General features: G+C 50.2%; 54 protein-coding genes (2 of these 54 cut by a window edge). 9 read left to right on the top strand and 45 right to left on the bottom strand.

The features are described 5' to 3' along the window. The 5 genes from dxs to yfmF form a co-directional block, all read right to left on the bottom strand. Positions 1–1,365 carry the 5' portion of a 1-deoxy-D-xylulose-5-phosphate synthase gene (gene dxs / locus CAFE_RS13465; protein ID WP_066650464.1) on the bottom strand. The gene continues 492 nt to the left of window position 1, outside the view, so 1,365 of the gene's 1,857 nt are visible here — the first part of the coding sequence; it begins with the start codon at positions 1,363–1,365; its stop codon lies beyond the left edge, outside the window. 4 nt (positions 1,366–1,369) lie between these two features. Then, positions 1,370–2,242 carry a bifunctional methylenetetrahydrofolate dehydrogenase/methenyltetrahydrofolate cyclohydrolase FolD gene (gene folD, locus CAFE_RS13460; RefSeq protein ID WP_066650466.1) on the bottom strand — a complete coding sequence of 291 codons (873 nt, stop codon included), beginning with the start codon at positions 2,240–2,242 and terminating at the stop codon, positions 1,370–1,372. Further along, positions 2,226–3,299: a prolipoprotein diacylglyceryl transferase gene (gene lgt, locus CAFE_RS13455; RefSeq protein WP_066650468.1), complete on the bottom strand. Its 1,074-nt coding sequence runs from the start codon at positions 3,297–3,299 to the stop codon at positions 2,226–2,228. Before lgt ends, folD begins: the two co-directional genes overlap by 17 nt. 90 nt (positions 3,300–3,389) lie before the next feature. Further along, the gene (yfmH, locus tag CAFE_RS13450; protein ID WP_156990935.1) at positions 3,390–4,673 is read right to left on the bottom strand and encodes an EF-P 5-aminopentanol modification-associated protein YfmH; all 1,284 of its coding nucleotides are present in this window, start codon (positions 4,671–4,673) and stop codon (positions 3,390–3,392) included. Continuing rightward, positions 4,673–5,953 carry an EF-P 5-aminopentanol modification-associated protein YfmF gene (gene yfmF, locus CAFE_RS13445; protein WP_066650472.1) on the bottom strand — a complete coding sequence of 427 codons (1,281 nt, stop codon included), beginning with the start codon at positions 5,951–5,953 and terminating at the stop codon, positions 4,673–4,675. The genes yfmH and yfmF overlap by 1 nt, the downstream gene beginning before the upstream one ends. A 191-nt stretch (positions 5,954–6,144) precedes the next feature. On the opposite strand from yfmF, the gene CAFE_RS13440 reads away from it, so the two are divergent. Then, positions 6,145–7,044: a DMT family transporter gene (locus CAFE_RS13440; RefSeq protein WP_083210300.1), complete on the top strand. Its 900-nt coding sequence runs from the start codon at positions 6,145–6,147 to the stop codon at positions 7,042–7,044. Positions 7,045–7,098: 54 nt separating this feature from the next. Here CAFE_RS13440 and CAFE_RS13435 read toward each other — a convergent pair whose 3' ends face one another. From CAFE_RS13435 to dpsA, 4 genes are read right to left on the bottom strand one after another with little or no spacing between them, the layout of a single operon-like run. After that, positions 7,099–8,370 (bottom strand): O-acetylhomoserine aminocarboxypropyltransferase/cysteine synthase family protein, encoded by a 1,272-nt coding sequence (locus CAFE_RS13435; RefSeq protein WP_066650473.1) that lies wholly within the window; start codon positions 8,368–8,370, stop codon positions 7,099–7,101. 27 nt (positions 8,371–8,397) lie between these two features. Next, on the bottom strand, positions 8,398–8,919 hold the full coding sequence (locus CAFE_RS13430; protein ID WP_139104178.1) for a hypothetical protein: 522 nt from the start codon (positions 8,917–8,919) through the stop codon (positions 8,398–8,400). A gap of 42 nt (positions 8,920–8,961) precedes the next feature. After that, a complete protein-coding gene (locus tag CAFE_RS13425) occupies positions 8,962–9,534 on the bottom strand; it encodes a dipicolinate synthase subunit B (protein WP_083210301.1) in 573 nt (190 codons plus the stop codon). A 7-nt stretch (positions 9,535–9,541) separates the two neighbouring features. Next, positions 9,542–10,399: a dipicolinate synthase subunit DpsA gene (gene dpsA, locus CAFE_RS13420; RefSeq protein ID WP_156990934.1), complete on the bottom strand. Its 858-nt coding sequence runs from the start codon at positions 10,397–10,399 to the stop codon at positions 9,542–9,544. A gap of 188 nt (positions 10,400–10,587) precedes the next feature. Here dpsA and murC point away from each other — a divergent pair, with 188 nt between their 5' ends. Beyond that, positions 10,588–11,967 carry a UDP-N-acetylmuramate--L-alanine ligase gene (gene murC / locus CAFE_RS13415; protein ID WP_066650613.1) on the top strand — a complete coding sequence of 460 codons (1,380 nt, stop codon included), beginning with the start codon at positions 10,588–10,590 and terminating at the stop codon, positions 11,965–11,967. A 160-nt stretch (positions 11,968–12,127) separates the two neighbouring features. Here the strand turns inward: murC and uvrA are convergent, their stop codons facing one another. From uvrA to pyrE, 4 genes are read right to left on the bottom strand one after another with little or no spacing between them, the layout of a single operon-like run. Beyond that, positions 12,128–14,968 (bottom strand): excinuclease ABC subunit UvrA, encoded by a 2,841-nt coding sequence (gene uvrA, locus CAFE_RS13410; protein ID WP_156990933.1) that lies wholly within the window; start codon positions 14,966–14,968, stop codon positions 12,128–12,130. An 18-nt stretch (positions 14,969–14,986) separates the two neighbouring features. Next, on the bottom strand, positions 14,987–16,951 hold the full coding sequence (gene uvrB / locus CAFE_RS13405; RefSeq protein ID WP_066650479.1) for an excinuclease ABC subunit UvrB: 1,965 nt from the start codon (positions 16,949–16,951) through the stop codon (positions 14,987–14,989). Between the two features lie 3 nt (positions 16,952–16,954). Beyond that, on the bottom strand, positions 16,955–17,698 hold the full coding sequence (locus tag CAFE_RS13400) for a JAB domain-containing protein (protein WP_166525142.1): 744 nt from the start codon (positions 17,696–17,698) through the stop codon (positions 16,955–16,957). A 26-nt stretch (positions 17,699–17,724) separates the two neighbouring features. Continuing rightward, positions 17,725–18,303, bottom strand: a complete 579-nt coding sequence (pyrE, locus tag CAFE_RS13395; protein ID WP_066650480.1) for an orotate phosphoribosyltransferase — start codon at positions 18,301–18,303, stop codon at positions 17,725–17,727. Positions 18,304–18,448: 145 nt separating this feature from the next. Between pyrE and CAFE_RS13390 the strand changes: the two genes are divergently transcribed. Together CAFE_RS13390 and CAFE_RS13385 are read left to right on the top strand one after the other, a co-directional pair. Next, positions 18,449–19,408, top strand: a complete 960-nt coding sequence (locus CAFE_RS13390; protein ID WP_156990932.1) for an RluA family pseudouridine synthase — start codon at positions 18,449–18,451, stop codon at positions 19,406–19,408. 43 nt (positions 19,409–19,451) lie between these two features. Continuing rightward, on the top strand, positions 19,452–20,093 hold the full coding sequence (locus tag CAFE_RS13385; RefSeq protein ID WP_156990931.1) for a class I SAM-dependent methyltransferase: 642 nt from the start codon (positions 19,452–19,454) through the stop codon (positions 20,091–20,093). Positions 20,094–20,131: 38 nt separating this feature from the next. On the opposite strand, the gene hisE is transcribed toward CAFE_RS13385, so the two are convergent. The 18 genes from hisE to CAFE_RS13295 all read right to left on the bottom strand — a co-directional run bounded on the left by hisE (position 20,132) and on the right by CAFE_RS13295 (position 38,510). Beyond that, positions 20,132–20,458 carry a phosphoribosyl-ATP diphosphatase gene (gene hisE, locus CAFE_RS13380; protein ID WP_066650483.1) on the bottom strand — a complete coding sequence of 109 codons (327 nt, stop codon included), beginning with the start codon at positions 20,456–20,458 and terminating at the stop codon, positions 20,132–20,134. Further along, positions 20,451–20,810 carry a phosphoribosyl-AMP cyclohydrolase gene (gene hisI, locus CAFE_RS13375; protein WP_066650489.1) on the bottom strand — a complete coding sequence of 120 codons (360 nt, stop codon included), beginning with the start codon at positions 20,808–20,810 and terminating at the stop codon, positions 20,451–20,453. The genes hisE and hisI overlap by 8 nt, the downstream gene beginning before the upstream one ends. Next, positions 20,807–21,547 (bottom strand): 1-(5-phosphoribosyl)-5-[(5-phosphoribosylamino)methylideneamino]imidazole-4-carboxamide isomerase, encoded by a 741-nt coding sequence (gene hisA / locus CAFE_RS13370; RefSeq protein WP_066650491.1) that lies wholly within the window; start codon positions 21,545–21,547, stop codon positions 20,807–20,809. The genes hisI and hisA overlap by 4 nt, the downstream gene beginning before the upstream one ends. 21 nt (positions 21,548–21,568) lie before the next feature. After that, positions 21,569–22,144: an imidazoleglycerol-phosphate dehydratase HisB gene (hisB, locus tag CAFE_RS13365; protein WP_066650493.1), complete on the bottom strand. Its 576-nt coding sequence runs from the start codon at positions 22,142–22,144 to the stop codon at positions 21,569–21,571. A gap of 19 nt (positions 22,145–22,163) precedes the next feature. Continuing rightward, the gene (gene hisC / locus CAFE_RS13360) at positions 22,164–23,213 is read right to left on the bottom strand and encodes a histidinol-phosphate transaminase (RefSeq protein WP_066650495.1); all 1,050 of its coding nucleotides are present in this window, start codon (positions 23,211–23,213) and stop codon (positions 22,164–22,166) included. Continuing rightward, positions 23,203–24,498 (bottom strand): histidinol dehydrogenase, encoded by a 1,296-nt coding sequence (gene hisD / locus CAFE_RS13355; protein ID WP_066650498.1) that lies wholly within the window; start codon positions 24,496–24,498, stop codon positions 23,203–23,205. Before hisD ends, hisC begins: the two co-directional genes overlap by 11 nt. After that, positions 24,492–25,148 (bottom strand): ATP phosphoribosyltransferase, encoded by a 657-nt coding sequence (gene hisG, locus CAFE_RS13350; RefSeq protein ID WP_156990930.1) that lies wholly within the window; start codon positions 25,146–25,148, stop codon positions 24,492–24,494. The genes hisD and hisG overlap by 7 nt, the downstream gene beginning before the upstream one ends. Positions 25,149–25,159: 11 nt before the next feature. Then, on the bottom strand, positions 25,160–26,356 hold the full coding sequence (hisZ, locus tag CAFE_RS13345) for an ATP phosphoribosyltransferase regulatory subunit (RefSeq protein ID WP_156990929.1): 1,197 nt from the start codon (positions 26,354–26,356) through the stop codon (positions 25,160–25,162). A 72-nt stretch (positions 26,357–26,428) separates the two neighbouring features. Beyond that, complete coding sequence (locus CAFE_RS13340; protein ID WP_413814434.1) at positions 26,429–30,772, bottom strand: PolC-type DNA polymerase III; 4,344 nt, start codon at positions 30,770–30,772, stop codon at positions 26,429–26,431. Between the two features lie 13 nt (positions 30,773–30,785). Then, entirely contained in the window at positions 30,786–31,826 is a 1,041-nt protein-coding gene (gene ispG, locus CAFE_RS13335) for a flavodoxin-dependent (E)-4-hydroxy-3-methylbut-2-enyl-diphosphate synthase (protein WP_066650505.1), read from the bottom strand. Then, on the bottom strand, positions 31,823–32,905 hold the full coding sequence (locus CAFE_RS13330; RefSeq protein WP_330594003.1) for a M50 family metallopeptidase: 1,083 nt from the start codon (positions 32,903–32,905) through the stop codon (positions 31,823–31,825). The genes ispG and CAFE_RS13330 overlap by 4 nt, the downstream gene beginning before the upstream one ends. Positions 32,906–32,908: 3 nt before the next feature. Further along, a complete protein-coding gene (locus CAFE_RS13325) occupies positions 32,909–34,063 on the bottom strand; it encodes a 1-deoxy-D-xylulose-5-phosphate reductoisomerase (RefSeq protein ID WP_156990926.1) in 1,155 nt (384 codons plus the stop codon). 42 nt (positions 34,064–34,105) lie between these two features. Beyond that, the gene (locus tag CAFE_RS13320) at positions 34,106–34,930 is read right to left on the bottom strand and encodes a phosphatidate cytidylyltransferase (RefSeq protein WP_066650509.1); all 825 of its coding nucleotides are present in this window, start codon (positions 34,928–34,930) and stop codon (positions 34,106–34,108) included. Further along, a complete protein-coding gene (locus tag CAFE_RS13315; protein WP_066650510.1) occupies positions 34,931–35,638 on the bottom strand; it encodes an isoprenyl transferase in 708 nt (235 codons plus the stop codon). A 5-nt stretch (positions 35,639–35,643) separates the two neighbouring features. Then, a complete protein-coding gene (gene frr, locus CAFE_RS13310; RefSeq protein WP_066650511.1) occupies positions 35,644–36,198 on the bottom strand; it encodes a ribosome recycling factor in 555 nt (184 codons plus the stop codon). A gap of 2 nt (positions 36,199–36,200) precedes the next feature. Beyond that, positions 36,201–36,920, bottom strand: coding sequence for a UMP kinase (gene pyrH, locus CAFE_RS13305; protein ID WP_066650517.1), 720 nt, complete (start codon positions 36,918–36,920; stop codon positions 36,201–36,203). Positions 36,921–37,197: 277 nt separating this feature from the next. Further along, a complete protein-coding gene (nrdR, locus tag CAFE_RS13300) occupies positions 37,198–37,659 on the bottom strand; it encodes a transcriptional regulator NrdR (protein ID WP_066650519.1) in 462 nt (153 codons plus the stop codon). A gap of 68 nt (positions 37,660–37,727) precedes the next feature. Continuing rightward, on the bottom strand, positions 37,728–38,510 hold the full coding sequence (locus CAFE_RS13295; protein ID WP_156990925.1) for a sugar phosphate isomerase/epimerase family protein: 783 nt from the start codon (positions 38,508–38,510) through the stop codon (positions 37,728–37,730). A gap of 113 nt (positions 38,511–38,623) precedes the next feature. Between CAFE_RS13295 and CAFE_RS13290 the strand changes: the two genes are divergently transcribed. Continuing rightward, positions 38,624–39,061 (top strand): hypothetical protein, encoded by a 438-nt coding sequence (locus CAFE_RS13290; protein ID WP_156990924.1) that lies wholly within the window; start codon positions 38,624–38,626, stop codon positions 39,059–39,061. Between the two features lie 126 nt (positions 39,062–39,187). After that, positions 39,188–41,089 carry an ABC-F family ATP-binding cassette domain-containing protein gene (locus CAFE_RS13285; protein ID WP_156990923.1) on the top strand — a complete coding sequence of 634 codons (1,902 nt, stop codon included), beginning with the start codon at positions 39,188–39,190 and terminating at the stop codon, positions 41,087–41,089. 42 nt (positions 41,090–41,131) lie between these two features. Here CAFE_RS13285 and CAFE_RS13280 read toward each other — a convergent pair whose 3' ends face one another. Next, the gene (locus tag CAFE_RS13280; RefSeq protein WP_066650524.1) at positions 41,132–41,380 is read right to left on the bottom strand and encodes an HPr family phosphocarrier protein; all 249 of its coding nucleotides are present in this window, start codon (positions 41,378–41,380) and stop codon (positions 41,132–41,134) included. 130 nt (positions 41,381–41,510) lie between these two features. On the opposite strand from CAFE_RS13280, the gene mtaB reads away from it, so the two are divergent. Further along, complete coding sequence (gene mtaB, locus CAFE_RS13275; protein ID WP_066650526.1) at positions 41,511–42,845, top strand: tRNA (N(6)-L-threonylcarbamoyladenosine(37)-C(2))-methylthiotransferase MtaB; 1,335 nt, start codon at positions 41,511–41,513, stop codon at positions 42,843–42,845. Here the strand turns inward: mtaB and CAFE_RS13270 are convergent. Next, positions 42,809–44,098 carry a glycoside hydrolase family 10 protein gene (locus CAFE_RS13270; RefSeq protein WP_233452812.1) on the bottom strand — a complete coding sequence of 430 codons (1,290 nt, stop codon included), beginning with the start codon at positions 44,096–44,098 and terminating at the stop codon, positions 42,809–42,811. The two genes, mtaB and CAFE_RS13270, sit on opposite strands and share 37 nt — an antisense overlap. Before the next feature lie 88 nt (positions 44,099–44,186). Here CAFE_RS13270 and CAFE_RS13265 point away from each other — a divergent pair, with 88 nt between their 5' ends. Beyond that, the gene (locus CAFE_RS13265) at positions 44,187–44,552 is read left to right on the top strand and encodes a zinc ribbon domain-containing protein (protein ID WP_156990922.1); all 366 of its coding nucleotides are present in this window, start codon (positions 44,187–44,189) and stop codon (positions 44,550–44,552) included. Between the two features lie 21 nt (positions 44,553–44,573). Next, positions 44,574–44,852 carry a DUF1294 domain-containing protein gene (locus CAFE_RS13260; RefSeq protein ID WP_233452811.1) on the top strand — a complete coding sequence of 93 codons (279 nt, stop codon included), beginning with the start codon at positions 44,574–44,576 and terminating at the stop codon, positions 44,850–44,852. A gap of 72 nt (positions 44,853–44,924) precedes the next feature. On the opposite strand, the gene CAFE_RS13255 is transcribed toward CAFE_RS13260, so the two are convergent. The 12 genes in view from CAFE_RS13255 to plsX are tightly spaced (at most 59 nt apart) and all read right to left on the bottom strand, a layout consistent with a single transcriptional unit that may run on beyond the window. Beyond that, on the bottom strand, positions 44,925–45,452 hold the full coding sequence (locus CAFE_RS13255; protein WP_066650529.1) for a cysteine hydrolase family protein: 528 nt from the start codon (positions 45,450–45,452) through the stop codon (positions 44,925–44,927). 57 nt (positions 45,453–45,509) lie between these two features. Then, positions 45,510–47,915, bottom strand: a complete 2,406-nt coding sequence (leuS, locus tag CAFE_RS13250; RefSeq protein ID WP_066650530.1) for a leucine--tRNA ligase — start codon at positions 47,913–47,915, stop codon at positions 45,510–45,512. A gap of 59 nt (positions 47,916–47,974) precedes the next feature. Then, positions 47,975–48,328, bottom strand: coding sequence for a ribosome silencing factor (gene rsfS, locus CAFE_RS13245; protein WP_066650531.1), 354 nt, complete (start codon positions 48,326–48,328; stop codon positions 47,975–47,977). Between the two features lie 2 nt (positions 48,329–48,330). Next, the gene (yqeK, locus tag CAFE_RS13240) at positions 48,331–48,924 is read right to left on the bottom strand and encodes a bis(5'-nucleosyl)-tetraphosphatase (symmetrical) YqeK (protein ID WP_066650532.1); all 594 of its coding nucleotides are present in this window, start codon (positions 48,922–48,924) and stop codon (positions 48,331–48,333) included. Next, on the bottom strand, positions 48,905–49,528 hold the full coding sequence (gene nadD / locus CAFE_RS13235; RefSeq protein ID WP_066650622.1) for a nicotinate-nucleotide adenylyltransferase: 624 nt from the start codon (positions 49,526–49,528) through the stop codon (positions 48,905–48,907). The genes yqeK and nadD overlap by 20 nt, the downstream gene beginning before the upstream one ends. A gap of 35 nt (positions 49,529–49,563) precedes the next feature. Continuing rightward, positions 49,564–49,869 (bottom strand): YhbY family RNA-binding protein, encoded by a 306-nt coding sequence (locus CAFE_RS13230; RefSeq protein WP_066650533.1) that lies wholly within the window; start codon positions 49,867–49,869, stop codon positions 49,564–49,566. Positions 49,870–49,871: 2 nt separating this feature from the next. Further along, positions 49,872–50,450 (bottom strand): RdgB/HAM1 family non-canonical purine NTP pyrophosphatase, encoded by a 579-nt coding sequence (gene rdgB, locus CAFE_RS13225; protein ID WP_066650534.1) that lies wholly within the window; start codon positions 50,448–50,450, stop codon positions 49,872–49,874. Next, positions 50,425–51,369, bottom strand: coding sequence for a signal recognition particle-docking protein FtsY (ftsY, locus tag CAFE_RS13220; RefSeq protein WP_066650537.1), 945 nt, complete (start codon positions 51,367–51,369; stop codon positions 50,425–50,427). Before ftsY ends, rdgB begins: the two co-directional genes overlap by 26 nt. Positions 51,370–51,388: 19 nt before the next feature. After that, entirely contained in the window at positions 51,389–54,961 is a 3,573-nt protein-coding gene (gene smc, locus CAFE_RS13215; RefSeq protein WP_156990921.1) for a chromosome segregation protein SMC, read from the bottom strand. Continuing rightward, entirely contained in the window at positions 54,952–55,977 is a 1,026-nt protein-coding gene (locus tag CAFE_RS13210; RefSeq protein ID WP_156990920.1) for an elongator complex protein 3, read from the bottom strand. Before CAFE_RS13210 ends, smc begins: the two co-directional genes overlap by 10 nt. Next, positions 55,977–56,651, bottom strand: coding sequence for a ribonuclease III (gene rnc / locus CAFE_RS13205; protein ID WP_156990919.1), 675 nt, complete (start codon positions 56,649–56,651; stop codon positions 55,977–55,979). Before rnc ends, CAFE_RS13210 begins: the two co-directional genes overlap by 1 nt. A 25-nt stretch (positions 56,652–56,676) precedes the next feature. Then, on the bottom strand, positions 56,677–57,671 hold the 3' portion of the coding sequence (plsX, locus tag CAFE_RS13200; protein WP_156990918.1) for a phosphate acyltransferase PlsX. It continues 10 nt past the right edge of the window; 995 of the gene's 1,005 nt are visible here — the last part of the coding sequence; its start codon lies beyond the right edge, outside the window; it ends in the stop codon at positions 56,677–56,679.

Raw genomic sequence — 57,671 nt, 5'->3', positions numbered from 1 at the left:
GCTGCTTTGAAGCTCATCATAATAGGAAGGAGAGTAAATAGTGATACCAGGAATCGTTTTCAGAAAAGCAGCGTCAAAAATTCCCTGATGTGTTTCACCGTCTTCCCCGACAATTCCGGCACGGTCAACCGCAAGAACGATTTTTGTCCTTTGCAGGGAAACATCATGAATCAGCTGATCGTATCCCCTTTGCAGGAACGAGGAGTAAACCGCAAACACAGGAAGCATTCCTCCGCAGGCGAGCCCGCCCGCGAACGTAACGGCGTGTTCTTCCGCGATACCGGTATCGAAAAAACGCTCCGGGTACTTTTGCGAAAAGACTGATAAACCCGTGCCTTCCTGCATTGCGGCCGTTATGGCACAGATTCTTTCATCCTCAGAGGCAAGAGAACAGAGTTTGCTGCCAAAAACCGAGGAAAAACTGCCCGCAGCCGTTACCGCTTTCCCGGTCTCGACATTAAAGCAGGAAACCCCGTGAAAGGCTTTGGGATTTTCCTCCGCATAGGAATATCCCTTTCCCTTCCGTGTTAGAACGTGAATCAAAACGGGGTGCGGAATACTTTTGACATTTTGAAAGACTTCCATCAGCTTTTCCGTGTCGTGTCCGTCAAACGGACCGTAATAGTAAAAACCCATATCCTCAAAGATCGTGCTGTTATACAGAAGTTGTTTCAGAATGGATTTTGATTTCGTCAAGGCATGCCGAAATGGTCTTCCTACTCCCGGAATATGATCAAGAGTATTTTCAATATTACCTTTGATTCTAAAATAGGACGGCTTTGTACGAATTCGCGCGAGATAGCGCGCCATGGATCCGACATTGCGGGATATTGACATTTTATTGTCGTTTAAAATAACAATAAAATTTTTGTGAAGCCGGCCCGCGTTATTCATCCCTTCATAAGCAAGACCGCCGGTCAGCGCGCCGTCCCCGATTACAGCGACGACGTGGCCCGCGTCACCCTTTAGTTCCTTTGCTTTGAAGATGCCCAGTGCCGCCGATATGGAAGTGCTGCTGTGCCCGGAAGTCAATGGATCATGAGGGCTTTCCTGACGATTGGGAAACCCGGAAAGTCCTCCGCGTGTCCGTATCGTCCCGATCCGGTCCAGTCTTCCGGTCAGCATTTTATGTGTGTAAGCCTGATGTCCGACATCCCAGACAATTTTGTCCTCCGGTGAATGAAAAACCCGGTGCAGCGCAACCGTGAGTTCCACAACCCCGAGATTTGATGCCAGATGTCCTCCGTTAGTGGAGACGGTCTGAATTATTTTTTCACGGATCTCTGCGCATAATTGAGGCAACTGCTCCGGCGTCAGCTGCTGCAGATCCTTTGGAGAACGGACTGAGTTTAAGAGGCTGCCCATACAGTCAGCAGACTTTCTGGCGGTCCGGAATCGCGTTTTGGATTTTTGCGGCCGTAACCGTATTCCGAAGAAGCATCGCGATTGTCATGGGACCGACTCCGCCTGGAACCGGCGTGATGTAGGAAGCTAGTCTGCTGACCGGCTCAAAATCAACGTCTCCGCAAAGCTTGCCGTTTTCATCACGATCCATTCCCACATCGACCACACATGCGCCCGGCTTTACCATATCGGCGGTAATAAATTTCGGCTTGCCGACGGCGGCAACCAGAACATCGGCGCAGCGGCAGATTTCCTCGAGATCTTTTGTTTTGCTGTGGCAAATGGTAACGGTTCCGTTGTCGTGCAGCAAAAGCATTGCCATTGGCTTGCCGACAATATTGCTCCGTCCCACAACCACACATTTTTTACCGGCAACAGAAATTTTCTCACGATGCAGCATTTCCATGATTCCCGCAGGTGTGCACGGTAGAAAACGATAATTACCAATCATAATTCTTCCGACGTTGGAAGGATGAAATGCGTCGACATCTTTCCAGGGATCAATCGTCTCAATGACGGATTCTTCATCCAAACCATCGGGAAGAGGCAGCTGTACCAAAATGCCGTGAATCTCTTTTTTGTGATTCAGCCGGTTTACCAAATCAAAAAGATCGTCCTGGTGGGTATTTGCGGGCAATGCGTATTTCTCTGAATAAATTCCAGCCGCAGCGCAGGCCTTTTCTTTCAGATTTACATAAGTCTGGGAGGCCGGATCATTGCCAACCAGAACCACCGCCAGACCGGGAATAATGCCCTTGTCCTTCAATTCCTGAACTTCCAAAGCTGTTTCCGCTTTGATTTGCGCAGAAATTGCCTTGCCGTCAATCAGCTTCGCCATCTTTTGTTTCCTCCCCTCCGGCTTTTTCGTCCTGTAAAGAAGCGTCCGCCGCCGGCGCATCCTGCGGCTTATCTTCAGAGTCGCTTTCGGTTTGGTCGGCTGTTTCAGATTCTTCGTTCATATAAGTTCTGGCTTGCTCCGCGGAATCAAAAATCGTACTTGTCCCGTCGTCTGTGTATGTTTCTTCGATTTCTTCCGGTTTTACTTCATCGACAATAGAATTCAGTTCCATAATTTTGCGTGAACCGCAGCCGGTCAAAACCGTTCTGTTTCTGAATACAATCAGAAGTACGATGGCTGCAATTACGGCGGCAGCCGCAACAACCTGAGACACTCTCAGCGGGATGACCGGAGTAATCAAGCTGTCGGTTCGCAGACCTTCGATAAAGAACCGCCCAACGCCGTACCAGAGAGTGTAAAGTAAAAAAACTTGCCCGTCGTATCTTCTGTATTTTCTGCTGAAAATATGTAGCAGAATAAAGCCAAGCAGACACCAGAACGATTCATAAAGGAAGCAAGGATGCACTCCGGCTGCTGAAACGAGATCCGTGTTCTCACTAATCATCCTCCAAGGCAGGTTGGTTCCTGTTCCAAAAGCTTCCTGATTGACAAAATTGCCCCAGCGCCCGATGCATTGTCCGATTAAAAAACCTAGTGAAGCCAGATCAAGAACAGCAGGGATACTGAGCTTGCGGAGCTTTGCCATCAAGGAGCCGAACAGCAAACCACCGATGATTCCGCCATAGATTCCAAGTCCGCCGTTCCAGATATAAAAAACGCTGATAGGATTTTCAATATACTGGCTGCTTGAATCAAACAAGACATAATAAAGCCTGGCTCCTATTACGCCGAAAATAATTCCGACCATGACAACATCGACAAAACGGTCCGGGTCAACCCGGAATTTTTTACAGCTTTGCAATGCATAAAGAAAAGCCAGGAGGAATCCGGTTGCGATAATGATTCCGTACCAGGCAATCGGATGATTGCCAATTTTAAAAGCGATGGGATCCAGGGTAACATTAATACCAAGTCCCGGGAATTGAACATGATACATCTTATACCACCATTTCTCCACGCAGCACAGGTTTTTAATAGATGATACCCGCCGGGCTTCAGCGTGGAAAGCTCCGGAGGTTTTAGTTTATTATTGATTGGGGAAAATGACAGAAAGCGATGAAAATTCCGAATGCAGCTGATTCTCAAGCCTGGCCATCACGGAATTCAGATCCGTCTGCGCGACGGCGTCAATATACTGGAATAACTCACGGCCGGAAAAGGCAAGAGAGACGAGTGAATTTGCTATGCTGCCCACATGATTGAGCGAAGCGATATTTCTGCCGTACACCGCCTTTTTCGCACATTCAAAGATTCTTCGGTCAAAACCGTTTTTCCGAACGTTTTCAATTTCCCGCTTAATTTCCTGAGCAACCTGTTCCGGGTCTTTTGATTCACCTGAAAAAATCACGGATGCGTAACCGGGACCTTCAAAATACTCATTGCCGAACGAAGCTTCATTAATCAAACCCGCGTCCAGCAGGCGGCGGAATAAGGGACTTGCGTTGGAAGAAATGGCCTCAAGCAGTATTTCGGTTTCCGCTATCTCTTTTACGGAAGGACGTTTCGATGAGACTTTTTCTTTAAAACCAAGTTCAAAAAGCGGCACCGCAACAGAGAGCTTTTGTTCCACTCTAGCTTTAACGATATGGTCGGGCTCCTGTTCAAAAATCCGATCAATCTGAACGGGCTGCGCGGGCTTTAGCATTTCGTCGCACATTTCCGCAACCCGATCCGGCTGAACATTGCCGGCGATGCAAAGCACCATATTGTTGAGGTTATAAAAAGTATGATAGCATTGATACAATAAATCCGGCGTAATTTTAGCGATCGTTTCTACTGTCCCGGCGATATCTGTTCTGACCGGATGCTTTTGGTAGAGAGCGTCAAGGAGATTGAAAAGGACCCTCCACTGCGGGTCATCGTCGTACATTTTAATTTCCTGACCAATGATACCCTGCTCTTTTTGCACGGTTTGCTCCGTAAAATACGGAGACTGAACAAAATCAAGAAGAATCTTCAGGGATTCATAGACGTTTTCCGTGCAGGAAAATAAATAACAGGTCATGTCAAACGACGTGTAGGCATTTGCCGACGCGCCGGTTTTCGCGAAGCGTTTAAAAGCGTCCCCGTCTTCGCTTTCAAACATTTTATGCTCCAGATAATGAGCAATTCCGGCCGGGACCCGATGAGGCTCGCTTTCCTGAGCGGTTTTAAAGCAGTTGTCAATCGACCCGTATTTTGTACCGAAAATCGCGTAGGTCGAATTGTTTTTTTCCTTTGGATAAACAGTAACCGTAAGTCCGGAGGAATGCTTTCCGGTATAATAGAAATCTCCGGTACGTTCGCTTGTGATTTTTTTCAGCCAATCCATCAGGCTTCCACCCCGCTTCCTTCCAGACGATATACCGTGTCAAGGGTTAACTTCCGCGCGGCTTCAATCACCTGTTCTCTTGTGACGGCGTTTACCAGCTCCGCCTCTTCCTCAGGCCTTTTAACCTTTGGACGGAACGTCTGGGATAAATACCAGGCTTCCAGTCCGTCAAGGGAATCCGACAAGGTGCGGTAGCTGTTGCAAAGGCTCAATTTGGCTGCCGCCAGCTCATTTTCATCAAAGCTGCCCTTTTGAACCTCTTCCAGCTGATTGAGAATTTCCTGCTTTGCCCGGTCGATGTTCTTTGTTTCCACTCCGCTTTGAACCAGCAGAATGCCTTTCATGGGGTTAAACTGGGAACTGCAGTAATAGCATAGGCTCAGTTTTTCCCGAACATTCAAGAACAGCTTTGAGCTTGGAGTACCGCCGAAGAGCGCGTTAAAAAGTTTCATGGCAGGAACGCCGGCATCAGGTTCCGCGCACGCGGTGCGGAATCCCATGACCAGCTTCGACTGCACAACATCCATTTTTTCAGTGGTTTCGGCGGCGCTTGCTGCCGACGGCACTGACTGATTCGGGCAATCAACAGAATCAGTTCTGGCAAGATTTTGAAACGCGGCGTAAAAATCCTGATAAACGGGTTCCGGGTCGCAATCACCCAAAACCATAATCTCAGCTTTTGCACGGTGAATCAGGTTTTCCCATACCTGAGTCAGGTCCTCGCGTTTCAACTCCTGAATTTGCTGCCTGGTTCCGCAGCGGCCGATCCCGTAAGGTTCCTTTGCACACATTAACTCTTCGCACTTCAGCTTGGCATACATGCGCTTATCGTTAAATTCAGAGTCCACCATTTCGATCAGCTGGCGTTTTTCCTGTTCAAAGCCCTGAACGGGGAAAAGGCCGTTTTCCAACGGCGGGTCAAATATAATGCTGCACAGAAGCTTGGCCAATTCTGCGGAAACACTCTCCCCGTTCAAGGAATAACGGTCCGCAATTCCGGATGCTGAAACGGATAGAACCTGAATGTCCCCAAGCTTTTGTACATTTGCATCCAGTACCGCTCCGTAAAGTTCGGCCAGATGTGCGTTTAATTTTGAGAAATCAGGATATTTTCTGCTTGCACGACTGAGCAGAAAAGGAAGAATGGAATTTTCAGAAACGGTCTCTTTTGCAAGAGGCCATAAAAAATGAACGGACATGCGGATTGTTTTAAAACGATCATCCCGTATGCTGCGGAAATTCACGCCGCTGCAAACAGCCCGCTGTTCAATTCCTGTCATTATTGATTTCATCTCCAAAACAGATTCGGTGAAACAAAAATAATTATACCACAGTTCCACAAGTTAGAAAAGAATGATTCGATAGGATTCCATTAAAATTTACAAATTAGAAACGTATTTTTCCGTATTGCCGATTGTTGAAAGGAATGCTATAATATTTCATTGTCGTATTTTAGGATTGAGGTGCTAAGTTGAGAATTTTACGAAATCGATCAGTTGCTGCGGAGCTGGGCATTGTTCTTGTCACAATGATTTGGGGCAGCAGCTTTGTTGTTGTAAAAAACGCAACGGACACGGTGCCGGCCGCAACCATGATTGTGCTGCGATTCAGTATCGCGGCTGTGTTTCTCTGTCTTTTCTTTTTTAAAAAATTGAAACAGATCAACCTCTTTTATATCAAATGGGGTTTTGTAATCGGCCTTCAAAATTTTGCCGGATATGAACTGCAGACAGTCGGGGTTGAATATACCACGGCCGGAAAAAATGCATTTCTCACCGCGGTCTACTGTGTCATTGTTCCATTTTTGTATTGGGCGGTGCGAAAACAGCAGCCTCGACTTTTTCATCTTGTTTCAGCATGTATGTGTATTACGGGAGTCGGTCTGCTTTCCATTCAGAATGGTTTTTCCATGAATCCGGGCGACCTGCTTTCTCTCGCCTGCGGGCTGTTTTTCGCAATGCAGATCGTAACCATCAGTATTCTTACCGAAAAACACGACCCTATTCTGATCTGCATTACGCAAGCGTTTGCCACAGTAATTTTTGCGTTACCGTTTGCTGTATGGACGGAAAAGATTCCGACTTCCCTGCCGGCTCAATCCGTTTTCTCTCTTCTGTATCTTGGCGTCATCGGTACCATGCTGACGACCGTTCTTCAGACGATTTGTCAAAAGTATACGCCGCCGGCAAAAGCTTCACTGATCATGTCTCTGGAATCTGTTTTCGGAACTATCTGCGGCATCGTTTTTCTGCATGAGTCCCTCACCAAACGAACCTTTGGCGGATTTCTGCTGATTTTTATCGCAATGATGCTTTCGGAGCACGGAGACCGCATATTCCTGTCCGGAAAAAAGCTGAAAACAGTGAAATAAAAATTGCCTTCCGGTTCTCTTTTTCCGGGAGACAATTTTGATACAAGATTCTATTCAGAGCTTAGCAAGGGCCTGTTTGATATCGCCGAGGATATCTTCGATGTTTTCAATCCCGACGGACAAACGGATCATATTGGGGCTGATGCCGGCATCTTTCAGCTGCTCATCATTCAACTGCCGATGCGTGGTGCTTGCAGGGTGCAGGACACAGGTGCGCAGGTCGGCAACATGGATGACAATGGAAGCAAGTTCGAGGTTTTCCATGAACTTTGCCGCCGCGTCCCTGCCGCCCTTTACTCCAAAGGAAATAACGCCGCAGGTTCCGTGCGGCATATACTTTTTGGCAAGCTTATAGTATTTGCTGCTTTTCAGGCCGGGGTAATTGACCCATTCGATTTTGTCGTTGCTTTCCAGAAATTCCGCAACCGCCGTCGCGTTGGAACAATGCCGCTGCATGCGTAGCGCAAGCGTTTCAAGACCAAGATTGAGAAGAAATGCATTCATCGGGGACGATTGTGCCCCAAGGTCCCGCATCAGGTGAACGCGCGCCTTGACAATATAGGCGCTTTTCCCGAAGTCCTTCGTATAAACCGTTCCGTGATAGGAATCGTCCGGTTCGGTCAGCATAGGAAACTTTCCGTTGTCCCAGTTGAAATTGCCGCTGTCCACTATCGCGCCGCCGACCTGAACCGCGTGCCCGTCCATGTATTTTGTAGTGGAATGCACGACAACATCGGCTCCGAATTCAAACGGACGGCAGTTGACGGGGGTTGGAAAAGTATTATCGACAATCAGCGGGACACCGTGCTCGTGAGCCGCTTTTGCGAACAATTCAAGATCGGTTACGATAAGGGACGGGTTGGAAAGTGTTTCCGTAAACACACAGCGCGTATTTTCCTGAAAAGCCGCGTCCAGTTCATCTTTTGTGCTGTCGGCGGAGACAAAGGTGCATTCAATCCCCATTTCACGTATGGTTTTATAAAAAAGATTGAAGGTTCCGCCATAAATTGCGCTGCAGGCAATCATATGGTCGCCGGAGTGACAAATATTTAAAATTGAGATCAGAGAAGCGGCCTGCCCGGCGGATGTTAAAAGCGCGCCGACTCCTCCTTCCAGCACGGCGATTTTTTTCTCCACGGCATCAATCGTCGGGTTTCCGATTCTGGTATAAAAAAATCCGTCGGCTTTCAAATCAAAAAGCTCGCCAAGCGTCTGCGCGCTGTCGTATTTAAATGTTGTGCTCTGAACAATCGGAAGAACCCTGGATTCTCCGTTTTTCGGTTCGTATCCCGCATGAATGCAGTCTGTATCTATATGGTATCCCATGAAAAAACTCCTTTTATTAAATATACTTTAAGTAAGTGCGGATTTTATAAAATCAATGAATTCATCCGCAATCGATACAACGCCCCAGACAAGAGCCAGAAACATGACAGCCGATAGAATACGTACCAAAATACGCTCTCCGCGGCTCATCGCTGCCGATGGGTCTTCATCTGAATTCTGAGGGCCGTTTCTTTCGAATTTGTTTTCGCCCAGTGCCCCGATTCCGTGCAAAATCTCTTCGCAGCGTTCCACTTCCCCATACGGAACGAAAATATGATAAAGCGAATTCGGCATTTTTCCGTACAAAATAGAAGGCGGCGCACCAGGCCCGCACATTCGTTCTTCATGAGGAATGCCGTTGCTGTCAAACGCAGCGCGGATCATGCCGCACTGCATTTCATCTGCCGTAAAAAGCAAAACGGGGTCGTTTGCCCGAACCTCCCGAAGCTTTTTGCTTCCGCAGGATGGGCATACGGCCTCCGATTTGGCAAGAACCTGGCATTTTGCGCAGTAGAGCATCCGTTTCACTTCCAATCTGTTTCCAATCATAGCAATTTTTACTTTGAATTTCAAGCTGTGTTTTGATTTTTTCTATCGCCACACCGGCTGAAGCTGATTTCCCTGCAAAGCCGCGAGAGCGGCTGGAAGAATCAGGCTGAAGTCCGCCACGGCGGAATTCGGTTTCTTTTCGGGATTGTCCTGGCGCATGGGTACGAAATAAATATGTTTTACATTCATCAGCCTGCCCAAATTCTGCGCGGAGGCAGCCAGAGCATCGTTTGTGGCCGGAGCCAGCACGACCGGAATTCCGATTCTCAGACAGGATTTGACGGCCATTGTAACAGCTGTGTCCGTAATACCGTTTGCAAGTTTTGCAAGCGTGTTGCCGGTACACGGCGCGACGATCATCAGATCGACAAGCTTTTTGGGGCCGATCGGTTCGGAACCGACAATACTTGTAATGACATCTTTGCCGCAAATGTCGCTGACCTGCCAGAGAAAATCTTTCGCCCTGCCGAAACGTGTATCGGTGGAAGAAGCGGTTTCCGACATGATCGGCAAAAGCCTGTAACCCTGCCCGGCAATTTTTCTCATTTCGTCCAGTACGCTGTCAAACGTACAAAACGATCCGCACATTGCGAATCCGAACGTAATCTCATTCAAAACGCCGTCACTCCTTCAGAATATGATAAATCGTTTCTTTGATGATTTCTCCAGCTGCCTTCGGCGCGACTTTTCCCGGAAGCGCGAGCGCATGAATCACATGAAGATCCAGCTCTTCCGCAGCCTGCAGATCCACTCCGCCCGGAAGAGACGCAAGATCGATAATGAGAGGATCACATTGCATTTTTGTCAAAACGGAACGATCAAAAACAGGATACGGAATTGTGTTAAAAATCATGTCGTAGTTTCCCGTTCCAACCTGCTCCGTCAAAATGCCCGAGTATCCGCAGGAACGAATCCATGCGAGATCCGCTTGTTTTCTTGCGCTGACAGTGACACGGGCTCCGATTCCGTAAAGCATCCGGGAAAGCACTTTGCCAATCCGACCGTACCCGGCGACAAGGCACCGGCTTCCGTTCAATGTGCCGGGGTATTCCCTCATCGCGATTTCAATGGCGCCTTCCGCCGTGGGAACCGCATTGCGAACGGCAAACTCCTCCCGCAAACTGTAATCGTGCGTATTGATGCGGTCCCACTGCCTGCTCGTTTGAAAAAGCCGCCCCATTTTACCGCCGAAAACTTGTTTGTCTCGCAGAAGCTCTGCAAAATTATCGTCCAATACAATCTGCTTCTTACTGTAATCCGCTTTCAGGTGAATTCCGTCGGAGGTTACCGGCAAAGGAAGAATGATAGATTCACAGTGTCTAATCACTTCCTCTAATTCCGACTTGCGAATCATTTCGTGAAACTCCACATCCTCAAAACCAAAGGCGTATACGGAAAAGCCGTCCGCGGCGATGGATTCCGCCATTGCGATCTGCCGCCCGTCCCCGCCCAAAACTCCGAAACTGCAGTTTTCTTTCATAAAGAGAAGCCCCCTGCTATTTTCTTCTAACATAGTATGGAGGTGGTTCCTGCAATGTGATTCTATGGAAGAAATGCAAAAATATATTTTCTGTTGCATATATTCCAAAATGTGATTATTATAAATATGTTTGGCAATATATTTATTTGAGCGCTTTCTGCACAAAAACAATGGTAAGGAGAAAACTTATGGAATTATACGACACCCTGTCAAAGGTTAAAAAAATACATTTTGTTGGAATCGGAGGATCGGGGATGTGCCCGATTGCCGAAATTCTGTTCCATCAGGGCTATCAACTGACCGGGTCGGATATCAGCGAATCGGATACTCTGGAGCGGGTCCGTTCTTACGGGATCCCGGTTTTCATGGGGCAAAAAGCGGAGAACATCGACGGAGCCGAACTGGTGGTTTACACCGCCGCCGTAAAGCCGGATAACCCGGAGCTGGTGGCCGCGCGGGAGAAAAATATACCGACGGTCGAGCGGTCCGTTATGCTCGGGATGGTGGCTCGCCGGTATGAAAACGCAGTGGCTGTTTCCGGAACGCACGGCAAAACGACGACGACGGCCATGATCACTCAGATTCTGATCGGCGCCGGAAAAGACCCCTCCGCTGTAATTGGAGGGAAACTGCCGCTCATCGGCGGAAACGGACGCGTGGGGCATTCCGACACCATCGTCTGCGAAGCCTGTGAGTATGTCGATACTTTTCTGCAACTACACCCCGCAATTTCCGTAATTCTGAATATTGATAATGATCACCTTGATTATTTCGGCACGGTGGAAAACACCATTCGCTCTTTTCATCAGTTTGCCGAACAGACATCCCGCCTTCTTGTCGTAAACGGGGACAATAAAAACGCAATGAAAGCGGTTGAGGGCCTCGAGGGGAAGGAGATTCTCACCTATGGGTTTGACAAGGAAAACGATTATTACGCGGACGAAATTTGCAATACACTACGGGCCCGTGAAAAATTCGTCGTTTATCGAAAGGGCGAAAAACTGGCCGAAGTCACCCTGAGTGTTCCGGGCAAGCACAACATTTATAACGCCCTGGCCGCTTTTGCGGTCGCGGACCATCTGGGCATAGAGCCCAAAGTGATTGCGGAAAATCTGCATCAGTTTACGGGAGTCCACCGCAGATTTGAACTGCTGGGCGAATATGGCGGGGTTACGGTGGCCGATGATTTTGCGCACCACCCAACCGAAATCGCGGCGACGCTGACCGCCGCAAAGCAGATGGGCTTTTCACGGGTCTGGGCTGTTTTTCAGCCGCATACGTATTCCAGAACCTATATGCTGCTGGACGACTTTGCAAAGGTTTTACAAATCGCGGACCGGGTCGTGCTTTCTGAAATTCTTGCCGTTCGCGAAACGAATACGTATCATATCTATGCCAAAGACCTGGCCGACAAAATTCCGGGGTGTGTCTGGTTTAAAACATTTGATGAGATTTCGGACTATATGCTGGAACATGCGAAAGACGGCGATCTGATTTTGACCCTCGGCGGCGGCGACGTCTATAAATGCGCCAATCTGATTGTCAAAAAATATCAGCAAAAAAATTAGCAGCGGCGGGGATTCCCCACTGCTGCAAAAAAAATCGGAGCCTGCTATGAAATGTCAAAAGCCAGGCAAAATCCTGACTGGCTTTTGAGGATACGGTTCATAGCGGCTCTTTTTATGCCCATTTCAGGCTTGTCTTTTCCATATTGCGGTTCGTTTTAAGCTACTCGGCAGAATCCTTTCCCTGCAGCATTTTTTTCAGATATTGTCCTGTATAGGATTCGGGAACCATTGCAATTTCTTCCGGGGTACCGGTGGCGACAATCTGACCTCCGGCGTTTCCTCCCTCCGGCCCCAGGTCAACAATATAATCCGCCGTCTTAATCAAGTCCAGATTATGCTCAATGACAAGAACCGTGTTTCCGCCGTCGACCAGTTTCTGAAGAACTTCGATCAGTTTATGAACGTCCGCGATATGAAGGCCCGTGGTTGGCTCGTCCAAAATGTAGATGGTTCTTCCAGTCGGGCGTTTGCTCAGCTCAGACGCCAGCTTGACCCGCTGTGCTTCTCCGCCCGACAGCGTGGTCGCGGGCTGGCCGATTTTTACATAGCCGAGTCCCACGTCGTAAATCGTCTGCAGTTTCCGCGCGATGCGTGGAATGCCGGAAAAGAACTGAAGCCCTTCTTCCACGGTCATTTCCAGTACGTCATAAATGCTTTTTCCCTTATATTTGATTTCGAGTGTTTCACGGTTATAGCGCTTTCCCTTGCAGACGTCGCAGGGAACGTAAACGTCCGGAAGAAAGTTCATCTCAATCTTGATGATTCCGTCTCCCTCGCAGGCTTCACAGCGCCCTCCCTTCATGTTAAAGGAAAACCGGCCGGAAGTATAGCCGCGAAGTTTGGCGTCCTGCGTGGACGCAAACAAATCCCGAATATCGGTAAAGACGCCGGTGTAGGTCGCCGGGTTGGAACGGGGCGTGCGCCCGATCGGCGACTGGTCGATCTGGATGACCTTATCCAGCGCGTCCAGCCCGGTAATTTTTTGAAACGAACCCGGGCGGGTTTTGGCTCCGTTCAGTTCCGCGGCAAGGTATTTATAAAGAATTTCATTGATCAGCGAAGACTTTCCGGAACCTGAAACACCGGTGACGCAGATAAACTCGCCGAGAGGAAAATTCACGCTGACATTTTTCAGATTGTTCTGCGACGCGCCGACGATGGAGAGCTTTTTCCCGTTTCCTTCCCGCCTTTTCTCGGGAATATCAACCTTCCTGCGCCCGCTCAGATAATCTCCGGTAACGGAACCTTTGCATTTCAGAATATCCCGGACCTTGCCGTTGAAAACGACCTCTCCGCCATGGACGCCGGCGCCGGGGCCGATGTCGACGATATGGTCGGCGGCCAGCATAGTTTCTTCGTCGTGTTCGACAACAATGACGGTATTGCCGATGTCCCGCAGGTGCTTCAGCGTATCAAGCAGCTTCGTGTTATCCCTTTGGTGAAGGCCGATGCTGGGTTCGTCCAGAATGTACAAAACGCCGGTCAGGGAGGAACCGATCTGTGTTGCAAGGCGGATTCGCTGGCTTTCTCCGCCGGAAAGAGTTCCCGCCGACCTGGAAAGCGTCAGATATTCCAGGCCGACGTTCTTTAAAAAGCCGAGACGGCTGCGAATTTCCCTCAGGATGAGCCGGGCAATCATGTTTTCCCGTTCCGAGAGCTTCAGACGGTCAAAAAACTCAAGAGCTTCGGAGATGGACTTGTCGCACAGGTCGGCGATATTGATGCCGCCCACCGTCACGGCAAGGCTGACGGGAGACAGCCGTTTTCCATGGCAGGCATCGCAGGGGATCGCGCTCATATAGGACTGTATTTCTTCTTTGATCCAGTTGCTTTGCGTGTCCCGGTAGCGGCGTTCAAGATTGTTGACGACGCCTTCAAATTCAGTTTGGTAGACGCTGTGCGCGAAATCGGTGCTTCGCTCCACCCGTATTTTTTCACCTTTGGTGCCGTACAGAAGTATGTCGATAATCTGTTTCGGGAGCTTTCCGACCGGAGTGTCAAGGGAAAAATGATAGTGCTTCGCAAGCGCTTGAAAATACATCGCAGCGATGGTGTTGCCTTCCATCGCCCATCCCCCGGCTTTGATGCCTCCCTGATTGATCGAGAGATTCTTATCGGGAAGAATCAGATTCGGGTCGATCTTCATAAAGAGTCCAAGACCGGAACATTTAGGGCATGCGCCGAAGGGATTGTTAAAGGAAAACATCCGGGGCGTCAGCTCTTCCACACTGACGCCGTGCTCCGGACAGGCATAGTTTTGTGAAAACATATGATCTTCTCCGTCAACGACGCTGATGACGGTTAAACCGCCCGACAACCCGGAAGCCGTTTCAATGGAATCAGCCAGGCGTGACCGCACGGATGGTTGTATCACGAGTCTGTCCACAACAATCTCGATCGTATGTTTTTTGTTTTTTTCCAGTTTGATGGTTTCTGAAAGATCGTAAATAAGGCCGTCGGCACGGACGCGGACATATCCGCTTTTCCTCGCGGCCTCGAATTCTTTCTGATGCTCCCCTTTCCTTTCACGAACAACGGGAGCCAGCACAAGAATTTTTGAGCCTTCCGGAAGGCTCATGACCTGGTCGACAATCTGGTCGATCGTCTGCTGACGGATTTCCCTGCCGCAGACCGGGCAATGCGGAATCCCAATTCTGGCGTACAGCAGACGCAGATAATCGTAAATTTCCGTGACGGTTCCGACGGTTGAACGCGGGTTCTTTGAGGTTGTTTTCTGATCGATGGAGATGGCCGGAGAAAGGCCGTCGATGGAATCGACATCCGGCTTGTCCACCTGCCCAAGAAACTGCCGCGCATACGAGGATAAGGACTCCACGTACCTGCGCTGCCCTTCCGCGTAGATCGTATCAAACGCAAGCGAGGACTTCCCGGAACCGGAAAGCCCTGTAAAGACGATCAGCTTGTCACGCGGTATCTCCAAATCGATATTTTTCAGATTGTGTTCTCTGGCGCCTTTGACTAGAATGGTTTTTGCTGACATACTTCCTCCGTAATCCTGCTACTTTCCGCTGCTGAGCTCCTTTATCCGGTCGCGCAGCCATGCGGCGTGCTCAAATTCCAGCAGCTTGGCGGCCGCTTTCATCTCCTTGGTTAGCTCTTCTATCATTCGTTTCCGTTCGGAAGACGTAAGACGTTTGCGTTTCTTGCCGGCATCCGAATCTTCTCTTTTGGAACTGATTTCAAGAATGTCGGAAACATTCTTGACGATCGTTTTCGGCGTTATGCCGTGTTCCTGATTGTACCGCATCTGAATATCGCGCCTGCGCTGGGTTTCCCGAATTGCCGCCTCCATGGAGGGCGTAACGGAATCCGCGTACATGATCACCTGTCCGTTCGCGTTGCGGGCCGCGCGGCCGATGGTCTGAATCAGAGAACGCTCGCTGCGCAGGAAGCCCTCCTTGTCCGCGTCGAGAATGGCGACCAGAGAAACCTCCGGAATATCCAGCCCCTCGCGCAAAAGGTTAATCCCGACCAGTACATCGAATTCGCCCAACCGCAAGTCGCGAATGATTTCCATTCGTTCAATCGTATCGATATCATGGTGCATATAGCGTACGCGAATTCCCATGGAATCCAGATATGACGTAAGATCCTCCGACATTTTTTTGGTCAGCGTTGTAACCAGCACGCGCTCTTTCTTCGCGGCTCTCAGGTTGATTTCCGAAATCAGATCGTCGATCTGTCCCTCGGTCGGCTTTACAATGATTTCCGGATCCACCAGTCCGGTCGGACGAATGACCTGCTCGACAATCTGCGCTGATTTTTCTTTTTCCAGGTCGCCCGGCGTCGCGCTGACAAAGACCGCCTGATTGATATGCCGGTAAAATTCATCGAAATTCAGCGGGCGGTTATCATAAGCGGAAGGAAGGCGGAAGCCGAAGTTGATCAGCGTTTCCTTTCTGGCTCTGTCCCCCGCATACATAGAGCGAACCTGAGGCAGAGTGACATGGGACTCATCCACAAAAAGAATAAAATCCTTTGGAAAATAGTCGAGCAGCGTAAACGGCGAGCTTCCGGGTTCCCGCCCGGAAAGAACGCGGGAGTAGTTCTCAATCCCTTTACAAAACCCGATCTCTCCCAGCATTTCCATGTCGTAACGCGTCCGCTCCTGTATGCGCTGTGCTTCGATCAGCTTGTTCTGACTTTGAAACAGCGCTACGCGTTCCTCCATCTCCCGGTTAATCTCGGAAATTGCGCGCATCATTTTTTCTTTCGGAACAATATAATGAGAGGCGGGATATATCGCGATATGCTTTAAATCCGATTTAATATCCCCTGTAAGAGGATTGATTTCGCGGATTCTGTCGATCTCATCCCCAAAAAACTCCACGCGTACCGCCGTGTCGTTGGACTGAACAGGAAAAATCTCGACCACGTCGCCATGGACGCGGAATTTATTTCGGATAAAATTGACGTCGTTTCGTTCATATTGGATTTCGACCAGCCTTTTTAACAGCTCGTCACGGTTTTTCTTCATCCCGGGGCGCAGAGAAATGACCATGGTCCGGTAATCGATTGGGTCGCCCAGACTGTAAATGCAGGAAACACTGGCGACAATAATCACGTCCCGGCGTTCAGAAAGCGCGGAAGTAGCGGAGTGCCTAAGTTTATCGATTTCGTCGTTAATTGCGGAGTCCTTCTCAATATAGGTATCCGTCGTGGGAATATATGCTTCCGGCTGATAATAATCATAATAACTGACAAAATACTCCACGGCGTTTTCCGGAAAAAACTCACGAAATTCTGAACAAAGCTGTGCCGCAAGCGTTTTGTTATGGGCCAGTACCAAGGTCGGCCGGTTCATTTGGGCAATGACGTTTGCCATGGTAAACGTCTTTCCGGAGCCGGTTACTCCAAGCAGGGTTTGCTCCCGCGCTCCCTTGCCAAGCCCGTCCACCAGTTGCCGAATCGCTTTCGGCTGGTCCCCGGTCGGTTGATAGTTTGAAACCAGTTTAAAATCCATTTTTTACTCCAGTTCAGGGTTAAACAAATCCGGCATCAGTTCGCTTTTTGCAATCGAAAGATAATCGTTGCCGCTGACGATGATGTGGTCGATCAGCCTGACCTCCACCGTGTCCAGCGCCTCATAGATCCACCGCGTTGTGCTCAGATCCTGCTTGGACGGCAGACAATTTCCGCTAGGGTGATTATGGGATAAAATAGCGTAAACGGCGTCATACTGCACGGAGAGCCGGACAATCTTTTTAATGTAAATACTGGCGGAATTCACGGCTCCCTCATCCACAACATCGCAGTACAGAACACGGGTCTTGCTGTCCAGAAGCATCAAAACCACGACTTCGTTCTGGCGGCCGATAAATTTGTTCACCAGGCGCTTGCCGGCTTCGTCGTAGCTGTAAATATAAGTTTTATCGCGGTCGAGGTCCTCTTGATACCTTCGGCAAAGCTGAGGAATCAATTTAATCAATGTTGCCGCCGACATTCCGATCCCGTTAACTTTCAGGAGTTCTTCAAACGGGGCGTCGAAAGTCCCGGACAGAGAACCGAATTTCTGCAGAAGCTGGTGGGCAATCGGATTTGTATCCTTAAGCGGAATTGCATAAAAAAGGAGAAGTTCCAAAACTGAATGTGCCTGAAAAGAATCCAGCCCGCCGGCTAAAAATTGATTTTTTACCCGTTCCCTGTGCCCTACGTGCAGAGATTCCGTTTCAGGCTGCTTCCGATTTTGTGCAGTGGTGTTTTTCTCCAAAAGCAGCCGCTCCCTTTTATTAAGAATCAGCTCTTTCTGCTGCCCGGTTTGATCGGAGCGGGGGCTCCCGCTTTACAAAGAGGGCAGTCCTGAGGTTCCCATGACTCTACTTTTAGCGAAACAACCGCCTGATACGGAACGCCGAAATCGATTCCTCCCCCCGTGCGGTCCACAATAGAACCGACCCCGGCAACGATGCCTCCGCTTTTCCGAATAAGCTCTATTACTTCGCGCACAGAGCCTCCGGTCGTTACAACATCTTCTACAACAAGTATTCTTTGCCCAGGGGTCACTGCGAAGCCGCGGCGCAGAGTCATTTTGCCGTCGTCCCCGCGTTCGGTAAAGAAGTTTTCACATCCCAGCGCCCTGCTGACTTCATAAGCCATCTGCACAGCGCCCATTGCCGGCCCGATTACAATTTCAACACCTTCGCTCTTATATTTTTCGGCAAGAGCAGCGCAAAGCTCTTCACTGTATCTGGTGTTTTGAAAAATTTTGGCACACTGAAGGTAGCGGTTGCTGTGCCGGCCGGAGGTCAGCTTAAAATGTCCTTCCAGCAAAACGCCCGCTTCGTTGAATATTTCCAGAGCGCGTTCCTGAGTCATGCATGAATCCCCTTTGTTTTTTCTTCTATTTTTTCTATTATATACTAAAATATATTATTTGAAAAGCCTTTTCGGGCTTTCGTTCCATTCAAATCATGATATAATCAATTATATATCCATTTTTATTCAGGAGATTATATAAATTATGAAAACAGTTGTAATCGGTGCGAATGACGCCGGGCAAAGGCTGGACAAATTCCTTACCAAATCGTTCCCAAATCTTCCTCAGTCCATGTTGTACAAGAGCATTCGCAAAAAAGATATTAAACTGAACGGCAAACGGTGCGGCATATCCGATCGGTTAGCGGAAAACGATGTGCTTTCGATGTATTTAAAGGATGAATTTTTCCAGACACAGCCGAAACAATATGATTTTTTGAAGGCACCGGCCCGGTTGAATGTTGCATATGAAGACGATAATCTGCTTGTTTTGGACAAACAGCCCGGCCTGATTGTCCATCCTGATGAGAGTTATCATTTTGATTCTTTGATCGCGCGGGTTCAGCATTATCTTTTTGACAAGGGAGAATACAGACCCGATGAGGAAAATTCATTTGCTCCCGCACTAATCAACCGAATTGACCGAAACACGGGCGGACTCGTAATGGCGGCAAAAAACGCGGAAACTCTTCGCATCATGAATGAAAAAGTGAAACAGCGCGAACTGCAGAAGCTTTATCTTTGCGTTGTATGCGGCGTTCCGCAAAAAAAAGAAGCCACGCTGGAAGGATACCTGCAAAAAAACGAAACGCAAAACCGTGTTTATATTTCAGAAAGACCGACAGCGGATACCAGAACGATCAGAACCCGGTATCGGGTTTTATCGGAGCGGAAAGAATTCAGCCTGCTGGAGGTGGAATTGCTGACCGGACGCACGCACCAGATCAGAGCTCATCTTGCTTCCATCGGTCATCCGCTGGCCGGAGACGGGAAATACGGAACCAACGCCCGCAACAAAGCGTCGGGATTTCCTTATCAGGCCCTTTATTCCTATAAGCTGAAATTTCGGTTTGAGTCTGATTCGGGGATTCTGGAATACTTGAACGGCAGGGAGATTGAGGCAAAGAACATCTGGTTTTTAAAGGAATTTTACCGTTTTTCCTGACGGGATGAGCTTTCACAAATGATTGAAAAGGAGCGAAAATTTGATGCTTACGCAGGAAGGTTTCGACCGTTGGGCGCCGGATTATGACAAAACAGTTTCACGGAACGAGAAAGAAAATGCTTACCCTTTCGCTGGCTATCAAAATGTTTTAACGGAGATTTATCATCGAATACAGTCAGGCGGCGGGTCGGCCGTGTTGGATCTTGGGCTTGGAACGGCTTCCCTTACCTCTCGCCTTTATTCGGATGGTTATGAGATTTTCGGTATGGATTTTTCAAAAGACATGCTTTGCCTGGCAAGGAAAAAAATGCCGAAGGCGGTACTGGCACAGGGCGACTTTACGGAAGGGCTTCCGCAGGAGCTTGATCAAAGGAAATACGACTTTATCCTTGGGACCTATTCATTCCATCACGTTCCGGTGAACCGCAGAGCCAGATTTTTTACCGGTCTTGCGGACCATCTGACTGAGAAAGGGCAGATTATTATCGGGGACGTGTCTTTCCGGACCGCTGAGAAATATGAAACCTGCCACAGAAAATTCGCCGATATTTGGGACGAGGACGAACATTATTTTACGGCAGAGGAATTCACACGGCAAATGAGCGGATTGCATCTTGCATGCGCGTTTCAGCCGGTTTCCTTCTGTGCGGGGGTGTTGACGCTTTGCCGCGAATCAGCCAAATAAAACAGCGCCGGTGCAGTTTGCATCGGCGTCTTTGTCGCTTATGTGTTTTTATTAACCTGATGGAATTTTTTCAAATTCCCGGTTTTTTCGCTCCGCTTCTCTAATTCCGCTTCCACATCGTCCAGAGAAATTCCTTCCTGAGCCATTAAAACGGTTAAATGATAAAGCAGGTCGGATATTTCAGCTACCGTATCGCTTTTTTTGCCGTTTTTTGCAGCGATGATGACTTCGCTGCACTCTTCCCCGCATTTTTTCAGGATCTTATCAAGTCCCTGCTCAAATAAGTAGCAGGTGTAAGATCCCTCCTGGTGTTCGTCCTTTCGGCTGATCACGGTATCATATAAATTCTGCAAAGCGTTACTCATCGGTATTCCTCCAGATTTCATTGAAAAAACAGCTGTGTGAACCGGTATGACAAGCCGCGCCGGTCTGGCGGACAACAACCAGCAGGGTATCGTTGTCGCAGTCCCCAAGAATGCGTGTCACTTTCTGCACATGGCCGGAAGTGGCTCCTTTGTTCCAGAGTTCCCTGCGGGAACGGCTGTAAAACCATGTATAGCCCGTTTCCAATGTTTTGCGCATGGATTCACGGTTCATATAGGCCAGCATCAAAACATCGCCTGTTCCCTCTTCCTGTACGACAGCGGGGAGCAGATCCGCTTTCTGAAAGAAGGGTTCGATCGTATCCTCCCGGATTTCCGCTCGGTACAGATTCATACAGTCGAGCCCTCCCTTTCCATTTGCCCGCAGAGCGTGACGGCGTCTTTCAAATCAAGTGTTCCTGCATAAATCGATTTTCCGCAGATTGCGCCATACAGGTTCAAACCTGCGAGGTCGGAGATGTCTTTCAGGCTGCTGATGCCGCCGCTTGCGATAATACGGCAGGAAACGCCGTTTTGAAGCTGTTTTAGCATGGAAAGATTTGGCCCGGAAAGGGTTCCGTCACGGGATATGTCTGTAAAGATCAAATACTTTACACCAACCCGCTCCATCCGACGAGCGAGATTGAGAGGGTCGATCGAGGAGGTTTCCGTCCAGCCATTTTGAGCGACCATGCCGTCTCGCGCGTCAATCCCTACCGCAATCCGTTCCCCATACCGTTTTACCGCGGAAACAACGAGCTCCGGATGACTGACCGCTGCCGTGCCGAGAATCACCCGGGAAATGCCGTTCTCAAGGTAGGCCCGGATCGTTTCCATGTCACGGATTCCGCCGCCCACTTCAAGCCAAAGCCCGGTTTCTTTCAAAATCCGCATCATTAATTTGGCGTTCACGGGTTTGGCTGCTTTGGCTCCGTTTAAATCCACTACGTGGAGCCATTGAGCCCCGGCCTCGCGAAACGAGCGCGCGGTTTCAACCGCGTCCTCCGCCACGCGTCGCGCGGTGTTGTAATCGCCCTGGATCAGGCGGACGCATTCTCCGTCAATCAAGTCTATTGCCGGCAAAAGTATCACAGCAGTTCCTCCGATTCTTCCCTATAAGAGTCCCTTAGTGGACAAAGGGCCGTTCCCCGCCGGGGCAACGGCAATCCGCATGGCGTGTCCCACCGCCTTATACAATGCTTCCGTCTGATGATGCGCGTTATTTCCGTATTTTACCGAACCATGAAGGGTGATTCCCGCATGAACGGCAAAGGCTCTGAAAAATTCCTCGGTCAGGCAGGAATCGTAATCACCGATCCGTTCCTGACAGAACTCCGCGTGAAATACGACAAACGGTCGCCCGCTGATATCGACAGCCGCGAATGCAAGGGCTTCGTCCATCGGCACATAAAAACTCCCAAATCGCGCAATTCCGGAACGGTCGCCAAGGGCCTCGGCAAACGCTTTCCCCAAAACGATGCCGGTGTCTTCCACCGTATGATGACCGTCGACGTTCAAATCACCGGAAGTTTTAATCTTTAACCCAAATCCACCGTGAACGGCGAATGAATTCAGCATATGGTCGAAAAATCCGACACCCGTTGAAATTTCTGTTTTCCCTCCGTCCAGATCTAACCGAACGGAGCAGTTTGTTTCCTTTGTTACGCGATTCTGTTCGGAAAATCTCATGCCGCGCACCCTCCCCGCTTTATAAAATTGTTTTCAAGCATCGGATTAATTTCATGTTTTCTTCCGCGGTGCCGGCGGTGATCCGGATGTAATCCCCCATATGCCGGACGACAATACCCGCTTTCTTAAGCCCCTCAAAAACACGCCTGCTTTCCAAGACACGAACCAGTATGAAATTTGTGACGCTGTCGTATACATGAATCTGATTGCAGTAAATTTGTTCCAGAAACTTCAACATGGAAGAAAGTTCTTTTCGGGATGCTTTTATTTCGGAAAGTCCGGAATCGAGCCAGCTTTTTTCTTTTAAAACGATGGATCCTATTTTTTGGGAGCACGCGTTTACGTTATAAGGGGACTTTACCGCTCGTATTGCGTTTGTAATGGAAGGATTGGCTACCGCGAATCCCAATCGAAGCGCGGCCATTCCGATCATCTTGGAACAGGTGCGCAAAACAATTAAATTATCGTAGTTTCCCGCTTCCCGAATGAACGACTGATCCCAGAAATCCATGTATGCTTCATCCAAAACGACAAGGGCGTTGACGGAAGCGACCAGTTTCCGAACTTCTTCCCTCTTAAGGCCTCTGCCGGTCGGATTGCAGGGATTCGAAAAGACCAACGCTTTTATGTCATACTCCTTGGTAAGAGAAATCAGCTCATCAAGATCGATGGAAAAATCAGCTTTCTTTTGGTATTCAAAGCACTTCACTTCATTTAAATGTCCATAAAACCGGTACATGGAAAAATCGGGCGAGAGCGTCATAATCGCTTCGTCCTTCATGACAAAAGCACCCAGTATGACCGAAATCAACTCGTCGGAGCCGTTCCCTGCCGTGACGGACGCTTCATCCACGCCATAGAAGTCGGCAAAACTTTGGCAGAGCTCCTTGGCAAACGGATCCGGATAACGGTTAAAAACAACGCTTGCAGCAGCGTCCCTGATTTTAGTAAGTATTTCATCAGTCGGCTGAAGGAAAGATTCATTCGCATCCAGACGAATCGGAAAATCACCCAGGATCGGGTCGTATGGTTTCAGGTCCCTGATTTTTGAGTTTAGATTATAAGCCATTTGAATACCTCACTCGGATCGAATTGGCATGCGCGGTCAATCCTTCCGTCTGAGCAAGCGTCATAATATCTTCTTTCACCGGCTCCAGTGCCTGCTTCGTATAATAGAGAAAGCTTGATTTTTTGACGAAACTGTCGACAGACAACGGCGAGAAAAAGCGGGCGGTTCCACTTGTGGGAAGGACATGGTTTGGTCCGGCGAAATAATCGCCGAGCGGTTCGGGGGAATATTCACCAAGAAAGACCGAGCCGGCGTTGTCAATTCTGCCCAGATATTCCATCGGCTTTGAAACGCAAAGCTCCAGATGCTCCGGAGCAAGCTCATTTGCAAAAGCAACGGCGTCATTCAGATTCCCGCAGACGATCACAGCCCCGTAATTTTCGAGCGACTTTTCAATCATTTCCCGGCGGGACAGGCTTTGAACCTGACGCGATATTTCTTTCACCGTTTCTTCCGCGACAGCACGCGAGGTTGTCAGAAGAATGGCGGAGGCAAGAACGTCGTGCTCCGCCTGAGACATCAGGTCGGCTGCCAAAAAGGCGGGATTTGCCGTCTCATCCGCAAGAATCAGGATTTCGCTGGGTCCTGCAACCATATCGATGCCAACCGTACCGTAAAGCTGCTTTTTTGCCGTTGCGACGAATATGTTTCCGGGTCCGACTATTTTGTCGACCATCGGGATGGTTTCGGTTCCGAACGCCAGCGCGGCAATCGCCTGCGCTCCGCCGACCTGAAAAATTCTGTCAACGCCCGCAACGGAAGCGGCGGCAAGAATATTCGGGTTTGGCCTGCCGCCTTTCCCCGGCGGCGTCGTCATCACAATTTCACCGACGCCGGCAATTTTAGCCGGAATCGTGTTCATCAGCACGGAGGATGGATAAGCCGCAGTGCCGCCGGGAACATAAATACCCACACGCGACAACGCGTGAATACGCTGTCCCATCATCACGCCGTCCTGACGCGTCGCAAACCAGCTTTGTTGCTTTTGCCGCTCGTGAAAGTCCCTGATATTCCGGGATGCTCGATCCAGCGCCGTTAGAAACGCAGGATCGCAGGATTGTACCGCCCGATGAATTTCCGCCTTGTCCAGTTCCATCTGTTCGGGAAGAGCGCCGTCAAATTTCAAAGTATAATCCCGAACCGCCGTGTCTCCGTGTGCTTGAACATCCTCGATAATTTTTGCAACCGTCCGTTCAATTTCCGGGCTTGATTTACTGCCTCGCCGTTTTAACTGAAAAATCAAATTTTTGCCTGCAGCGCCGTCTCCCTCGAAAATTTTCAGCACACTCTCTCCTCCTTAACGCTAGACAGTTTTACAGACCGCTCCATTCGGTCTGTCAGAGCTTCTATTTCCGTTTTCCTGAGCTTCATGCTTGCCGCGTTGACAATCAGCCTCGCTGAAACGTCACTGATGGTTTCAATCACCGCTAAACCGTTTTCTTTCAGGGTTGTGCCCGTTTCAACAATATCTACAATCGCGTCGGAAAGCCCCAGAAGAGGGGCCAGCTCCACGGACCCTTCAATTTTAATCACCCGAATGTCCATTGCCTTGCTTTCAAAATAGCTGTGGGCAACGTGCGGATATTTTGACGCGATGGTTCTGGCGGAGTAGCCGCTGAAAAAGTCCGACCCGACAGGACCGGCCAGGGCAAATCTGCATTTGCCGAACCCAAGGTCGAGGATCTCGTAAAAGCTCCCGCCTTTTTCCATAATGGTATCTTTCCCAACGACTCCCAAATCGCAGACACCATGCTCCACATAAGTGATTACGTCCGCCGCCTTTGCGAGAACGACTTCCAGCCCATCCCCAACCGGAAGAATCAGTTTTCGGCCTTTGTTTCGTACCGCGGAGCAATCGATACCGATCTGTTCGAACAGGTTTACCGTGCTTTCTTCCAGCCTGCCCTTTGTCAGGGCGATTCTGAGTGGTTTCATTTTTACCAGCCTTATATCAGATTGATCGTTTTGATTGTTTCGCCTACAGAATCGATTCGTTTGATTCCGCTTGTTTGAGCATAGGTGATCGCGTCGTCCTGCGTTTCAAAGACGCTGTTTTCACATCGCAGCCCCTTTGAGATCAGATCGGAAGTGTATTCAAGCGCCTTGACCTCATATCCGGCATCTCCGTGAACCAAAATATCCATTGGAAGCACCGGACATACGTTTCCGCGGTCAAGTAGGGTTTTTGCAATCGCATCCACATTGACCGCGAAACCGATTGCGGGCATCGGCTGACCGAAATGGCCGAGCAGGTTGTCGTAGCGTCCTCCAAGCAAAACCGCGTCGCCGAATTCTTCCACATATGCGCTGAACACGATCCCCGTATAATAATCATTTCGCTGGACAAGGCCAAGGTCGATCATGATCCGCCCGCTCTGTTCCAATTCGGAAAGGGAACGGTAAACTTTACGCAGATAGTCCAACGTTTGAACCAATCCCGAATCTTTGCAAAGCGCCGAAGCCCGGTCAAAGACCTCTTCTCCGCCGAATAAGCGGGGAAGCTCTCTGAGCGCCTGCACATATTCCCCCTGCGGGAGAGCATCCAGAATTCCGTTCAGCCGCGCATAGTTCTTCGTTTCGATCGCGGAGCGCACATCTTCCAGAAGATTTTCCCCGACGGAAATCTGCTGCGCAAGAGTGCGGAAAAAACCGGCGTGCCCGATTTCCAGGCGATACCCCGGAACGCATTTGCCCAATGCTTCAACCGCCGCGGACAATACATCCAGATCGGCCCGAATTCCTCCGGCGCCCAAAAGCTCGATTCCGGTCTGTACGGATTCATCGCTTCGTCCGGTTAATCCCGGATGGTTCCGGTAAATCGGCTGGGTATAATACAGCCGAATCGGCTTTGGCAAATTTTGGAGCCGCGTCGCGGTCAGCCGGGCGATTGGAAGCGTTGAATCCGGACGCATTACGATCAAACGTCCATGCTGATCCGTCATTTTATACATGACATCCTGAGAGATGCCCGAAAAATCCGGATCGAACACATCGTAAAATTCCAATCCCGGCGTTACTACCTCATGAAAACCGCGGGAAGAAAACACATCACTGATGGTTCTTTCAATATATCGTCTGGTAAGACATTCCTCGAACAAAAAATCCTTGGTGCCCTCCGGCGTAATTTTGTTGTTTTTCTTCATGAATGCCGCTCCTTGTTTTCATGCGCGGTTCACTTTACCGTGCTAATAGAATACCATACTAAAATCGCGCTGTCAACCGAATAATGACATTTGGCTGCTTTTCGGCAGATCTTTCAGAACCCCCGCGGCCTCAAATGTTTCAATCACGGATTTGGAAACTTTGGATCGGGTCTGCAGATCGTCCACGGAAATATAGGGGCCTTTCTTTCCCGCTTCCGCCAGACTGTTTGCCGCCGCTTCTCCTACCCCGGAAAGCGACAGAAACGGAAGCCGAATTTTTCCGTCTTCGACCAGATATTTTTTGGCTTCCGATTTGAACAGGTCAACCGGAAGGACCTCAATTCCCCTTGCCAGCATTTCGTTGACAATCTGAAAGGTGGAGTAGGCCGACTCTTCTTTGGCAGACGCTTCTTTTCCCTTCATGGCGATTTCGTTCATTTTGCGCCGAACCGCTTCGCGTCCCTGCATTACAAGCGCGCCGTCAAAGTCTTCTCCGCGCACGGTAAAGTATGCGGCGTAATATTCCACCGGGCGGTGGACTTTGTACCAGCCAAGGCGCAAAGTTGAAATCATATATGCCGCGGCATGGGCTTTCGGGAACATATATTTGATTTTCATACAGGAATCAATATACCACTGCGGAACGCCGTGGTCCTTCATCGCCTGGATGTAATCTTCAGTCAACAGCTTCGGTGCTTTTCCCTTTCGGGTGATTTCCATAATTTTAAACGCCATTTTCGGTTCCAGGCCTTTGTGCAGCAGATAAGTCATAATGCTGTCGCGTGTTCCGATGACTTCTGAAATGGTGCAGGTCCCGTTTTTAATCAATTCCTGCGCGTTGCCCAGCCAAACGTCGGTACCGTGCGACAGCCCGGAAATCTGAAGCAGATCCGAAAAAGTTTTTGGGTTGGAGTCCATCAGCATCTGCCGTACGAAGCTGGTGCCTACTTCCGGCAATGAAAAAGTGCCGGTCTGTGAATCGATATCCTCCGGCTTGACCCCAAGCGCTTCCGTGGAGGTAAACAGCGACATGACCTGCGGGTCGCTCATGGAAACGTCCATGACGGGAATTCCGGTGTAATCCTCCAGATAGCGGTAAATCGTCGGAACATCATGGCCCAGCTCGTCCAGCTTGCAAATCGTGTCATGAATGGAGTGAAAATCGAAATGAGTCGTGATGTTGTCGGAATTCTGGTCGTTGGCCGGATGTTGAACCGGGCAAAAATCAAAAACTTCTTTTCCCTTCGGCACGACCACCATTCCTCCGGGATGCTGCCCTGTCGTTCGCTTGACCCCCGTGCAGCCGGTGGCCAGGCGGAGTTCTTCCGCCCTGTGGAGGACAAGCCCTTTTTCTTCTTCATATTTCTTCACAAAGCCCAGCGCCGTCTTATCCGCAACCGTAGCGATTGTCCCGGCCTTGAACACGTGATCTTTGCCGAACAGTGTTTCCGTGTAGCGGTGGGCGCTCGACTGATACTCGCCGGAAAAGTTCAGGTCGATATCAGGGGTCTTGTCCCCGTCAAAGCCAAGAAAGGTTTCAAACGGAATCGTATGTCCGTCCCTGTTATATTCCGCACCGCAGACCGGGCATTTTTTCGGCGGAAGATCAAATCCGCTGCCGATGCTGCCGTCGGTTACAAATTCGCTGTGCTTGCAGTTTGGACAAACATAATGCGGCTCCAGCGGGTTAACCTCTGAGATGCCCGCCAAATTGGCGACGAAAGACGAACCGACCGACCCACGGGAGCCAACCAGATAGCCGTGCGCCACGGAATCCGCGACCAGCTTTTGAGCGATCATGTAAAGGATCGAGAAACCGTGTTTTGTAATAGAACCAAGCTCGCGTTCCAGTCTTTTCTGAACCAGCTCCGGCAGAGGATCGCCGTACAGTTCCTTCGCGCGCGTCCATGTGATGCTCGTAAGCTGTTCCTCCGCTCCTTCGATGAACGGCGGAAACGTCCCCTCGGGAATCGGCCGGATCTCCTCAACCATATTTGCAATTTTATTGGTGTTCGTCACGACGACTTCATAGGCTTTTTCTTTTCCCAAATAGGCAAATTCCCGGAGCATTTCCTTCGTTGTCCGAAAATATAGCGGTGCCTGTTCGTCCGTATCTTTAAAGCCGAGGCCCTGCATCAGGATTTTTCTGTAATCCCCGTCCTTCGGATCCATAAAGTGAACATCGCAGGTTGCAACAACCGGCAGATTCAGCTTTTCACCTAATTTTACGACGGTACGGTTAAACTCTTTGATTTTTTCCTCGTCGGGAACAAGCCCCTCTCGCACCATAAAACGATTGTTCCCGACCGGCTGAATTTCCAAGTAGTCGTAAAACGACGCAATTTCGCACAGAGCGGACCAAGGCTGCGCCCCAATTATCGCCCTGTAAAGTTCTCCGGCTTCACAGGCGCTTCCGATCAAAAGGCCTTCCCGATATTTGATTAGCTCCGATTTCGGGATTCTCGGATTCCGGTAGAAATACTCCAGATGAGATTTTGATATCAGTTTGTACAGGTTTTTCAGGCCGGTTTGGTTTTTCGCCAGCAGGATCATATGGTATGATTTCATCTTTTTAATATCGCCGCCGGCAAGGCAGCTATTGATATCCTGCACCGTTTTTGCGCTGGTATCCTCCTGCAAACGCTGAATCAGCCTTAAAAAGATCTGACCGAGAACCATAGCATCGTCGCAGGCCCTGTGGTGGTTGAAAGGATCGAGTTTTAGATATTTTGCGACCGTATCCAGCTTTGCGTTTTTAATTCCTTTTAGAAGCGAGCGGCACATCGGAACGGTGTCTATGTAAGTATTTGTGAATTCAAAGCCGCTTCGCCCGGCGGCTACCCGGATAAAAGAGGTATCGAAGTCGGCGTTATGGGCGATCAGCACCGCATCTTTTCCGCAAAATTGAAAGAACTGTTCCAGCGCCTGACGTTCCGAAGGAGCATCCTTTACCATTTCGTCCGTGATTCCGGTCAACCCGGTTATTTTAGCCGGAATCCCTCGTTCCGGGTTGACGAATGTGTCAAAAGAATCGGTTAAATCACCGTTCACAATGCGAACCGCGCCGATTTCAGTAATCCGGTCCGCAGATGGGCTCAGTCCCGTTGTTTCAATATCAAACGAGATAAATTCGCCGGTAAGCTCTCTGACGGAATCCCCTTTGACAGCGGGCACCAGATCATTGACGAAATAGGCTTCGGAACCATAAAGAATTTTGATCGGCTGACCTTTCTTTTTCAGTTCCTCCGCCGCGTTCATTGCGTCCGGATAGGCCTGCGCAACTCCATGGTCCGTGATTGCCACAGCCGTATGCCCCCATTTGGCCGCTCTGTGAATCAGGTCCGATGCGGAGTTGACTCCGTCCATGGCGGACATTGTGGTATGCATGTGCAGTTCCACACGCTTGTCCTGGGCATCGTCCGTAACCTCCACCTGCTTTACAGTTGCGATGCTTTTGGGACGCAAGACGATTTCATGGTCATACTTGTCGTATTCCACATCTCCGCGCACCAGAACAGACATTCCTTTCGCGAGCGTGTCCAGCATCTTGCATTGGGTTGCCATCTCTATGATCTTGAGTGTAATGGAACTGGTGTAATCCGTGATATTGACGGAATAAATCTTTCGCTGCCTGTCGCGCGTCGCCTTCTGGTCCACAGAAAAAATTTCTCCCCATATGGTTGCGCTGCCGATATCCGGCGTGATTTTTGAAATTGGGATCGGCTTGGCCCGCGGCAGATGTCCGTAAATTTCCCTTGCGCTGTCAAGAATAACCGTGGGATACAGCGTATCCCCTTCGCGTATGCTGATGGTTTTGGCGGTGTTTTTCTGCTTCAGGGAAGCTTCCTCCGATTCGATCTGTTCAGAAACTTCCTGTCTGCGGCGAGCCTCTTCTTTCACAAGCTTTCTGTTAATAAACGCCGCCGCACCCTCCTGCGCAGCCAGAACGCCGCCGAATTCTACAACCAGACTAATTCCGAATTCCTCACGGATCAGTTCGGCAAGCATTCTATCCACATGGCGGGCCAGCAGCATGTCTCCGCCGCCATGTTTGAGCTCGATCAGCAGCTTTCCGTTTTCCAGCTTTGCCTCGGAATCCGTCAGAGTTCCGTTCAGGCTCGCTTCACGGCGTTTCAGTTCCATAATCAGGCTCGGAAAATACTCCGTTGAAAAAGAAGCCTGCGGAAATGTTGGTTTCACGCAGGCTTTTGAGAGACGAAGCGGCTTGCAGGAGACAATGCTGCGTTCCACATGATCCAGAATGTTCCGTTCCACAAGGTCTGGAAAAAGGACGTTTGCCGTGAGCGCTCGAATGGCCGAATCGATCTGAATAGAAGCGATCGTTCCTTCCCGAACCGGCTCCGGAAACCGGGATATATCTATGTATTCGTGAAAAAAATCTCCAAACTTCTTCAAGCGCATTCATCCTTTACATTTGTTCGATTTCCCGCAAAAGAGTTTCGACCAGTTGCTCTTCCGGAACTCTTTTCATAATTTTCCCTTTTTTAAATAGCAACCCTACTCCGTCTCCCCCGGCAATTCCGATATCCGCCTCTCTGGCTTCCCCCGGTCCGTTGACGGCACAGCCCATCAGGGCAATCGTCAAATCCTTCGTACAGCCGGCAAGGCGCTTTTCGACTTCGTTTACAATCGAAATCAGATCGATCCGGGTCCTGCCGCAGGTAGGGCACGAAACAATCCGAATTCCTTCCCTTAAAGAAAGAGCTTTCAAAAGATCGATGCCGGCTTCTATTTCGCGCACAGGATCTGCGGTTAGAGACACGCGAATCGTATCGCCGATTCCCCTTTGCAGCAGAGAACCGATCCCGATCGAGGATTTAATCAGTCCCATTCGTTCGCTGCCCGCTTCCGTTACACCGAGATGAAGCGGATAATCACATTGTTCCGCAATCAGTTCATTCGCCTGAATCATATGATTGACATCGGATGATTTAATCGATATGACAATATCATCAAATTGAAATTTTTCCAACAGGGAAGCATGGCGCAAAGCACTTTCCGCAAGCGCCTGCGGGGTCGGTCCGCCATACTTTTCCAGCAATTCCTTTTCAATAGAACCGGAGTTCACGCCGATTCTGATCGGTACTTTTCTGTCGGCGCAGGCGGCAGCCACTTCCCTGACCCGTTCGTCGGAACCGATATTGCCGGGATTGATTCTGATTGCGTCGGCTCCCGCCTCCGCACTGGCAAGTGCAAGACGGTAATCGAAATGAATATCCGCGACCAGCGGAATATTTACCGACTGCTTGATTGCAGGGATCAGAGCAACCGATTCGGCGTCCGGCACCGCGACACGCAGGATCTCACAACCCGCCTTCTCCAGAGCCTTGGCCTGAGAGACATTTCCGCTCAGATCGGCGGAGGGCCGGCTCAACATCGACTGTACCGTAATCTTTGCTCCGCCCCCCACCGCGACAGATCCAACATGGACTGTTTTCGAAATTCTCATGCTCCGCCCAGTCCTTTTCCTGTAATTAAACGAAGAATGTCGCTGTAGGTAACGACCACCATAAAACCCATCAGCAGGCAGAATCCAGCCGTTTCAACAATTCCGACGTATTTCTGCTGCAGAGGCTTGCGGCGAACGGCTTCCACGAGAAGGAACAGTACTTTCCCTCCGTCAAGCGCGGGAAAAGGCATCAGATTGACTACGCCAAGGTTGACGGTCAGAACCATAATCATATAAAGAATATTGTTGAGTCCCGCCATAAAATTCTGCGCAAGCCCGGCGGAAGCAGCCTGGTTGATCGCGCTGACCGCTCCGACGGGCCCCGCGACGTCGTTAAACCCGAATTTTCCGGTTGCGAATCCCACGAGGCTGTACCAAACCATGCGGACCGTGGAAACCGTATCCTGAAAAGATTTCGTAATCAGCGTGCCGAAGTTTTTATCCACCGGCAGCACATAAAAGTCCAGGGTAAGAACGCTCTTGCCGTTTACTTTCCGGCTGTTGAACTTGACATTGTCGAAAGTGAATGTTTTCCCATCCCGCAGCACTTCAATATCAACGGAATTAGGGTTTGCCGTCGCAAGGGCAAAGCTCAGGTCACGGTCCCCGTAAATCCGGTAATGGTCGACGGAGATAAATTCATCCCCTCTTTTCAATCCGGCCTGCTGCAGCGCCGAATTCTGATCAAACTGCGAAATGGTGGTGGAAGAGAACGCGCTTTCCTGCCCCAGAATCGTCATCATTAAAACAAGCCCGAGCAAAATGTTCATGATGGCTCCCATGACAACGACAAGGAATCGTTTCCAAACAGGTTTTTTGCCAAAGGAACCGGTATCTGCGCTTTCTTCGTCCTCACCCTCCATGGCACAGAAGCCGCCGATCGGCAGAAGGCGAAGGGAATAACGAGTTTCCTTTCCCTGTTTATGAAAAAGGGTAGGCCCCATTCCAATCGCAAATTCATTGACTCGAATCCCGCATAATTTCGCGGTAAAGAAATGGCCGAATTCATGGATAAAAATCATAAATCCGAATAGCAGAACAGCAATGATAATCAAAATTGCTTTTATGATGATAATCACCTCTCAGGTAGTAACTGTGCTCAAAACGAAACTGCGAGCGCGCGCATCGGCCCGCAGAACATCTTCGACGCTCCGCACCTCATCCACGTCAGGCTGATGCTCCATCGCTTCCCAAACCAATTCTCCAATCTCCAGAAAGGAAATTCTGTGGTCCAAAAACAGCTTTACCGCAACTTCGTTTGCTCCGTTCGCCGCTGCAGGCGCAAGGCCGCCGCGCCTTAATGCGCGTCTGCACGCCGCTAGACAGCGAAACGTCTTTTCGTCCGCATTTGAAAATGTCAGAGTACCGTATTTTGCCAAATCAAGAATATCCGTATCGGAGGCAAGGCGTTCCGGGTAGGTGAGGGCATACTGGATCGGAAGATGCATATCGGGTACACCGAGCTGCGCGATTACGGACCGGTCTTCAAATTCCACCATGGAATGGACGACGCTTTCCCTTTGCACCAGTACGTCAATTCTATCATCCGGGAGTCCGAAAAGCCAGGAAGCCTCAATAATTTCCAGCCCCTTGTTCATCATGGTTGAGGAGTCAATCGTAACCTTCGGCCCCATATGCCAGTTCGGATGTTTTAATGCCTGTTCCGGAGTTACGCTTTTCAAATCTTCCAATGTTTTTCCGAAAAAAGGTCCGCCGGAAGCGGTCAGAAGAATCCTGCGTATTGCTTTTTTCCCGGGACTGCCCTGCAGACATTGGAATACCGCGGAATGCTCGCTGTCAACGGGAAGAATCCGGACATGTCTCTCTTCCGCTTCCCGCATGACCAACGCTCCGCCGGCCACCAGCGCTTCCTTGTTGGAAAGCGCTACATCCTTTTCGGCTCGAATTGCCGCAAGCGTCGGGCGAAGTCCGACCATTCCGACAACAGAATTGCAAACAAGGCCTGCCGTTGGCAGGCAGGCCGCTTCGCATAAGCCGTCCATTCCCTGCACTACCCTGACAGGCAGGTCGCTGACCGCCGTTTTCAGTTTTAAAGCAGCGGCCGGATCGTAGACCGCGGCAACCTGGGGGCGAAATTCCCTGATCTGTTCTTCCAGCAGGCCGACGTTTTTTGCTGCCGCCAGAGCGCAGATTTTCATTCCCAGCCTTCGTGCGACATCCAAAGTTTGGGTGCCGATGGACCCCGTGGATCCCAAAACGGATAAACATTGTTTCATTATTATTCACCAATTGTTTTGATTATTGCAGTCTATGAGAAATTAGTTTAAAACGATGGGAAGCAGCTGAACCAGAATATAAACAAACGGAGCTTCAAAGATGACGCTGTCGAAACGATCGAGAATCCCGCCGTGCCCCGGGATAATTTCACTGAAATCTTTAATATGGCAGCTGCGCTTGATCAGTGAAAAGCTCAGATCGCCAAGAATCGAGATGCCTGTTCCGAAAACTCCGATCAGAACAAGCGGCAGGTATGACACATTCACGCTGTAAGCATAATAGATCGCGTGAAATAAATAACCGAAAACCAGCATGGCGGCAACATTCAGAAGGAGGCCGCCGACCGCTCCCTCTACGGTTTTATGCGGACTGATATTTGGGCAGAGTTTATGTTTCCCGAAAAAGGTCCCCGCGAAAAAAGCGCCGACGTCCGCCGTCCACGCGGAAAAGATTCCTATGATCACATAAAACATTCCATGGCTGCCGCCGATTTCTCTTAGGCTGATAATTGTTCCCAAAGCGGACGGAATCAGCAAAGACATGCTGTAAATTACGCCGACTTCGCGAAAAGTAATCTCCGTATGATATAAAATCAGAGCGGAAAAAATGATTACGGTGTAGAGAAAATAAGCGGCGTCATGCCAAAAGGAAGTCCCAAGGAATGGAAACACCGCAGAAAAAAGCAGACTGGGAATCAGAAGGATCAGATTTTTGGCAAGCCCCAGCGCGGTGATAATTTCATTCACCGCAAGGACGGAGATCAGGCCGATCGCAAAATTCAAAGCAAGCGGAAGCGTGCTGTTGCAGATGACGATCGCGGCCAGAAACACAATCAGAGTCAGTGCCGATGTAACTCTTGTTCTCAATCAAATCCCTCCGAAGCGCCTGTTGCGGGCGGCATAGAGATCCAGTGCTCGATCCAGATCATTCGGCTTGAAATCCGGCCAAAGAATGTCCATGAAAATATATTCGGTATATGCGGACTGCCACAAAAGAAAATTGGAAATTCTCTGTTCTCCGCTAGGGCGGATGATCAAATCAGGGTCAGGCTGCCCAGCGGTATACAGCCTGCGGGCAAAGTCCTCTTCTCCAATTTCGTCCGGCGGCAAAGTTCCATTCTGAACGTCCCGAACCAAAGCCTTTGCCGCCTGAACAATCTCTGCACGACCGCCGTAATTTAAAGCAATATTCAAAACCATGCCGGTCTTGTCCTTGGATACCCGGACAGTCTCGTCGATTAACTCCCTCAGTCTGGGGTCAAAGGCTGTTTCATCGCCAAGAAAGCGAACCTGAATATTTTCATCAAGAAAATTCGTCAAGGCATCGCTGAGATACTGTTTGAAAAGTTTTATCAGCGTCAAAACCTCATTTTGCGGGCGTTTCCAGTTTTCGGTCGAAAACGCGTAAATCGTCAGATAACGGATTCCTATTTGATTGCAATAGCGGACGATGGTTTTAAAAACCGCCGCTCCGGCCGCATGGCCCGCGGAACGGGGCATGCCGCGTTTTTGCGCCCAGCGGCCGTTGCCGTCCATAATAATTCCCACATGTACGGGCAATATTTTTGCCGTCATGAATTTTATATCTCCAAAATTTCCTTTTTCTTGTTGTCGAAGACCTTATCCGTCTCCTTACAATACTTGTCCGTCAGTTCCTGCGTGTGTTTTTCAGCCGTTTTTAAATCGTCTTCCGTCAGCTCAGAGTTTTTCTTCTTCACTTTCAGCTTATCCATCGCGTCACGACGGATCGAGCGGATCGCGACCTTGCATTCCTCCGCCATTTTGCTGATTTCTTTCACGAGGTCGCGGCGTCTTTCTTCAGAAAGCTGCGGAAAAGTAAGCCGGATGATTTTTCCATCGCTCTGCGGATTAATTCCCAGTTCGGAAGTTTCTATCGCGCGTTCAATCGATTTGCATACGGTTGTATCCCACGGCTGAATGGTAAGGACGCGCGCTTCACTGACGGAAATGGCGGCAAGCTGATTGATCGCCGTCGGCGAGCCATAGTAATCCACCCGAATTTTGTCCAGGACAGCAGGATTGGCCCTGCCCGCGCGAATCGCGGCATAATCGCCCGAAAGAACGGAAATGCTTTTTTTCATACGGCTCTCGGCATCAGATAATATTTCTTTCATGACTAATCCTCCTTTACAACTTTTACAATTGTTCCAATCGGCTCGCCGCAGACCGCTTTTACAATGTTCTCCGGCCGGTCGATACTGAACACCAGAATCGGAATATGGTTATCCATGCAAAGCGAAGCGGCCGTACTGTCCATTACCTGCAGGCCACGGTTCAGCACGTCAAGGAAAGACAGCGAATCAAATTTTACCGCATTCGGGTTTGTCTTTGGATCGCTGTCATAAACGCCGTCAACCATGGTCGCTTTCAGCACGATATCCGCGTCGATTTCGGCGGCACGCAGGGCTGCAGCCGTGTCTGTGGAGAAGAACGGGTTGCCCGTGCCGCAGCCGAAAACCACCACTCTCCCCTTTTCCATATGACGAACAGCCCGATTGCGGATATATGGTTCAGCGATCTGTCTCATTTCAATCGCAGTCTGAACACGGACCTGAACGCCAAGCTGTTCCAGTGCATCCGCCACGCCAAGCGCGTTGATTGTGGTGGCGAGCATTCCCATATGATCGGCACGCGTGCGGTCCATTTTGCCGCTGCTGCGCCCGCGCCAGAAATTTCCGCCGCCCACAACGATGCCGATCTGTACTCCCATATCGGCGCATTGTTTTATTGGCCTGCAAATTTCCAGAACCTTGTCGAAATCAATCCCGTGGGATTTCGAGCCGGCCAAACTTTCGCCGCTTAACTTTAATAAGATTCGTTTATATTTTGGCTGCAATTCCAACACTCCTATTCAGTTTCTCTTATTTTACATGATGGATTGTGCAAAGTAAAGCATTTCATCGCTAAATATAGTTATTCTTGCCAGATTACACGTGCCAAAGACAGGATGACGATTTCTTTTTTCACACAATACCCAACGACGGATCGGCAGGGCGCTTAAGCGAAAGCTTTTTTGCTCTCACCGGCACCGCCGGTGGTTTCGGTACACAAAAACAGCCGCCCAACTTTTTCACAATTGGCGGCTGAACTTCCGTTTTCAAGCGGCAGAATTACTATTTCGATTTATTTTTAATGATCCGGTTTAGCTCGTCCATAAACGTGTTGACATCTTTGAACTGGCGATAGACGGAAGCAAAGCGGACATACGCAACTTCATCGACAGATTTCAATTTTTCCATGGCATATTTACCAATCAGGCTGGACGGTACTTCGCGGTCCAAAGAATTTTGGAGCATATTTTCAATTTCGTCAACGATTTTTTCCAGCGTTTCAATAGAAACGGGGCGCTTTTCACAAGCCCGCAGCAATCCGTTCAGCAGCTTGTTGCGGTCAAAGGCCTCCCGTGATTTGTCTTTTTTGATCACAACAGTGGGTACCGTTTCAATCACCTCATAGGTGGTGAAACGCCTGGAACACTTCAGGCATTCCCTGCGTCTGCGGATTCGTTCCCCCTCGTCCGTCGGGCGTGAATCGATTACTTTGCTTTCTGCGTAACCGCAATATGGACACTTCATCGCTCGAATCACCTCTGCTTAATTATACCAATTTACGGTATGAATATCAAGCAAAACTATGAAATCTTTTATAATAATTCTTCAACAACATGTTTAGCCGAAACAAGTTCTTCCATCCGGGTGAAATTCTTCCGGTACACCTCGATAATCAGGTCCCCGTCAAATCCAAATTTTTCCAGAATGCGGATCAATGCCGGATAATTCATTGTTCCACAGCCGGGAAGCACGCAGTCCGATCCGGGCTTATTGTCATTCATATGGACGTGAACGATTTTGTCGCCCATCGCGGCACAAATCCGGTACGGATCCTGCCCGCCGCGGACCGCCTGCTTAATGTCAAGGACAAAAGCGCAGTTCTCGCCGCAGTGCTCCTTCATTTTTAAGATAAAAGACGGGTCGTCGCTTAAAAAATTATTTACATTTTCCTGTGCAACGGTTACACCAAATTTTTTTCCAAGTTGAAACAGCCGGACGTACCGTTCATAATATTGCAAATCGGCGGCAGGCGAGCGCTTATCGCTTCGTTTGCCGTGGAGAACAAATATTTCTGCGCCAAGTAAATTACATACCTCAAAATATCTTTTATAGATTTCAAGTCCGTCGAGAAACCGCCGTTCATAATCGGAAAACAGCATGAAACTTTCAAATCCGGAAGTAAACGGGTGCAGCGATTTAATGCGGCTGCCTGTATCCTCCGCCCTGAGACGAAGCTCCCTGACATAATCCGGCTTCAGTTCGCTGAATGTATTGATGAAAATTTCAAATTCGTGAAATTGCAGCTTCAGCAACGCGGAATAAGCGTCTTCAAGCAGCATCGGGTATAAACAAGCCGTGGAAATGCCGGCCCTCATAAAATCACCTCCTGGTTATTATATTCCAGCCGGGAGCAAAAGTCCAGATTAAACAGGATCGGTCACGGGTATCCTAATACAGTGAAGATGATTGAAGGAAGGAAGAGAACTCTATGCGGCGGGACAAAAAGAGAAATCTGATCGTTAACGAACTGTTTCGCGTTTCCCGTTTAAGCATGGAGGCGGCCGAGCTGGTCCTCCCTCTCGTGAAAGATGAAAGCTTAAAATATCAGGTTCAGCGGCAGCAAGAGCTTTACCGCTCCACCGCGGCAAAGTCGGCGGAAATTCTGCGCCGAAACGGACTTCATCCGGAAGAGGAGCCGGGGCTGATGGAACGGGCTCTTCGTGATTCCATTAAAATGGATACCTCATGGAATAAAAGCTCCCCCCATATCGCACAGATTGCCATTCATTGTACGGACGCCGCGATGAAAGATCTGGTGAAATCCATGAACCGATCCGCCGACGACGACACGGAAAGCCGAAAGCTTGCAGAAGAATATCTGACCGAAAGTCAGAAAAACATTGAGCTTTTAAAAATGTACCTATAAAGGGGAAACTGCCCGGGAACCGCGCGCGTCCTTGATTTCAGCCGGCAATTCCGTTATAATGATTTGAACGGCAATCAAAGCCGTGAATCCTGCTTGACAAGCAGTGTACATAGGAAGGAATAGAGCATGGGTTACCTCAGCATCGGAAATCTGGAAAAATCGTTCGGTACGCAGGTGGTGCTGAGCGATATTTCCTTTGAAATACAGGAAAACGACCATGTCGGACTGATAGGAAGCAACGGTTCCGGAAAAACAACCTTGTTTAGACTGATTACCGGAGAGTTGTCCCCGGACGCAGGAACCATCTCGGCCGCAGGAAAAACGACGCTTGGCTATATGGAACAGCATGTTTGCCGCGACCTTGACAGGAGCGCTCTGGATGAAGTTCTCACGGTGTTTTCAGCGCTTCTTGCTCAGGAGCACGAGCTGCAAAAAATCGAACGGATACTTCTCAACGGCAGCGCGGAAAACGTTGATTCTCTTATAGATCGGCAAACCGTACTGAACGAAAGATTCATTGCGGACGGAGGGCTGACCTTTCGAAGCCGTGCGCGTTCCGCGCTTCTTGGGCTTGGCTTTGACGAGGAACAGACGGCTACCCCGATCGGCAGGCTGAGCGGCGGACAGCGCGCGAAACTGCAGCTGGCAAAGCTGCTACTCAGCGGTGCAAACCTGATGTTGCTGGATGAACCGACCAACCATCTTGATCTTGCGTCCGTCGAATGGCTGGAGGATTTTCTGCGCTCTTCCAAAGCGGCCTTTCTGGTAATTTCCCACGACCGTTATTTTCTGGATCGGGTAACAAACCGGACGTTTGAACTGAAGAATCACAAGCTGAGGCTCTATAAAGGAAGTTACACCTCCTATCTGGAGCAAAAGGAAAACAACGATCTCTCCGTAAGCCGACAGTACGAAAACACTAGAAAAGAAATCAGCCGTCTGGAAGGAATCGTCGCGCAGCAGCGCCGGTGGAACCGGGAAAAGAATATTAAGACTGCGGAAAGCAAGCAGAAAATGATCAACCGGCTGGAACAGACCCTTGTGAAACCGGACGCGCAGGAAAACACGCTTTGCTTCCGGTTTGGAATCAATGTTCGCAGCGGCAACGACGTTTTGACCGCCAAAGACCTTTCTCTCTCTTTCGGGGACAACCTTCTGTTTCAGAACGTGTCGTTTGAGATTTACCGGGGGAACCGGGTTTTCCTGATCGGCCCTAACGGCTGCGGCAAAACATCCCTGATCAAAGTTCTTCTGGGGCAGCTTTCTCCGGATTCCGGTTCCTTTCGCTTGGGGACAGGCGTAAAAATCGGATATTACGATCAGCTGCAGACAGGGCTGAGACCCGAAAAAAGAGTGATTGACGAAATCTGGGATTACTATCCTCAAATGACGGAAACACAGGTTCGCAGTGCGCTTGCGGTTTTTTTGTATCAGGGGGAAGATGTTTTCAAACAGGTTTCGGCTCTGAGCGGTGGAGAGCGCGCAAGAATTCTGCTGCTGCGCCTGATGCTGTCCCGGGACAATTTTCTTTTACTGGACGAGCCAACCAACCACCTGGATCTTCCGTCCTGCGAGGCGCTTGAGTCTGCTCTGGAAGATTATGAAGGAACTTTGCTCATCATTTCTCACGACCGTTATTTTATCAATAAAACCGCAAATCGCATTTTCGCTTTAAAAACGGATGGATTGGAGGACTGCGGCGCAAATTATCAGGAATACCTGGACAAAATAAAAAACGAACAGACCGCAGCGCCTGCCCGTGAAAGCGAAATGGAAAACGACTATAAAAGGAAAAAGAAACAGGGGGCCGCGCTTCGAAAACAAAAAGCAACGATACTCCGGCTGGAGAAAGAAATTGACCAAAACGAAAAAATCATTGCGGATCTGGAAGAAAAACTTGCCGAACCCGAGACTGCGAGCGACTATCAGGCTGCGATGGAACTAGCAAACCAAATTAACTCCCTGAAATCAGAGAATGAAAACCTCTTTGAAGAATGGAGCGGCCTGTCCCAGCAGGAAGAGGCATAAAAAAACAGCGTCGGTCTGAACGGCCGCGCTGCAACTTCAAATTTAAGATTTTATAGGGACGGGATCGCATTGGAACTGTTGTAACTGCCTGATAAAATCATCCGCATTATTGCTGTCGACTTCAATTTTCAGTGGCTTGGACAAATCAAGACTGAAAATACCCATGATCGATTTGGCATCGATTTTATATTTGTCGGTGGCAAGGTTGATCGGAAAATTATAACTGTTTGTCAATGTGACAAATTTTTTCACTGCTTCAATGCTGGAAAGAAGAATCGAAGTCGTGTACATACAGTTACCCCCCTGATTTATTTGTCTCTACAAAATATAGCTCAATTCTGACGCAAGGTCAATGTTAAACTTGCCTATAGATTTTTTCTTTCGACAAAACAAAATATCTATTTTTATAAAAGGTGTACAAATGAAAGTATCTGTTCTTACACTAGGATGCAAAGTAAACCAATATGAATCCCAGGTTCTGCTAAACCGTCTTCAGTCGGCCGGCTTTACCGTTTGTGATTCCTTGCAGGAAAGCGACATCGTCGTTTTAAACACCTGTACGGTAACTTCAATGAGCGACCGGAAAGCACGCCAGATGCTGCACCGTGCCCGCAGAGATAATCCGGGTGCGGTTTTGGTTGTAACCGGATGCCTGCCGCAGGCGTTTCCTCAGGCCGTTGAAAATGAGCTTGCGGAAGCCGATATTGTGCTGGGCAATTCCAACCGGTCCTCCCTTTTGCCCGATTTGCAAAAATATCTGATGGATAGACAAAGAATCATCGATATCGTCCCGCATAAGCGGGGCGAAAAATTCGAGCCGATGAATACGAACCGTTTTTTTGAGCGGACACGCGCTTTCTTGAAAATCGAGGACGGCTGCAACCGCTACTGTTCTTATTGCATTATTCCCTATGCACGCGGAGCGGTACGGTCAAAACCGATGGAAGAGCTGAAAAACGAACTGGAGCAAATTGCCGCGGGCGGCTATCGGGAGGTCGTTTTAACGGGAATCAACCTGTCCGCATACGGTCAGGAACTTGGCCTAACGCTTTGTGACGCGGTTGAAGCCGCCTGCGCGGTCGAGGGAATCCGACGGGTCCGTCTTGGTTCCCTCGAGCCGGAACGACTGGACGAATCCGTGATAGCACGTTTGAAGCGCCAGGAAAAGTTATGTCCGCAGTTTCATCTTTCGCTTCAAAGCGGTTGCGACGAAACTCTGAAAAGAATGAACCGGCATTACGATACGGAGGAATATCGAAGGATTGTCCGAAATCTGCGTAAAGAATTTGCCAATTCCGCGATCACAACGGATATTATGGTTGGCTTCCCGGGCGAAACGGAGGAAGAATTTGAAAGCTCCAAAATGTTTCTGAAAGAAATCGGTTTTGCAAAGGCGCATGTTTTCGCTTATTCCCGCAGACCCGGAACGGTTGCAGACCGCGCGCCGGACCAGGTGGACCCGAAGGTGAAAGAGGACCGCAGCAAACGAATGATTGAAGCGGCCCGGGAAACAAGGTCGGCGTTTCTTCAAAGCCAGTGCGGCTTGACGGAATCCGTCCTCTTTGAACGGAAATGCTCGGCCGGTGTCTATGAGGGCTATACGTCCAATTATACGCCGGTCAGAATGCACTGCGCCGAAGACCTCTGCGGAAAAATTCTGACGGTGCGCATCACGGAAACCACGCAGGATTTCTGCCTTGCCGAGGCGGCCGAGCCGGTTCAGGGCGAGCGGCCCAAAGCCTCCACAACATTCTGAACCTCCTGCTTTGTCTGATCCCCCACCAGATAATCGCAGGAATAAAACATGAATCCGTCACAGGTGGTTTCGCGCCCGTACTCAACCTGGCTTGCCAGAATCCCGCTGGAAGTTTTCCAGGTGCCGCTGTCCGCGTCGGACCCGGCCTTATAGACCGCCAGACCATAATAGAGTTTTACCTTTTTGTTTGTAACCAGCTGCCGCCATGCTTTTGCCGCAGTGTCAAACGGCAGGACCGGATTTTCAAAATTGACGTACAGCTGCGGACAGATATAATCCACATAGCCTGTTGCGGAGCACCATTCCGTGACGTTTGCGCCCATTGCAAGATCGTTCTGAACGTTGCCCTGCGGGGCGATTCCGAACGGCAGGGATGGATTCACGGATTTTATTTCCTGATAAACCAGCGAGACCATCGCGCTGACGTTTGCCTGCCGCCAGTCCGAAAGGTTCATCGGAGTCCCGGTCTTTTTGGCGGATTCACAGTAAGCGGAATAAGCAGTCCGATCAAACGCCGCGTCTTGTGTCGGATAAAAATAGTCGTCGAATTGGATGCCGTCCACATCGTAATTCTGCGCAATCTCCTTTACTCCGTCCGCTACAAAACGGCGGACTCCGCCGTAAGCGGGATTAAAATACTTGCCGTCCCCAAAATCGACCACCCAGTCGGCTTTTGCATTGTCTTTCTTCCATGTGTTGTAAACGTTTCCTACCGCTAAAATGGAAGGCGTGTTTGAAACCTGAATTCTCAGTGGATTCACCCAGGCTTGAATCTTCAATCCGGCCTGGTGGCTTGCCTTTACCATATCGGCAAGAGGGTCGTACCCCGGATTTACGCCCTGAGTGCCCCCCACAACATGGCTCCAAGGAAAATAAGAGGATTTGTACAGCGCGTCCGCAAACGGTCTTACCTGAACGATCAGCGTATTCATTCCGCACTTTTTTGCGTTGTTGATAATTGTGTTAAACTTATTTAAAAAGGCTTGTTCGCTTTTATCGTCGTCTCTGCTCATATTCAGGCTGAGATACGGAACCCAGACCGCGCGCATTTCCGATTCGTTCCCCGTGACCTGAGCGACGCTTTCCGCCGCGGAGGAAGTCGCACAGGCTTCGTTTGGCCTCGGGCTTTTTGCTACAGATGTTTTCAGATTGGGGCTGCGGTTAAAATTGACTGCCATCGTCACGGCAACAACGATCGCGAGAAGAAAAACACATACTATCATACTGTGCCGGTTAAACAGTCTGATTACCATTTTTTTCATCCTTTCCATATCCATAAAAAACATCATTTGACAGAAATAACGATATCGTGTAAAATAATCCCTTCGGGGGGGTGGAAAAATGTTCTTTATTATTGGAATCACGAGCGGTATTGCGGAACTGGGTTTTCGCAGCTGCGGGTATTTTCCCTGCTGCTCTCTCAGGGGAAAGACGGCATTGGTAACATGCGTTTACAAGCAGTTTACTTTTTTCTTTATTCCCCTGTTTCGTTTCGGGAAAAGATATTTTATTTCATGCCCTGACTGCGGAGCCGTTTATGAAATCCATCGCGAGGAAGGAAAACGAATTGAACGCAGCCCCGGTTCAGAGATAAATCCGGACCAAATTTTCCGCGTAGCGGGGCGCGCCGCCAGATTTTGTCCGAATTGCGGCGCACAGGTGAACCCGGACAGCCGTTTTTGTCCGAATTGCGGCGCCAGACTGTAATGGAGGCTGGGAGGAAAAACATTGCCTGGTTATATATATTTGATTTGTTACGCGATTATTATTAATCTTATGGCGGCAATTTCCACCGTTGTGGATAAACACCGCGCAGCGCGGCACAGATGGCGAATTCCTGAGAGCAGGCTTTTGTTTTTTGCCGCCCTAGGCGGTTCGCCCGCCATGCTGTTTACCATGCTGCTGATTCGGCATAAAACAAGGCACGCAAAATTCATGATCGGTATTCCTGTGATTTTACTGGCTCAGTGTGTTGTTCTGTACTTTGGGCTGCAACTGTTTCAGTAACATAAAAAAATCACGCTTCTTTTCATTGGAAGCGTGATTTTTTTGACTGAATATTTACAGCATTATTTCTGGTCAGGCATTCACAATACCGATTTGTAAACCGCGCATCACATCCAATGCTTTTTGGTTCATTGCTTCATCCGCGCAGGCCGTGCATTGTGCGTCCACAATAATTTCAGCTTCGGGTAAGGCCGCTTTTGCCAGAACAGCGTTGGAAATAACACAGATGTTGGAAACCAGGCCGACCAGTTCCACACGGTCGTAAGCGTTTTGGGAAAGATATTCCGCGAGCTCTAAAGATCCGAAAGTACGTTTTTCGAAGCATTTGTCGGATGAACCGCGGGCTTCCGCCACTTTTCCGTACAGCTTCCAGCCTTCCGTGTTTTTCAGGCAATGCGGTACGGGCAGATTCCTTCCTTCCTGAGTCTTTAAATAATCTTCTCCATGAGTATCAAACGTGAATACGACTTCCCCACCGACGGCTCGATATTCTTGAATCTTCTCAAGAATTTTATTTTCCAGCGAAACCGCGTTCGGAAAACCAAGACTTCCAATTACAAAATCCTTTTGAAAATCCACGACGACCAAAATTTTTTTCATAGAAACCTCCTTCACTCTGAAGAAAAAGCCGCTCTGAAAAGAGCGGCTAATACCGAACTATCTGACCACGAGATTTACCAGCTTGGAAGGAACATAGATTTCTTTGACCAGCTTCTTCCCATCGATCTCGGCGGAAACTTTCCCGTTCGCTTTTGCCTGGGAAAGAGCGTCCTCTTTCGAAATCTCCGCCGGAACCGACAAATGGGCCCGTACCTTGCCGTTTACCTGAACGGCGATCTCGACCGTTTCCTCCGTGCACTTGGCTTCATCGTATTTCGGCCACTCCTGCTGGCAGACCATCCCATCGAATTTCTGATTGGCCCAGACTTCTTCGCAGACATGGGGTGCAAACAGATTGAGCAGCATGGTAAAGACGCGAAGTTCCCCCTTTGTAATGGAGCCTACGGCGGTAATGTCATTAATCAGCGACATCAGCGCGGCAATCGCCGTATTAAACTTCAGGTTCTCGACATCTTCCCCTACTTTTTTAATGGCCTTGTTAAACGGAACCTCCAACTCTGGGCGGATGCCCTCTCCATCGCAGACAATTTCCTGAAGATTCCAGAACCGCTCAATAAAGCGGCGGCAGCCTTTAATTCCGTTGGTGCTCCACGGCGCGGCTTTTTCGAAATCGCCGATAAACATTTCGTAAAGGCGCATGGTATCCGCGCCGTAAGCAGTCACAATATCATCCGGATTGACGACATTGCCGCGCGACTTGCTCATTTTTTCGCCGTTTTCGCCGAGGATCATTCCGTGGCTGGTACGTTTGGCATACGGTTCCGGAGTCGGCACCACACCAATATCATAAAGGAATTTATGCCAGAAGCGGCTGTACAGCACATGAAGCGTTGTATGCTCCATTCCGCCGTTATACCAGTCGACGGGCGTCCAGTATTTCAGGGCGTCGTCTCCCGCCAAAGCGTCGTGGCTATGCGCGTCGGTATAGCGCAGAAAATACCAGGAAGAACCTGCCCACTGGGGCATCGTGTCGGTTTCCCTCTTGGCCGGACCGCCGCAGCGCGGGCAGGTGGTATTGACCCAGTCGGTCATATGCGCCAGCGGCGATTCCCCGTTGTCCGTCGGCTCATAGGATTTCACGTTCGGCAGGCGAACCGGCAGCTCACTCTCGGGAACGGCGACATATCCGCACTTCTCGCAGTGAACGATTGGAATCGGTTCCCCCCAGTAACGCTGGCGCGAAAACACCCAGTCGCGCAGTTTAAAGTTGACTTTGGAACGTCCGATGCCCTTCTCCGTCAGAAATTCTATGATCTTTTTCTTTGCCTCTTCGACGGATAATCCGTCAAGGATTCCCGAGTTGACCAGAATTCCGGTTCCGCAGTCCGTAAAGGCTTCTTTCTGTACATTTCCGCCCTGGACGACTTCAATGATGGGAAGATTGAACTTCTTGGCAAATTCCCAGTCGCGGGTATCATGAGCCGGCACGGCCATGATTGCTCCGGTTCCGTAAGAAACCAGGACATAGTCGGAAATAAAAATCGGTATTTCCGTTCCGTTGACCGGGTTGATCGCGCGGATCCCGTCAAGACGGACTCCGGTTTTATCTTTTGCAACCTCCGTACGTTCAAAATCCGATTTTTTGGAAGCGGCCTCCTGATAGGCGGCCACTTCATCCGCATTCCGAATCAGCCCTTTCCATTTTTCCAGAAGGGGATGTTCGGGTGAAACCACCATATAGGTTACGCCGTAGAGTGTGTCGGGGCGCGTGGTATATACCGTAAGACAGTCGCCGGCAGTCGTTTTGAAGTCCACCTCGGCTCCCGTGGAACGGCCGATCCAGTTGATCTGCTGTGACTTCACGCGGTCGGGATAGTCCACCAGAGCAAGGTCGTCAATCAGCCGCTGTGCGTATTCCGTGATTTTCAGCATCCACTGTGATTTTACCTTGCGAACCACTTCGCTGCCGCAGCGTTCACATACGCCGTTGACCACCTCTTCGTTCGCAAGAACGCATTTGCAGGAGGTGCACCAGTTGACGGCCATTTCTTTCTTATAGGCCAGACCGTGCTTAAACAGCTGCAAAAAAATCCACTGTGTCCATTTATAATACTCCGGGTCGGTTGTATTGATCTCGCGCGTCCAGTCGAACGACAGGCCCAGCGATTGAAGCTGTTGTTTGAATCTCGCGACATTCTTCTTGGTAACTTCCGCAGGATGAACATGGTTTTTAATCGCGTAGTTTTCGCTGGGCAGTCCAAACGCGTCCCAGCCGATCGGATACAGAACATTGTAACCCTGCATACGGCGCTTGCGCGCGATAATATCCATCGCGGTATACGATCTTGGATGCCCCACATGAAGTCCCTGACCCGAAGGATACGGAAATTCGATCAGCGTATAGTATTTCGGCCTATCGTGGCTGTCGGAGGCGTGAAATACCCCGGCTTTCTCCCAACGGTCCTGCCATTTTTTTTCGATTTGCCTGTGATCATATTTCATTGATTATTCGCCCCTACATTGTATCATTTTCACGGCCGGGTAACAGGCCGAACAGCAAGTCATTCTATCATTTTTGAAAGGTCCACGATTTCTCCGTCCTGCCAGAGCCTGTCCAGATCGTAAAAATTCCTGGATTCCTCCGTAAACACATGGACCACTACATTCCCATAGTCAAGCAGGACCCATGAATTTGACCGGTAACCTTCTTTGTGCCCGGGGTTCAGCCCGGATTCCCCAAGCTGAAACTCCGTTTCATCCGCAAGCGATTTCACATGCGTGCTGCTCGTACCGGTCGCAAGAACAAAATAATCCGCAAGAATCGAAACGTCTCGGATTCCAATAACTTTGAGATTCTTTGCCTTTTTACTGTCCAGTATTTTCGCAGCCTGCACGGCCAGTTCCAGTGACGTCATTCTCAACAACCTTTCTGATTTGTGTCGATGGATAAATTCTGCAATATTGTTTGATTATAGACCGCAATCGTATCCGGGTGAATCGGTCGTCTGGCATCCGCCAGATCCTTTACCGTAAAAACGATTCCCTCGATCATAGCCTGTTCCAAACTGTTTTTCGCGGCTTGCCGCAACTTATCCACACCGGGGTAATCTCTGTCATCCGAAATAAAATCCGCAATAAACAGGATCTTATCCAGAAGAGTCATGTTTTTACGTCCGGTTGTATGGTAACGCACGGCCTGCAGGATTTCAGGGTCGGTTACCCCGAGTTCACGGCGGATATATTCCGACGCCAAAATCGCATGCCACAGCTTCGGCGCGTTTTTTTCAACATCCGTAAGCCGGATCCCGTACTGCCTCATTCGTTCTTTTTGCTCTTCCTGCGGAAGGTCTTTCATGATATCGTGAAGAATCCCCGCGGTTTCCGCTTTTTTTTCATCCGCGCCGTATTTTTGAGCCAGGGATACCGCAGCGCGGGCAACGCACACGGAATGCTCGTAGCGCTTGTCTCCAAGAAGACCGCGAATAGCCGATTTATATGATTCCAGATTCATTTTGCTCCTCCAAATACAGATGATGGTGATAGATATAATCGGCGACGGCAGTCGGGACGTAATCCAGCAAATCTTCGCCTCTTCTAACGGCGTCGCGAACTATTGTGGAGGAAATCGGCAAATATTGAATATCGCAGATCATTGTTTTCGCTCCATTCTTAACGGCCCTCTCCGCATACGACCGCAGCGCGGAACAACCGCGGCTGCTTCTCGGCGCGGAACACACCGTTGCCAGCGAGTAAATGACCTCCGGCTCGTGCCAGTCGTGCAGGGTCAGAAACATGTCCTCGCCCGTGATAAAAAAAAGCTCCGCGTCCGGATTTTCCCTTTTTACTGCCCGCAGTGTGTCGGAAGTATAGCTGGGGCCGGTTCTTCTGATCTCCATATCGCTGACCTCAAATCCGTCCGGCAGTACTGCCAGTCTGCACATTTCAAGCCGATCCCGCGCAGGTGCAAGATTCGGCGCGATTTTATGCGGCGGAGTCCCCGTGGGAATCAGCAGCACGCGGTCGGCGCCAATGATCTGTTGAAATCGGCGCACCAAATGCAGGTGGCCGTTATGGATCGGATTAAAGGTTCCGCCCATGACCGCTATTTTCCGCATTGTTTCACCCGGCATTCCCTTATTTTTTTATCATATTACTTTTTTCCCTGTTTGGGAAGTACTATTTTAGGATCCTTTTCATTTCTTCTGTATAAAACAAATCTGGAACCGATTACCTGAACGGATTCGGCCCGAACCAAACCGGCGATTTGATCCGCCGCCTCTCTTGCGGAAACGGGGGATGTTTCCAGGACTCTGCCCTTGATCAGTTCCCTGGCGGTCAGCGCATCATCCGCCTGCTTGATTAAATCGTCGCCAATGCCGGATTTTCCCACAATTAAAATCGTGTCGATCGGATTGGCCAGCGAGCGCAGATAAGCGCGCTGTTTTCCAGTCAGCATTTTCATTGCTCCTCATATTTTTTCAATTTTTCGGCAAATTCACGCAATGCTCGTCCCCTGTGGCTGATTTTATCCTTTTCGTCCCCGGACAGCTCCCCGAATGACCGGCCGCCAACCAAAAACAGAGGGTCATATCCAAAGCCGCCGGAACCTCTTGGGGAAAAGGCAATGGAACCCTCACATTCGCCGCGCGCCGTAATGATGTCTCCGTTTGGAAAGACACAGCAAATCGCACAGACGAACCGTGCGCTTCTTTTCTCCGCCGGAAGATCGCGGAGCGCATGGAGAAGCTTTCGGTTGCAGTCTTCACTGCTTGCCCCTTCTCCGGCATATCGGGCGGAGTAAACGCCCGGCTCTCCGTTTAAAATGTCCACCGCAAGCCCGGAGTCATCCGCAACGGCCGGCAGGCCGGTGGCCCTGCACGCCGCATCCGCCTTTAAAAATGCGTTTTCTTCAAATGTGCTCCCGGTTTCTTCCACCTCGTCCAGCTTTGCGGTTGTTACCGTCACGGACAGAGGAGATAAAATCCGTTCGAATTCCTTGATCTTATCCGGATTATGCGTCGCTATGATCAGTTTCATTCGTTTCTTCCTGCCTTTCGAACAGCGCCCTTGCAAATTGGTCCGCGTCGAACGTCTGCAAATCGTCCACCTGTTCCCCGACTCCGATAAACTTAACAGGCAGGCCTAATTCTTCGCGGATGGAGAGGACAACGCCGCCCTTGGGCGTCCCATCCAGCTTGGTCAGAACGATTCCGGTAATCTCGGCGGCTGACTGAAATTCCCGCGCCTGGCTGACGGCGTTCTGTCCGGTGGCCGCGTCGAGGACCAGAAGAACCTCCCGGTCCGCGTCCGGCGCCTCTCTCTGGATGACACGGCTGATTTTTGAAAGCTCTTCCATCAGGTTCTTTTTATTGTGAAGCCGCCCGGCCGTGTCGCAGATCACCACATCAGCTTCGCGCGCCTTTGCGGCCGCGATGGAATCAAACACCACGGACGCCGGGTCGCTGCCCTGCGTCTGCTTGACCAGTTCCGCCCCGGAGCGCTGCGCCCAAACTTCAAGCTGCTCGATCGCGGCCGCGCGGAAGGTGTCTGCCGCCCCCAGAATCACTTTTTTTCCCTGACTTCCGAGCAGTGCCGCAAGCTTGCCGATCGTTGTTGTTTTCCCTACGCCGTTGACTCCGATCACCAGAATCACGGACGGCTTTGTCCCGATTTTCAGCTCTTCTCCGCCCCGGAGCATATCCGCTACAATCGTGCGCAGCAGATCATAAACGTCGTTTGGGTCTTTGACGCCCTGTTCTTTGACCTTCCGGCGCAGCTCTTCGCAGACACGGCCGGCGGTTTCGACCCCGACGTCGCCCATAATTAAAAGTTCTTCCAATTCCTCAAACAGAGATTCGTCTATTTTTGTGAAGGAGTTCAGCATGGCCGAAACGGATGCGCTCATGCTTTCCCTGGTCTTTTTCAGACCGTCCCTGATTTTCGAAAATAATCCCATGGCTCCCCCTTTCCGCCCCTTAAGGCCTGATTCCCATTTTTGTTTCTATTTCTGAAGCGGGCATCTCCAGCATTTTGGAAACGCCCTCGTCCTGCATGGTCACGCCGTACAGGACGTCGGCTTCCTCCATGCTGCCGCGCCGGTGCGTGATGACGATGAACTGCGTGTTCGCGGTCATCCTCCGAAGATAGGCGGCAAAACGGTCGACGTTCACATCGTCAAGCGCCGCCTCGATTTCATCCAGCACGCAGAACGGCGGCGGATTTACTTTCATAATCGCAAAATAAAGCGCGATTGCGACCAGCGCCTTTTCGCCGCCGGACAGAGCCTCCAGATGAGAAACGATCTTACCCGGCGGTTGTACGGAAATTTCAATACCGGAGTTCAGCACGTCGTCGGGCTCACTGAGGGAAAGCCCTGCCTTACCTCCGGCGAACAGGTCACGGAAGGTTTCCGAAAAATAACGGTTGATCTGTTCAAACCGGCCCGCAAACAGGTCCTTCATCCGTTCGGTCAGCCCTCCGATGAGCTTTTTCAGCTCATCCCTGGACTGTTCCACGTCCGTGATCTGCGCTTTCATAAACTCATAACGCTCGGATACTTCCCGATACTCCTCGACTGCGGAAAGGTTCACCGTACCAAGCAATTTGATCCGGCCCTTCAATTCGTTCAGCCTTCGCTGAGCTTCTTTCGGGTCCGACGCGGGCTCCGCTTCCTGTTCCGCTTCCCTGCGGGTCAGTTCGTATTCCTCCCAGAGGTGTGAAATGATTTCATCGTATTCCTTCTGCAGGCTGGTCCGGCGCTCTTCCAGGCGGGCAAGCTCGTGACCGATTTTTTCTTTTTCCTCCGATTTTTCACGTTCGGCCGCACGCAGCTCCACCGATTTCTTTTCCAGCTCCATGCGTTCCTGACTGAGTTCTTCTGCTTTTTGGGATGCCTGAGCCGATTGAAGCTTTAATTCTTCCGCTTCTTTGCCAAGACTTTCTATTCTGGCGGTCAGTTCGGCCGTGGAAGCTTCGATTGATTTTATTTCGTCCGCCAATGCGCCGAGCTTTTCTTTCTGGCCCAGTCTGCGTTCTTCCAACTCTCTTGCGGTTTCTTTTAAAGACTCTGCATCCTTTTGAGCGGAAAGCCTGTCCAGCTCGATTTGTTTCAGGGAAGAGGTCAGTTCGTCCAACTGAGCCGTGAGTTCCCTTCGGTTGCCGCCCGCTTTTTCCAGTTCGGCTTTTAGTGCCTCGACGCGGCCGTTCAATTCTTCGGATTTCTGCCGAGCGCCGCGAACGGTTTCTTCCTGTTCTTTCAGGCGCGTCTCGGCCGTCGCCTCTTCCCGGCGAAGGTTTTCGGCGCCTTTTTCAGCGGACTGCAGATCCGCAAGAATTCTGCGGTGTTCCGCATCGGCATGGATTTTTTCCTCCTGCGCGGTCGCAAGTTCCCCTTTTGCCGTCGAGAGGGCCGCTTCCTCCGCAGACACCTCCTGTGCCGCCGATTTCAGCGCTTCCGAGGATTGTTCCGCCTTACCGCGAAGCTCCCCGGCCTTTTTTTTCAGAGTTTCGATCTCTGCGGCCCTGCTCAAAAGTCCCGAGTTTTTTGCGAGCGAGCCGCCTGTCAGCGAGCCGCCCGCGTTTACCACCTGGCCGTCCAGCGTAACCACGCGGAAACGGTATCCGAATTTTCCGGCGATGGCAACGGCGAAATCCAGATTTTCCGCTACCGCGATTCTACCCAGAAGAGAATTCAAAATCTCCTGATATTGGGGATCACAGGAGCATAATTCGGAAGCAACTCCGACAAATCCCGGGCAGGAAGACAAACCCGACTCCGAAAGGACTCTGCCCCGTATCACGGAAAGCGGAAGGAATGTGGCACGTCCCGAATTTCGTTCTTTCAGCAGGCCGATCGCGCGTTTCGCGTCCTGTTCCGTGCCGACGACGACATTCTGCATGGAAGCGCCGAGCGCCGTTTCAATGGCGACGGAATAATCTTTCGGAACGCGGATCAGTCGGGAAACCGGCCCGTGGATTCCGGTCAGCGCACCGCGAGCGGTTTCTTTCATCACAACCTTCACGCTCTGGGAAAAGCCCTCAAGATTGCGTTCCAGATCTTCCAGCAGACGGGCTCTGCGCAGATGCTCTTCCAGATCCAGGCGAAGGCTGTCGCTTTGCCTGCGGGAGGCTTCCAACCGGTCTTTTCGGGATTTCAGGCGCATCTCATGGCCCTGAACGGTGTTGCCGAGCGTTTTGATCAGCTGATTCAGGTTTTCCAGTTTTTGTAGATATTCTTCCTCTTTTTTCCTCAGCGATTCATTTCTGGAGTCTGTTTCCTCCATGTTTTTATGTATCTCGTTCAAACGAAGCCGGATTTCCGCAATAGAGGCGGCCGCAGTCATTTCATTCATCTTTACGTCCGTGGCCTTTGCGGAAAGATTTGTCATCTCGCGGGTAAAGCCGTCCATCCTGCCCGCCGTTTCGTTCAGGCTGTTCTTCAGTTGCTCCAGCCGCTCGGAACAGTCGGCAAAATCTGCGTCTCTCGACCTGATGGATTCTGTCTTCTCTGCAATTTGTCTTTTCTTATCCTCTATCATCCGAAGCAGTTCTTCTCCGGAAAGACGGTACTGCTCGATTTCGGACCCGATCCGTTCCTTATTCTCATTGTTATGCAAAATATCGTTTTTTAAAACGGAAGCCTCCGCGTCCTTCTGTACGGCGCTTTCATCCAGCGAAGTGCTTTCTCTTCTGGTCTCGTCTATTTTTGCAGAGCACTGATTCGAACGGCTGAAGATCTTTTCCAATTCCTCATCCAAAGCCAGAATTGCCTGTTCCGCTGCTTCGTGCTGCGTCTTCGCCGCAAGAATTTTATCCTCCTGCTCCCGCAGAGTGAGCGAAGACTGGGTTAATGTCCTCAGCCACAGGCTGATTTCCAGCTTTCGTTTTTCCTCCGCAAGCTTGAGGTATTCCTTCGCTTTTTCCGCCTGTTCGCCCAGCGGCCCGACGCGGCTTTCGAGTTCGGCAAGGATGTCGTTGAGGCGTACCAGATTGTCTTCCGCCTGGGATAAGCGGCGTTCCGACTCTTCTCTGCGGTAGCGAAATCGGGAAATTCCGGCGGCTTCTTCAAAAATTTCCCTGCGGTCCTCGCTGCGCGCCGCCACAATCGCGTCGATTTTTCCCTGGCCGATCATGGAATACCCGTCCCTGCCCAGGCCGGTGTCCATAAACAGCTCGTTGATATCCTTCAGCCTGACATTTGTCTTGTTGATCAGGTATTCGCTTTCTCCGGAGCGGTAATATCTCCGCGTTACGGAAACACTGTCGGAATCGAAAGGAAGCTGACGCCCGGTGTTGTCGATATTCAGGGTAACCTCGGCAAAGCCGAGCGCCTTGCGCGCCGGCGTTCCGCCGAATATGACGTCCTCCATTTTTGTACAGCGCAGAGAACGGACGGATTGTTCCCCAAGGACCCATCGAACCGCGTCGCTGATATTGCTTTTTCCGCTTCCGTTTGGGCCGACAACCGCTGTGATGCCGTTGTGGAAGGTAAGCGTTGTCCGGTCCGGAAACGTCTTAAATCCCTGTAGTTCCAGCGATTTCAGCAGCAAATCCTTTTCCCTCCATCCAAATCAATTTGAAATTCCCTTTGCTTTAACGATAAATTCCGTTCCACTTTCGCGGAATATCCAAGCGCCGAGAGCGCCTGAAGATTCCTCTTTTTTTGCCCGACCGCAACGGAGACGCCCGTAGGGTTGACCCGAATGGTGATATTGCCCTCCGGCACCTGATTCTCACGAAGGGCGCGTATGATCCGGTCAAGCATTCGTCTGCTTTCGCAAAGCTCGCGGAAAGCGGGATGCCACGGCCCCGCAAGCATATCGCGCTCCAGTTCGGGAGACGCATGCAGGCCAAGGCGAATCACAGGGATGTGTTTTCCCTCAAAAAGGTCCAGCAGATTGGCGCACAAGCCGACCGTTTCTTCCAGACCGGGAGGGCAGTATTTCCCCTCCCGGTACAGTTCGCCCAGTTTTGTCCCTTTCAGGACAATCGTCGGATAAATCCTCACACAGTCGGGATTCAGAGCTGCAATCTGTTTCGCGGTCGCGACAGCGCCGGACAGGGTGTCGCCGTACAGGCCCGTCATCATCTGGAGCCCAAGGAAAAAGCCCTGTGAGCGAATCAGGGCGGCCGCAGTCCTTACCTGTTCCGCGGTATGCCCTCTTTCATTCAGTTCAAGGACTCGGTCGTCCATGCTCTGCGCGCCAAGCTCGATGGTCGTTACTCCGTATTCCCGCAGAACGGACAGAACCTCACGGTCGATCGCGTCCGGGCGCGTGGAAATCCGGATTCCCGCGAAAGAACCGCTTTTCACATAAGGGTACGCCGCTTCCAGAAGAGAGATCATGTAATTGCGTTCCACAGCGGTAAAGCTGCCGCCAAAGAAGGCGATTTCGGCAAATTTCGATTTCTGCCCCAAATCGGACAGCGCCGTTTCCACGGCGGAAACAACATCCGCCGCTTCCGGCTGAAAGGCTTTTCCCGTAATCGTTTTCTGACTGCAAAAACTGCACGCGTGCGGACAGCCGTTGTTTGGTACAAAAAGAGCTACGTTTGCGTGACGCATCAGTACCCCATCAGTTCCAGCGCCTCGCGCGCCGCCTGCTGCTCCGCCTCTTTTTTGCTTCGGCCCCCGCCTTTGCCAATCACATTATGGTCCAGACAGACCTCGACTGTGAAATGCTTGTCATGATCAGGTCCGCTTTCCCCGGTCAGGACGTATTCCAGCGTTTCCTCAGGATTTTTCTGCACGATTTCCTGCAGCGACGTTTTATAATCTTTAAAAATTTTCGGCTTTGTCTCCTTTAAGAGAGGCAGAACAAAACGCAGCACAAATTTGCGGCTTTCATCCATCCCGCCGTCCAGATAAATCGCGGCGGTAATCGATTCAAAAGCATCCGCAAGAATGGAAGAACGGGTTCTTCCGCCTGAGTTCTGTTCTCCCCGGCTTAACAAAAGATATTTGCCCACGCCGAGCTGACGTGAAAACCCGCAGCACGCCTTTTCACAGACCAGCGCCGCTCTCTTTTTGGTCAGGTCCCCCTCCGGCAGACGGGGAAAACTCTTATACAGATAATCCGCCACCACCAGCCCGAGAATGGAATCTCCTAAAAACTCCAGTCTCTCATTGCTCCCGCCGGGGACTTTATTTTCATTCGCAAAAGAGGAGTGGGTCAACGCAGTTTTCAGGTAATCTTTGTTTTTAAAATGGTATCCGAGCTTTTCTTCCAGTTCGGTCAATCAGTCCGCCCCCAGTCCTAATTTTTTATTTTTCGTCCGCTCCGTATCTTGCTATGCTGGAAGCGATTTCGTCAACCACATTGCCTTCCACATAGGCTTTCGTCAGCCGCAGAGCATTGTATACTGTTTTTGCCTTCGCACTGCCATGGGTTTTGAATACGGGCTTTGAGCATCCCATCAGCGGCGCTCCGCCGTATTCGTTGTAATCGAAATTTTGTTTGAGTGCCTTTATATCGCCGAGCACGACGGCGGCAGCCAGCTTGTTTTTCACGCTGTGTGTGAAAATGTCCTTCAGCTTCCCCATCAGCATCAGCGCGACGCCCTCGTACAGCTTTAAGATGACATTGCCCGTAAACCCGTCCGCCACAATGACGTCTCCGGCGTTGTCCGGGATATCGCGGGCTTCGATGTTGCCGACAAAATTGAGGCCGGAATTTTTGAGCAAAGCAAACGAACTGTGCTGGAGCTCGCCGCCTTTGTGGTCCTCCACACCGATATTTGCAAGCGCGACGCGGGGTCGTTTTATCCCCATAACCTTTTCCATATAAATGGAGCCCATGATGCCGAACTGCTGCAGCATTTCAGGTTTGCAGTCCACGTTTGCGCCGCTGTCGATAAGCATAAAGCATCCTTTGTTTTTCGGCATAATAGGGGCAAATGCAATCCGGCGCACTCCCTTGATTCGCTTAACAATCAGTGTGGCCCCGACAACCAGAGCGCCGCTGTTCCCTCCGGAAACAAAGGCGTCTCCTTTCCCCTGCGCAAGCAAACGAAGTCCCAGGGCCATGGAACAATCCGATTTTGCTTTCATGATATCCCCGGCGGAATCCTCCATGGTAATGACGTCGGGAGCGTCGCAGATTTCCATCCGTTCGAGCGATATGCCGTTCTCCTGCGCGACCCTGCGGATCTCCTGTTCGCGGCCGGTCAGAACGATATCGACGCCCAGGCCTTTCACGGCGTCCGCGCATCCCCTGATAATTTCAAGCGGAGCGTTATCGCCGCCAAATGCGTCAACGA

This window comes from Caproicibacter fermentans (genome assembly GCF_009746625.1).
Taxonomy (GTDB): domain Bacteria; phylum Bacillota; class Clostridia; order Oscillospirales; family Acutalibacteraceae; genus Caproicibacter; species Caproicibacter fermentans.
The sequence above is the reverse complement of the archived record's forward strand: the minus strand, read 5'-3'. Positions and strand labels throughout refer to the sequence as shown.

Excerpts from the sequence above, each read along its gene's own strand:
- folD (WP_066650466.1), bottom strand. The coding sequence starts at position 2,242 with ATGGCGAAGCTGATTGACGGCAAGGCAATTTCTGCGCAAATCAAAGCG.
- lgt (WP_066650468.1), bottom strand. The coding sequence starts at position 3,299 with ATGTATCATGTTCAATTCCCGGGACTTGGTATTAATGTTACCCTGGAT.
- yfmH (WP_156990935.1), bottom strand. The coding sequence starts at position 4,673 with ATGGATTGGCTGAAAAAAATCACAAGCGAACGTACCGGAGATTTCTAT.
- yfmF (WP_066650472.1), bottom strand. The coding sequence starts at position 5,953 with ATGACAGGAATTGAACAGCGGGCTGTTTGCAGCGGCGTGAATTTCCGC.
- CAFE_RS13435 (WP_066650473.1), bottom strand. The coding sequence starts at position 8,370 with ATGGGATACCATATAGATACAGACTGCATTCATGCGGGATACGAACCG.
- CAFE_RS13430 (WP_139104178.1), bottom strand. The coding sequence starts at position 8,919 with ATGATTGGAAACAGATTGGAAGTGAAACGGATGCTCTACTGCGCAAAA.
- dpsA (WP_156990934.1), bottom strand. The coding sequence starts at position 10,399 with ATGAAAGAAAACTGCAGTTTCGGAGTTTTGGGCGGGGACGGGCGGCAG.
- murC (WP_066650613.1), top strand. The coding sequence starts at position 10,588 with ATGGAATTATACGACACCCTGTCAAAGGTTAAAAAAATACATTTTGTT.
- uvrA (WP_156990933.1), bottom strand. The coding sequence starts at position 14,968 with ATGTCAGCAAAAACCATTCTAGTCAAAGGCGCCAGAGAACACAATCTG.
- uvrB (WP_066650479.1), bottom strand. The coding sequence starts at position 16,951 with ATGGATTTTAAACTGGTTTCAAACTATCAACCGACCGGGGACCAGCCG.
- pyrE (WP_066650480.1), bottom strand. The coding sequence starts at position 18,303 with ATGACTCAGGAACGCGCTCTGGAAATATTCAACGAAGCGGGCGTTTTG.
- CAFE_RS13390 (WP_156990932.1), top strand. The coding sequence starts at position 18,449 with ATGAAAACAGTTGTAATCGGTGCGAATGACGCCGGGCAAAGGCTGGAC.
- CAFE_RS13385 (WP_156990931.1), top strand. The coding sequence starts at position 19,452 with ATGCTTACGCAGGAAGGTTTCGACCGTTGGGCGCCGGATTATGACAAA.
- hisE (WP_066650483.1), bottom strand. The coding sequence starts at position 20,458 with ATGAGTAACGCTTTGCAGAATTTATATGATACCGTGATCAGCCGAAAG.
- hisI (WP_066650489.1), bottom strand. The coding sequence starts at position 20,810 with ATGAATCTGTACCGAGCGGAAATCCGGGAGGATACGATCGAACCCTTC.
- hisB (WP_066650493.1), bottom strand. The coding sequence starts at position 22,144 with ATGAGATTTTCCGAACAGAATCGCGTAACAAAGGAAACAAACTGCTCC.
- hisC (WP_066650495.1), bottom strand. The coding sequence starts at position 23,213 with ATGGCTTATAATCTAAACTCAAAAATCAGGGACCTGAAACCATACGAC.
- hisG (WP_156990930.1), bottom strand. The coding sequence starts at position 25,148 with ATGAAACCACTCAGAATCGCCCTGACAAAGGGCAGGCTGGAAGAAAGC.
- hisZ (WP_156990929.1), bottom strand. The coding sequence starts at position 26,356 with ATGAAGAAAAACAACAAAATTACGCCGGAGGGCACCAAGGATTTTTTG.
- ispG (WP_066650505.1), bottom strand. The coding sequence starts at position 31,826 with ATGAGAATTTCGAAAACAGTCCATGTTGGATCTGTCGCGGTGGGGGGC.
- CAFE_RS13325 (WP_156990926.1), bottom strand. The coding sequence starts at position 34,063 with ATGAAACAATGTTTATCCGTTTTGGGATCCACGGGGTCCATCGGCACC.
- CAFE_RS13315 (WP_066650510.1), bottom strand. The coding sequence starts at position 35,638 with ATGACGGCAAAAATATTGCCCGTACATGTGGGAATTATTATGGACGGC.
- frr (WP_066650511.1), bottom strand. The coding sequence starts at position 36,198 with ATGAAAGAAATATTATCTGATGCCGAGAGCCGTATGAAAAAAAGCATT.
- nrdR (WP_066650519.1), bottom strand. The coding sequence starts at position 37,659 with ATGAAGTGTCCATATTGCGGTTACGCAGAAAGCAAAGTAATCGATTCA.
- CAFE_RS13295 (WP_156990925.1), bottom strand. The coding sequence starts at position 38,510 with ATGAGGGCCGGCATTTCCACGGCTTGTTTATACCCGATGCTGCTTGAA.
- CAFE_RS13290 (WP_156990924.1), top strand. The coding sequence starts at position 38,624 with ATGCGGCGGGACAAAAAGAGAAATCTGATCGTTAACGAACTGTTTCGC.
- CAFE_RS13285 (WP_156990923.1), top strand. The coding sequence starts at position 39,188 with ATGGGTTACCTCAGCATCGGAAATCTGGAAAAATCGTTCGGTACGCAG.
- CAFE_RS13280 (WP_066650524.1), bottom strand. The coding sequence starts at position 41,380 with ATGTACACGACTTCGATTCTTCTTTCCAGCATTGAAGCAGTGAAAAAA.
- mtaB (WP_066650526.1), top strand. The coding sequence starts at position 41,511 with ATGAAAGTATCTGTTCTTACACTAGGATGCAAAGTAAACCAATATGAA.
- CAFE_RS13270 (WP_233452812.1), bottom strand. The coding sequence starts at position 44,098 with ATGGTAATCAGACTGTTTAACCGGCACAGTATGATAGTATGTGTTTTT.
- CAFE_RS13265 (WP_156990922.1), top strand. The coding sequence starts at position 44,187 with ATGTTCTTTATTATTGGAATCACGAGCGGTATTGCGGAACTGGGTTTT.
- CAFE_RS13255 (WP_066650529.1), bottom strand. The coding sequence starts at position 45,452 with ATGAAAAAAATTTTGGTCGTCGTGGATTTTCAAAAGGATTTTGTAATT.
- leuS (WP_066650530.1), bottom strand. The coding sequence starts at position 47,915 with ATGAAATATGATCACAGGCAAATCGAAAAAAAATGGCAGGACCGTTGG.
- rsfS (WP_066650531.1), bottom strand. The coding sequence starts at position 48,328 with ATGACGTCACTGGAACTGGCCGTGCAGGCTGCGAAAATACTGGACAGT.
- yqeK (WP_066650532.1), bottom strand. The coding sequence starts at position 48,924 with ATGAATCTGGAATCATATAAATCGGCTATTCGCGGTCTTCTTGGAGAC.
- nadD (WP_066650622.1), bottom strand. The coding sequence starts at position 49,528 with ATGCGGAAAATAGCGGTCATGGGCGGAACCTTTAATCCGATCCATAAC.
- CAFE_RS13230 (WP_066650533.1), bottom strand. The coding sequence starts at position 49,869 with ATGCTGACTGGAAAACAGCGCGCTTATCTGCGCTCGCTGGCCAATCCG.
- rdgB (WP_066650534.1), bottom strand. The coding sequence starts at position 50,450 with ATGAAACTGATCATAGCGACGCATAATCCGGATAAGATCAAGGAATTC.
- ftsY (WP_066650537.1), bottom strand. The coding sequence starts at position 51,369 with ATGGGATTATTTTCGAAAATCAGGGACGGTCTGAAAAAGACCAGGGAA.
- CAFE_RS13210 (WP_156990920.1), bottom strand. The coding sequence starts at position 55,977 with ATGCGTCACGCAAACGTAGCTCTTTTTGTACCAAACAACGGCTGTCCG.